The sequence below is a fragment of the Paenimyroides viscosum genome (genome assembly GCF_003858535.1).
Lineage (GTDB): Bacteria > Bacteroidota > Bacteroidia > Flavobacteriales > Flavobacteriaceae > Flavobacterium > Flavobacterium viscosum.
Genome location: NZ_RQTJ01000001.1, coordinates 173015 through 215760 on the forward strand (window position 1 = coordinate 173015; position 42746 = coordinate 215760).

At 32.2% G+C, this 42746-nt stretch carries 40 protein-coding genes and 1 other RNA gene (1 of these 41 cut by a window edge); 29 read left to right on the forward strand and 12 right to left on the reverse strand.

Annotated features, from left to right (window positions below):
* The 5 genes from tgt to dnaB all read left to right on the forward strand — a co-directional run.
* Positions 1–1113, forward strand: the 3' portion of a protein-coding gene (gene tgt / locus EG242_RS00835; protein WP_124898027.1) for a tRNA guanosine(34) transglycosylase Tgt. It extends 18 nt beyond the left edge of the window; only the last 1113 of its 1131 coding nucleotides appear in the window; its start codon lies beyond the left edge, outside the window; its stop codon occupies positions 1111–1113.
* A 9-nt stretch (positions 1114–1122) separates the two neighbouring features.
* Entirely contained in the window at positions 1123–2196 is a 1074-nt protein-coding gene (locus EG242_RS00840) for an LptF/LptG family permease (protein WP_124898028.1), read from the forward strand.
* Positions 2183–3067, forward strand: a complete 885-nt coding sequence (locus EG242_RS00845; RefSeq protein WP_124898029.1) for a DMT family transporter — start codon at positions 2183–2185, stop codon at positions 3065–3067. Before EG242_RS00840 ends, EG242_RS00845 begins: the two co-directional genes overlap by 14 nt.
* 54 nt (positions 3068–3121) lie before the next feature.
* A complete protein-coding gene (locus EG242_RS00850; RefSeq protein ID WP_124898030.1) occupies positions 3122–4075 on the forward strand; it encodes an acetyl-CoA carboxylase carboxyltransferase subunit alpha in 954 nt (317 codons plus the stop codon).
* A gap of 150 nt (positions 4076–4225) precedes the next feature.
* The gene (dnaB, locus tag EG242_RS00855) at positions 4226–5752 is read left to right on the forward strand and encodes a replicative DNA helicase (RefSeq protein ID WP_124898031.1); all 1527 of its coding nucleotides are present in this window, start codon (positions 4226–4228) and stop codon (positions 5750–5752) included.
* Positions 5753–5788: 36 nt separating this feature from the next.
* Here dnaB and EG242_RS00860 read toward each other — a convergent pair whose 3' ends face one another.
* Complete coding sequence (locus EG242_RS00860) at positions 5789–6814, reverse strand: helix-turn-helix transcriptional regulator (protein ID WP_124898032.1); 1026 nt, start codon at positions 6812–6814, stop codon at positions 5789–5791.
* A gap of 227 nt (positions 6815–7041) precedes the next feature.
* On the opposite strand from EG242_RS00860, the gene EG242_RS00865 reads away from it, so the two are divergent.
* From EG242_RS00865 to EG242_RS00875, 3 genes are read left to right on the forward strand one after another with little or no spacing between them, the layout of a single operon-like run.
* Positions 7042–7821 carry a nucleotidyltransferase domain-containing protein gene (locus tag EG242_RS00865; protein ID WP_124898033.1) on the forward strand — a complete coding sequence of 260 codons (780 nt, stop codon included), beginning with the start codon at positions 7042–7044 and terminating at the stop codon, positions 7819–7821.
* Positions 7793–8848, forward strand: a complete 1056-nt coding sequence (locus EG242_RS00870) for a DNA polymerase beta superfamily protein (RefSeq protein WP_124898067.1) — start codon at positions 7793–7795, stop codon at positions 8846–8848. The genes EG242_RS00865 and EG242_RS00870 overlap by 29 nt, the downstream gene beginning before the upstream one ends.
* A 2-nt stretch (positions 8849–8850) precedes the next feature.
* Positions 8851–10272, forward strand: coding sequence for an RtcB family protein (locus EG242_RS00875; protein WP_124898034.1), 1422 nt, complete (start codon positions 8851–8853; stop codon positions 10270–10272).
* A 15-nt stretch (positions 10273–10287) separates the two neighbouring features.
* Here EG242_RS00875 and EG242_RS00880 read toward each other — a convergent pair whose 3' ends face one another.
* The 4 genes from EG242_RS00880 to truA all read right to left on the reverse strand — a co-directional run bounded on the left by EG242_RS00880 (position 10288) and on the right by truA (position 15080).
* Complete coding sequence (locus EG242_RS00880; protein ID WP_124898035.1) at positions 10288–10902, reverse strand: hypothetical protein; 615 nt, start codon at positions 10900–10902, stop codon at positions 10288–10290.
* 175 nt (positions 10903–11077) lie between these two features.
* On the reverse strand, positions 11078–12469 hold the full coding sequence (gene lpdA, locus EG242_RS00885; protein ID WP_124898036.1) for a dihydrolipoyl dehydrogenase: 1392 nt from the start codon (positions 12467–12469) through the stop codon (positions 11078–11080).
* A 123-nt stretch (positions 12470–12592) separates the two neighbouring features.
* Positions 12593–14347 (reverse strand): ABC transporter ATP-binding protein, encoded by a 1755-nt coding sequence (locus EG242_RS00890; protein WP_124898037.1) that lies wholly within the window; start codon positions 14345–14347, stop codon positions 12593–12595.
* Entirely contained in the window at positions 14334–15080 is a 747-nt protein-coding gene (truA, locus tag EG242_RS00895; protein WP_124898038.1) for a tRNA pseudouridine(38-40) synthase TruA, read from the reverse strand. The genes EG242_RS00890 and truA overlap by 14 nt, the downstream gene beginning before the upstream one ends.
* Before the next feature lie 91 nt (positions 15081–15171).
* Here truA and EG242_RS00900 point away from each other — a divergent pair, with 91 nt between their 5' ends.
* Genes EG242_RS00900 through EG242_RS00915 form a run of 4 tightly spaced genes read left to right on the forward strand, consistent with a single transcriptional unit; the run spans position 15172 to position 18515 of the window.
* Positions 15172–16446 (forward strand): M64 family metallopeptidase, encoded by a 1275-nt coding sequence (locus EG242_RS00900; RefSeq protein ID WP_124898039.1) that lies wholly within the window; start codon positions 15172–15174, stop codon positions 16444–16446.
* Positions 16446–16940, forward strand: coding sequence for a metallophosphoesterase family protein (locus tag EG242_RS00905; protein ID WP_124898040.1), 495 nt, complete (start codon positions 16446–16448; stop codon positions 16938–16940). The genes EG242_RS00900 and EG242_RS00905 overlap by 1 nt, the downstream gene beginning before the upstream one ends.
* Positions 16941–16943: 3 nt before the next feature.
* The gene (locus tag EG242_RS00910; RefSeq protein WP_124898041.1) at positions 16944–17834 is read left to right on the forward strand and encodes a bestrophin family protein; all 891 of its coding nucleotides are present in this window, start codon (positions 16944–16946) and stop codon (positions 17832–17834) included.
* Positions 17835–17858: 24 nt separating this feature from the next.
* Positions 17859–18515: a DUF2461 domain-containing protein gene (locus EG242_RS00915; RefSeq protein WP_124898042.1), complete on the forward strand. Its 657-nt coding sequence runs from the start codon at positions 17859–17861 to the stop codon at positions 18513–18515.
* Here the strand turns inward: EG242_RS00915 and EG242_RS00920 are convergent.
* The 6 genes from EG242_RS00920 to EG242_RS00945 form a co-directional block, all read right to left on the reverse strand.
* Entirely contained in the window at positions 18510–19898 is a 1389-nt protein-coding gene (locus EG242_RS00920) for an FAD-dependent oxidoreductase (RefSeq protein WP_124898043.1), read from the reverse strand. The two genes, EG242_RS00915 and EG242_RS00920, sit on opposite strands and share 6 nt — an antisense overlap.
* A 123-nt stretch (positions 19899–20021) precedes the next feature.
* Positions 20022–20711 carry a lycopene cyclase domain-containing protein gene (locus EG242_RS00925; RefSeq protein ID WP_124898044.1) on the reverse strand — a complete coding sequence of 230 codons (690 nt, stop codon included), beginning with the start codon at positions 20709–20711 and terminating at the stop codon, positions 20022–20024.
* Entirely contained in the window at positions 20712–21164 is a 453-nt protein-coding gene (locus EG242_RS00930) for a sterol desaturase family protein (RefSeq protein WP_124898045.1), read from the reverse strand.
* Positions 21165–21201: 37 nt separating this feature from the next.
* Complete coding sequence (locus tag EG242_RS00935; protein WP_124898046.1) at positions 21202–22038, reverse strand: phytoene/squalene synthase family protein; 837 nt, start codon at positions 22036–22038, stop codon at positions 21202–21204.
* Between the two features lie 5 nt (positions 22039–22043).
* On the reverse strand, positions 22044–23513 hold the full coding sequence (locus EG242_RS00940; RefSeq protein WP_124898047.1) for a phytoene desaturase family protein: 1470 nt from the start codon (positions 23511–23513) through the stop codon (positions 22044–22046).
* A gap of 46 nt (positions 23514–23559) precedes the next feature.
* On the reverse strand, positions 23560–24207 hold the full coding sequence (locus tag EG242_RS00945) for a MarR family winged helix-turn-helix transcriptional regulator (protein WP_124898048.1): 648 nt from the start codon (positions 24205–24207) through the stop codon (positions 23560–23562).
* 422 nt (positions 24208–24629) lie between these two features.
* Between EG242_RS00945 and EG242_RS00950 the strand changes: the two genes are divergently transcribed.
* Positions 24630–25535 (forward strand): ribonuclease Z, encoded by a 906-nt coding sequence (locus EG242_RS00950; protein WP_124898049.1) that lies wholly within the window; start codon positions 24630–24632, stop codon positions 25533–25535.
* 3 nt (positions 25536–25538) lie between these two features.
* Positions 25539–26183, forward strand: coding sequence for a pyridoxamine 5'-phosphate oxidase (gene pdxH / locus EG242_RS00955; protein ID WP_124898050.1), 645 nt, complete (start codon positions 25539–25541; stop codon positions 26181–26183).
* Between the two features lie 5 nt (positions 26184–26188).
* Here the strand turns inward: pdxH and EG242_RS00960 are convergent, their stop codons facing one another.
* Entirely contained in the window at positions 26189–26776 is a 588-nt protein-coding gene (locus tag EG242_RS00960) for a hypothetical protein (protein ID WP_124898051.1), read from the reverse strand.
* Between the two features lie 92 nt (positions 26777–26868).
* Between EG242_RS00960 and ygiD the strand changes: the two genes are divergently transcribed.
* The 15 genes from ygiD to ssrA all read left to right on the forward strand — a co-directional run bounded on the left by ygiD (position 26869) and on the right by ssrA (position 42306).
* Positions 26869–27693, forward strand: coding sequence for a 4,5-DOPA-extradiol-dioxygenase (ygiD, locus tag EG242_RS00965; RefSeq protein WP_124898052.1), 825 nt, complete (start codon positions 26869–26871; stop codon positions 27691–27693).
* Between the two features lie 31 nt (positions 27694–27724).
* A complete protein-coding gene (locus EG242_RS00970; protein WP_124898053.1) occupies positions 27725–28417 on the forward strand; it encodes a carboxylesterase family protein in 693 nt (230 codons plus the stop codon).
* A 191-nt stretch (positions 28418–28608) separates the two neighbouring features.
* Positions 28609–29703 (forward strand): redox-regulated ATPase YchF, encoded by a 1095-nt coding sequence (gene ychF, locus EG242_RS00975; protein ID WP_124898054.1) that lies wholly within the window; start codon positions 28609–28611, stop codon positions 29701–29703.
* A gap of 79 nt (positions 29704–29782) precedes the next feature.
* Entirely contained in the window at positions 29783–30868 is a 1086-nt protein-coding gene (locus EG242_RS00980) for a hypothetical protein (RefSeq protein WP_124898055.1), read from the forward strand.
* 27 nt (positions 30869–30895) lie between these two features.
* Positions 30896–31300: a hypothetical protein gene (locus EG242_RS00985; protein ID WP_124898056.1), complete on the forward strand. Its 405-nt coding sequence runs from the start codon at positions 30896–30898 to the stop codon at positions 31298–31300.
* A gap of 324 nt (positions 31301–31624) precedes the next feature.
* A complete protein-coding gene (locus EG242_RS00990; RefSeq protein ID WP_124898057.1) occupies positions 31625–32158 on the forward strand; it encodes a hypothetical protein in 534 nt (177 codons plus the stop codon).
* A gap of 50 nt (positions 32159–32208) precedes the next feature.
* Positions 32209–32886, forward strand: a complete 678-nt coding sequence (locus EG242_RS00995; RefSeq protein WP_235831839.1) for a TIGR02117 family protein — start codon at positions 32209–32211, stop codon at positions 32884–32886.
* Positions 32887–33080: 194 nt separating this feature from the next.
* Positions 33081–33290, forward strand: coding sequence for a hypothetical protein (locus tag EG242_RS01000; protein WP_124898058.1), 210 nt, complete (start codon positions 33081–33083; stop codon positions 33288–33290).
* 152 nt (positions 33291–33442) lie between these two features.
* Complete coding sequence (locus EG242_RS01005; RefSeq protein WP_124898059.1) at positions 33443–34399, forward strand: YihY/virulence factor BrkB family protein; 957 nt, start codon at positions 33443–33445, stop codon at positions 34397–34399.
* A 57-nt stretch (positions 34400–34456) separates the two neighbouring features.
* Entirely contained in the window at positions 34457–36307 is a 1851-nt protein-coding gene (locus tag EG242_RS01010) for a DNA topoisomerase IV subunit B (protein ID WP_124898060.1), read from the forward strand.
* Positions 36308–36549: 242 nt separating this feature from the next.
* Positions 36550–37737 carry an erythromycin esterase family protein gene (locus EG242_RS01015; protein WP_124898061.1) on the forward strand — a complete coding sequence of 396 codons (1188 nt, stop codon included), beginning with the start codon at positions 36550–36552 and terminating at the stop codon, positions 37735–37737.
* Entirely contained in the window at positions 37721–38269 is a 549-nt protein-coding gene (fic, locus tag EG242_RS01020) for a protein adenylyltransferase Fic (protein WP_124898062.1), read from the forward strand. The genes EG242_RS01015 and fic overlap by 17 nt, the downstream gene beginning before the upstream one ends.
* Positions 38270–38298: 29 nt before the next feature.
* Entirely contained in the window at positions 38299–40941 is a 2643-nt protein-coding gene (locus EG242_RS01025) for a DNA gyrase/topoisomerase IV subunit A (RefSeq protein WP_124898063.1), read from the forward strand.
* Positions 40942–40980: 39 nt separating this feature from the next.
* Positions 40981–41628 carry a response regulator gene (locus EG242_RS01030; protein WP_124898064.1) on the forward strand — a complete coding sequence of 216 codons (648 nt, stop codon included), beginning with the start codon at positions 40981–40983 and terminating at the stop codon, positions 41626–41628.
* Positions 41629–41904: 276 nt separating this feature from the next.
* Positions 41905–42306, forward strand: a transfer-messenger RNA (tmRNA) gene (gene ssrA, locus EG242_RS01035).
* The last annotated feature ends 440 nt before the right edge of the window (positions 42307–42746 follow it).

The following is a 42746-nucleotide window of genomic DNA, read 5'->3' on the forward strand; positions in this document are numbered from 1 at the left end:
CACACCGACATAAACTCAAAAGCTAGAGCAGGAGTTATTACAACTGATCACGGCGTTATAGAAACCCCAATATTTATGCCCGTTGGAACGGCAGGAACTGTAAAAGGAGTGCACCAGCGCGAATTAAAAGACGACATTAATCCCGATATTATTTTAGGAAACACCTACCATTTGTATTTACGTCCGAAAACCGAAATTTTAGAAAAAGCCGGCGGATTGCATAAATTTATGAATTGGGATCGAAATATTTTAACCGATTCTGGTGGTTTTCAGGTTTATTCGTTATCGGGCAGAAGAAAAATTAAAGAAGAAGGTGTAAAGTTTAAATCGCATATCGATGGATCTTATCACTTTTTCTCTCCAGAAAATGTAATGGAAATTCAACGTACCATTGGTGCCGATATCATTATGGCGTTCGATGAATGTACACCTTATCCTTGCGATTACCGTTATGCACAACGCTCTATGCACATGACACATCGTTGGTTAGATCGCTGTATCAATCATTTAGAAAAAGTTCCAACCAAATATGGTTACGATCAAGCATTTTTTCCAATTGTTCAAGGATCAACCTTTAAAGATTTACGTGCACAATCTGCCGAATATATTGCTAATGCAGGTGCGGTAGGTAACGCAATTGGCGGATTATCAGTAGGTGAACCTGCCGAAGAAATGTACGAAATGTGCGAAGTAGTAACGAATATCCTTCCAAAAGACAAACCACGTTATTTAATGGGTGTTGGTACACCAATTAATATATTGGAAAATATTGCTTTGGGTATTGATATGTTCGATTGTGTAATGCCTACAAGAAATGCACGTAACGGAATGTTATTTACAAGCGAAGGTTTCATCAATATAAAAAATAAAAAATGGGCAGATGATTATAGTCCAATAGATCCAATGGGAAACACTTGGGTTGATACTGATTATTCTAAAGCGTATTTACGTCATTTATTTGTGGCTGATGAATATTTGGGAAAACAAATAGCCACCATTCACAACCTAGGTTTTTATATGTGGTTGGTGCGTGAAGCCCGCAGACAAATTATTGCCGGAACGTTTTATGCATGGAAAGAAAAAATGGTAAAACAAATGGCTACTCGTTTATAATTCGGCAGAATGAAAATCATTGACTGGTACATATTAAAAAGATATTTGGGTACATTCTTTGTAATGATACTGCTTTTTATTCCTATTGGGATAGCAGTTGACGTTGCCGATAGAATTAATAAAATTTTAGAAAACAAGATACCTTTGGTAGATGTTTTGGAGTATTACGGCAATTTTACCATTTATTTTGCCAATATGCTTTTTCCTATATTTTTATTTATTTCTATTATTTGGTTTACATCAAAATTGGCAAGTAATACAGAAATTGTAGCTATTTTAAGTTCGGGTATTTCGTATATGCGTTTTTTACGTCCGTACATTATTGGTGCAACCTTTATATCTATTTTTGCTTTGTTAATGGGTTTTTTCATAGTTCCTAAAGCAAGTTTGGGTTACAACGATTTTAGATATAAATACTTAAAACGTAAAGAAATTCGGGAAACACAAAATGTGTTTAAACAAATTAATAAAAACGAGTTTATTTATGTTAGTAACTTTAGCTACAGCACAAAAACAGGTTATAATTTTACATTAGAAAAATTTAAAGATCTTAATTTAGTATCTAAAATAGAAGCCGGACGAATTGTTTATAACGATAGTACTAAAGATTATACCTTATATAATTATCAAAAAAGAACAGTTGGTGCTAATGACGATCAGTTAGAAAAAGAGTCGGAGAAAAAAATGAAGTTTAATTTTGAAGTAGACGATTTAACTCCTGCAATTTACGCTGCCGAAACCATGACTTTATCAGAACTTAACCAGTTTATCGAGAAAGAAAAAATGCGCGGCTCATCAAACATAAACGCTTATTTAGTTGTAAAATACAAAAAATACAGTGTACCTGTTTCAGCCTTTATATTAACAATTATTGCTGTTGCAGTATCGTCTATGAAACGTCGGGGCGGAATGGGCGTAAACCTTGCCATGGGCATTGGTTTGGCTTTTACCTATATATTTTTCGATAAAATTTTCGGTACGTTGGCAGAAGCCTCAAGTATCAACCCTTTATTTGCAGTATGGTTTCCTAATATACTTTTCGGAATTTTAGCTGTTTACCTTTTAAATAATGCCAGACGTTAATTTTAAAAATCAATTACACCTTCATTTAATTGTTTTTATTTGGGGATTTACCGCCATATTAGGTCAGTTGATAACTTTACAAGCATTGCCATTGGTTTTTACCAGAATAGCAATAGCTATAGTTGTGATTTTTGCTTATTTACTTCTAAAAAAGAAGAATTTAGCCATTGCTCCAAAAGATATTTTCCGATTCTTTATTTTCGGATTTGTTATTGCAATACATTGGCTTACTTTTTTCTACGCCATCAAAATATCAAACATATCTATCACATTAGCATGTATTTCTACAGGCGCATTTTTCACATCGATATTAGAACCCATCTTTTACAAACGTAAATTTATTTTATACGAAGTTTTATTAGGATGTCTTGTAGTTGTAGGATTACTACTGATTTTTCAGTTCGAAACCCAGTATAAAAAGGGGATCTTAATGGCATTAATCTCAGCCTTTTTGTCTGCTTCTTTTTCTATTATCAACGGCAAATTAGCAAACACGCACGATAGCGTAGTTATAAGTTTTTACGAATTAGTAGGTGGTTTGTTTATCTTGGCTTGTTTTTTATTTTTTCAAGATGGATTTACAATGCAAAACTTTAATTTCCAGTCGAACGATTATATCTGGTTAGGTGTTTTAGGATCTATTTGTACCGCTTATCCATTTATAGCCACTATAGATATAATGAAATATTTATCGCCATACACGGTAATGCTAACAATAAATTTAGAACCCATTTACGGTATTTTATTAGCAGTATTTTTATTTAAAGATCAAGAAAAAATGACTGCTGCTTTTTATATTGGTGCATTAATCATTTTATTTACGGTGGTATTAAACGCATATTTTAAAAATAGAAAAAAAGCAACAGCATAATTAATAAAAGCGCTATATTTGTAGCTACAAAACACAATAAATATTAAGGAATTTATGGAGTATTTAGATTTCGAATTACCAATAAAAGAGTTGAACGATCAGTTAGATAAATGCCAGATTATTGGTTCAGAATCTGATGTTGATGTCTCAGAAACTTGTAAAAATATTGAAAAGAAATTAGAAGAAACCAAAAAAGAAATATATGGTAATTTAAATGCGTGGCAACGCGTACAATTATCACGTCACCCAAACCGCCCGTATACATTAGATTATATTAATGCAATTTGTGGCGATTCTTTTTTAGAACTTTTTGGCGACAGAGGTGTTAAAGACGATAAAGCAATGATTGGCGGATTAGGCAAGATTGGCGATCAGTCTTTTATGTTTATTGGTCAACAAAAAGGAACCAACACTAAAACACGCCAATTCCGTAATTTTGGTATGGCAAATCCAGAAGGCTACCGCAAAGCATTACGATTAATGCGTATGGCAGAAAAATTCAATGTGCCTATTGTAACTTTTGTTGATACACCGGGGGCTTATCCAGGTTTAGAGGCCGAAGAACGCGGACAAGGTGAAGCTATTGCACGTAATATTTTGGAAATGTTTCGTATTAAAGTACCAATTATTGTAATTATTGTTGGCGAAGGAGCTTCTGGTGGTGCATTAGGAATAGGTGTGGGCGATAAAGTTTTTATGTTAGAAAACACTTGGTATTCGGTAATTTCTCCAGAGTCATGTTCATCGATCTTATTCCGCAGTTGGGAATATAAAGAGATTGCTGCCGATGCTTTAAAGCTGACATCGGTTGATATGAAAAAAAATAAATTGATTGATGATGTAATTCCTGAACCATTAGGAGGTGCACATTATGATAGAAACGCAACTTTTGAAACAGTTAAGAAAACCATTGTTAAATCATACGCAGAATTATCTAAAAAGAACATTAATACTTTAATTAATGAACGTATGGATAAATACGCAAGTATGGGAGAATTTTCGGAATAACATCTTAATAAAATACAATTTAAAAGCTGAACTAATTTGTTCGGCTTTTACTTTTTAAAACAATTTATCAACACTAAAATATTTTCAATTTTACCAAATAGTTAATAAGTTTAGTTAGTAAAATAGCTTTAAAAAAACTAAATTCGCTTTATGGAACAAGAGAAAGTATTAAACACTGATTTTAAAATTAATCGAAACGTAATTTCTTTAGAAAAAGGAAAGTTACCACCGCAAGCAGTTGATTTAGAGGAAGCTGTATTGGGTGCAATGATGATTGATAAAAAAGGTGTTGACGATGCTATTGACATTTTAAAGCCCGATGCTTTTTACAAAGAAGCTCATAGACATATTTACGATGCTATAGAAACACTTTTTAAAGCCAGCCAACCAATTGATATTTTAACCGTATCTACCCAATTAAGAAAAAACGGTAAATTAGAACTTGTTGGAGGTGATTTCTATTTGATCAATCTTACCCAAAAAATTGCATCATCGGCGCATATCGAGTTCCATTGCCGCATTATTTTACAGAAATATATCCAACGAAGTTTAATTAAAATTTCATCGGAAATTATTGAAGATGCCTACGATGAATCATCAGATATTTTTGAATTGTTAGATCAAGCCGAATCAAAATTATACGATGTTACACAAGGAAACATCAAGAAAAGTACCGAAACGGCTCAATCATTAGTTGCACAAGCAAAAAAACGAATCGAAGAAATTGGTAAACGCGAAGGTTTATCGGGCTTACCAACAGGTTTTCATAAATTAGACGGATTAACATCTGGTTGGCAACCATCAGATTTAATTATTATTGCGGCACGTCCCGGTATGGGTAAAACCGCGTTTGTACTTTCTATGGCTCGAAATATCGCTATTGATGCAAACAGAGGGGTAGCTTTCTTTTCATTAGAGATGTCTAGTGTTCAGTTAATTACCCGTTTAATTTCTTCGGAAACAGGTTTGTCGTCTGAAAAATTGCGAACAGGTAAATTAGAACAACACGAATGGGAACAATTGAACGTTAAGGTAAAAGATTTAGAAAAAGCACCTTTGTTTATTGATGATTCGCCTTCGCTTTCTATTTTTGATTTACGTGCAAAAGCAAGACGATTAAAATCCCAATATGATATTCAGCTAATTGTTATTGATTATTTACAGTTAATGACAGCTGGTGGAAACAATAAAGGAGGCGGAAATCGTGAACAAGAAATTTCTACTATTTCGCGTAACTTAAAAGGTTTAGCAAAAGAATTAGACATTCCCGTAATTGCACTTTCACAGTTATCACGTGCCGTTGAAACCCGTGGATCCTCAAAACGTCCATTACTTTCAGATTTACGTGAATCGGGTGCAATTGAACAGGATGCCGATATTGTATCGTTTATTTACCGACCAGAATATTATAAAATTGATGTTTGGGACGATGACGAACAAAGTCCAACCGAAGGTCAGGCTGAATTTATAGTCGCAAAACACCGTAATGGTGGTTTAGATAATATTCGATTGAAATTCCTTGGTAAATTTGGTAAGTTTGATAATTTAGATGATGCTTTTATGCCTTTTGACGAATTCCCGTCGAGCATGAACGATCGAAATTTAACAAATGATCTACCACCAAGCGATCAGATTTTTGGAAGCAGTTTCAGTGATGACAGCGATGTTCCTTTTTAAAATATAGTAAGTCCGAAGAATTTCTTCGGACTTTTTTTATGAATCATTTTCTGTGTTGTAAATTCTATTATTCTTTGCAACTCTGTACTGAATCAATCTTTTTAAATTTCTTGGACCCAATACTTCAACGCATTCGCCAAATCCTAAAATTTCACGTTCTAATTCAAAATTTGGAATAACATCAATACGAACAATCATTCCATTTTCATCTTCCTGAAGAATTTGTTGCGAATGATGAAGCGGTTTGGTTTTTACATAAGGAGCATTTTTAAGATTAAACTTTAAAATAACCTTTTGCGGTCGGTCTTTTACACTTCTTGTTACTCCAATACATTCATTGAAATAAGTTTCAAAATCGATACCTTCGTACGGTTTAAAAAGATTGGTGTCTAATTCATAAAAAGCTTCGATACGATCTAAAGCAAGAGTAACCAAAAGTTTACCTTTGTTGTTTCGTGTAATTAAAAACCAACGGTTTCGATATTCTTTCAACAAATACGGATGATAAATTTCTTTAATTGCCTGTTTAGATTTAAACGATTTATATTCAATTAGCAACGGTTTTTTCTGTAAAATTGCCTGGTACAGCCTGCTTAAATGATCAATTCCCTTTAACTGTTTATTGTCTTCAAATTGAATGTAGTTCGGCGTTTTCTTTGCAGATTTATAAATGTTGTTCTCCAATTTGGCAATCAATTCGCTCATTTCATCAAAATACTGAAAACCATTAAACTGTTTTAAAAGCGAAACAATTTCCTTCATTTTATCAACATCTTCTTCTTTAATAGGCGATTTTGTGATGGAATAATCCGGATCATCATAGCTGTAGAATTTTCGATCAATTACAACAATTGGCGCATTGTATCCTAACTTATCACTTCGCATAAACTGAATATCAGCCTGAATGGTACGTTTGCTAACTCCGGTTGTAATGCCTTCAAATTCATACAAAGCATCCGAAACTTTTTCAATCAAATCTTCCAACGTCCATTTTCTGTAACGGTTTTGTAAACATTTATCAATGGTTTTATATCGAATTAAAGCAGATTTGTTCGTTGCCATAGTTATTTGGTATTGAAAATCAATCAAAAATACAATTTAATACGCAATGTATTTACGCAGTTTAAAATAAAAACTTCTATTATTAAAAATATTAAATTTTAAATAATAGAAATTTAGTTGTTTATAAAATAATTTCAATATTTTTTTAGTTACGCATTTAATTTGCGTAGTAAGGCGATCATCTTTGTAATGTTGAAAAAGCAATTAAATCATTTAAAAGTAATATTATGAAAAAAGTAATAGTTGAAAAACTGAACGTAATAGAAAAGGAAAAAGGAATAAAAATACTTTTCGCTATAGAATCGGGTAGTAGAGGTTGGGGATTTTCCTCAACAGATAGTGATTTCGATGTTCGATTTGTTTATGTAACACCTAAAAAACAGTATTTACATATTAATGAACAGGCTGATTTCTTCGATTTTCCAATTAATAATGATCTTGATATTAACGGTTGGGATTTAAAGAAGTTTCTAAAATTGTTATACGCTTCAAACGCAACACCTTTTGAATGGATGCAATCTCCTGTATTTTATCATAAAGAAGACATTTTCTTTGAAATGATTAAAGAATTGCTCCCGGATTATTTTTGTCAGCAAACTTTAGTGCATCACTATTTGGGTTTGGTTCATAAAAAAATGGAAGTGCTTAACGAAGAAAATATACGTTTGAAAGATTTCTTTTATATCTACAGATCGTTATTAGCTACTCGATTTGCAATGGAAAACAATCAATTTCCACCTATGGAATTTTCAAAACTGATGAATCTGGTTGACAATAAATCGTTGATAGAAGAAACAAATCGATTGCTGGCTGTAAAGAAGTATGCAAGTGAAAAGGATATTGATAAGATCAATTCAGAATTAATTGACTACTTGAAAGTTAGTTATAAAGGACTTTCAGATTCTAAAAAAGTAAAACGTAAAGGAACATTTGATATCGAAACATTAAATGAAACTTTTTATAAAATAATAACAGATGCTGACGATAGATTTTTTAAAGAAAAATAACCTGATCCTTTTCGAATGTATTTCTGGGAGTAAAGCTTATGGTTTAAATACAGAAAAGTCGGATACTGATATTCGAGGTGTTTTCTACATGCCAAAAAATGATTTTTACGGACTTAATTATGTTCTACAAATCAGTAACGAAACCAACGATATTGTTTACTACGAATTAGGCAGATTTATTGAGCTTCTTTCTAAAAACAACCCAAATATTTTAGAAATGTTGGCGACACCTGAACATTGTATCTTATATAAAAACGAATTGATGAATGAAATAAAGATTGCCGATTTTCTGTCACTTTTAACTAAAGATACTTTCGTGGGTTACGCTTTATCGCAAATAAAAAAGGCGAAAGGATTAAACAAGAAAATGTTTCATCCTATGGATCATGAACGAAAAACAGTTTTACATTTTTGTTATGTTGTAGAAAACGGTAAAACTTTTGAATTGCAAGATTGGTTAAGTGCTAAAAACTTAAAACAGCAAAATTGCGGCTTAAGTAAGTTAAATCATTTAAAAGATACTTATAATCTTTTTTACGATTTGAACGATGATGTTTATAATGGAATATGCAACAGCGATGAGTCAAACGAAGTTACGTTAAGTAGCATTCCACAAAGTAGTTCTTCCGCAATAATACTGTATTTTAATAAAGATGCTTATTCTACTTACTGTAAGAAATATAGTGAATATTGGGAATGGGTTTCAAAAAGAAATATCGATAGATTTCAATCCAATAAAATGCACGGAAAGGGGTACGATGCTAAAAACATGATGCATACGATACGTTTACTACAAATGGCTTTGAAAATTTTTAAGAATAAACAATTAATAATAGAAGTTGACAATAGAACGGATTTGTTAGAAATTAAATCAGGAAGATACTCGTATGAAGAAGTTGTTAATATGGCTGATGATTTAATAGTTGAAATAGAAGAATATTATAAAAAATCGACATTAATAACAAGTCCAGATTTAGATAAAATTGAAAATTTATTGGTTAAACTTCGTTTAAAATTATACAATTAATCATGAAAAAAATAACAGGAAAAGACCTATTGCGTATAGGTTTTGAAGAAAATATCATTTTAGGAAAAACATTAGATTTTTGTGAAAACTACCAAGGATCTTTAAATAAAGGCGAGGTGTTAAACACTTTGAAGAACGTTATTTCACAACCCGAAAAAACATTTGAAACATCGGAGTTTTATCCTTTAGCGCAACAAATTATTACGTTGCAAAATGAAATGGATAATGATACCATTCCGTTAGAAACAAATCCGAGACCGTATGCTGTTTTTGGTAGCGATCATATTGAAGAAGGAGCCAGAAAGCAAATGGAAACCGCAATGAAATTACCGGTTTCTGTGGCTGGAGCTTTAATGCCTGATGCGCATCAGGGTTATGGTTTGCCGATTGGTGGAGTCTTGGCAACCAGAAATGCCATTATTCCTTATGGTGTGGGGGTTGATATTGGTTGTAGAATGGCACTTTCTATTTATGATATGGAAGAATCGTTTTTCGAGGAAAATCAATCGAAGTTTAAGCGGGAGTTAATTGCACAATCAAATTTTGGTGCAGGAAACGGTTTTCGAGGTCAGTACAAGTTTGATCACGAAGTTTTAGAAAATAAGTTGTTTAACGAAAATCCGCTTTTACAGAATTTAAAAGATAAAGCATGGACGCAATTGGGAAGTTCTGGCGGTGGAAACCATTTTGTGGAGTTTGGTATTATTGAATTTGCAGAACGTGACGAAATGCTGAATATAGAAAAAGGTAAATATGTGGCTTTATTGACGCATTCAGGTTCTCGTGGTTTTGGTGCCACCATTGCCGGACATTACACGCAGTTGGCTAAAAAGGTTTGTAAGTTGCCACAGGAAGCTAAAAATCTGGCTTATTTCGATTTGAATTCAACCGAAGGACAGGAATATTGGTTGGCAATGAATTTGGCGGGTGATTATGCATCGGCTTGTCATGAAGTGATCCATCATAAAATGCAGAAAGCGTTAGGTGTAGAAGTTTTAGCAAAGGTTGAAAATCATCATAATTTTGCTTGGAAAGAGCAGTGGAATGGGGAAGAGGTTATTGTTCACCGAAAAGGTGCAACGCCTGCAAGTAAAGATGTTATGGGAATTATTCCGGGATCTATGACAGCACCAGGATTTTTAGTCCGCGGAAAAGGTGAACCCGAAGCTATTCAGTCTGCATCGCACGGTGCCGGTCGACAAATGAGTAGAACGCAGGCGAAAAAAGAAATTTCTAAATCTGATTTTAAAGCGATTTTAAAAGATCATAATGTAACCTTGATTGGAGCTGGTTTAGATGAAGCGCCTATGGCTTATAAAGATATTCATCAGGTTATGGAAGCTCAAAAAAGCCTGATTGATGTTGTTGCTACGTTCACCCCTAAAATGGTTCGTATGGCTGATGATGGAAGTAGAGAGGATTAACAAGACAGTCGAAAATTAATTCGGCTGTCTTTCATTTATAATTCCATATTTAATACCTGCTTTAGCAAATTGTTCTTTTAGTAAGTTTAATTTTTCTGTACAATTATTATTTAGATTCATTTTTTCACTACTTGTTCTGTAGTTATTGCATTCAAAACAAATCTCTATGAACTCGAACAATTTATCATTATCGTCAAAAAATAAAATGGCATTTCTTGGCATATAACATTTTGCACCAGAAACATATATATTATTACCTACATTAAAAATTAAATCAGTTAATTGATTTTTTTGATTTTCGGATAATTCAACTTTTTCTTCAAAATGATTCAAATTAACTTTTGAAGGTCTTTTTTTAATCATATCGAAATAAGTTTGCATAATTTCTCCTGCAACATAAGGTGCAGTTCCTTCATCATAGCCTTTCTTTCTTTTATTTTTTGGAAGTTTATTTTCATCACCTTGAAATGAAGAAAATACAATTCTTCTAGCTTTATTGAATGGATAGTTTTGATTTCGTTCTTCAATAGAAAAATTATTAATTTTAACACATTGTGATTCTTCATCTTGAGCAGAAGTATTTATAAAAGAAATCAATAAACAGAAAGTGACTAAAATTCGGAAAATCATAAGTATAATTTTAAAAAAGTAAACATACAAAAAAACTGCCTAAAAAGTATTAGCTTTTGTCATTCCGGACTTGATCCGGAATCTCATTATTTTGATTTACAAAATTTATGAGAAGCTGAAACAAGTTCAGCTTGACATTTGAATACTCTTTAGACAGTTTTATATACTGTAATTTCTACAAGTGAATCACTTCATCGTAAGCAGCAGCAACAGCTTCCATAACCGCTTCACTCATAGTAGGGTGTGGGTGAACTGCTTTTAAAATTTCGTGACCTGTAGTTTCTAATTTACGGGCAACAACTGCTTCTGCAATCATATCGGTAACGCCGGCACCAATCATGTGGCAACCCAACCATTCGCCGTACTTCGCATCGAAAATTACTTTTACGAAACCGTCTGGAGTTCCGGCAGCTTTTGCTTTTCCTGATGCAGAGAATGGGAATTTACCAACTTTAATTTCGTAACCCGCTTCTTTTGCTTTTTTCTCTGTCATACCAACCGATGCAATTTCTGGAGTTGCATACGTACAACCAGGAATGTTTCCGTAATCTAACGGATCAACGTGTAAACCTGCAATTTTCTCTACACATAAAATTCCTTCAGCCGAAGCAACGTGTGCCAAAGCCTGACCCGGAACTACATCGCCAATTGCATAATAACCCGGAATATTTGTCTGGTAGAAATCGTTTACCAAGATCTTATCGCGATCTGTAGCAATTCCTGTTTCTTCTAATCCGATATTTTCTATGTTTGATTTGATACCAACAGCAGAAAGTAAAATATCAGCTTCTAAAATTTCTTCTCCTTTAGCTGTTTTTACGGTAGCTTTAACGCCTTCGCCCGATGTATCCACTTTTTCAACAGATGCATTCGTCATAATGGTAATTCCTGATTTTTTCAAAGAACGCTCCATTTGTTTAGATACATCTTCGTCTTCAACCGGAACAATATTCGGCATAAATTCAACAATAGTAACTTCTGTTCCCATTGAATTATAGAAATGAGCGAACTCTACACCAATTGCTCCCGAACCTACAACGATCATTTTCTTTGGTTGTGTTTCCAACGTCATTGCCTGGCGGTAACCAATTACTTTTTTACCATCTTGCGGTAAGTTTGGCAATTCGCGAGAACGTGCACCAGTAGCAATAATAATGTGATCTGCAGAAATTTCGGTTACTTTACCGTCTTTATCTGTAACATCAACTTTTTTGCCAGGTTTTACTTTTCCGAAACCATCGATAACTTCGATTTTATTTTTCTTCATTAAGAACTGAACACCTTTGCTCATTCCGTCTGCAACACCGCGCGAACGTGCTATTACTGCATCAAAATCTTTATCAACTTCACCACTGATCGTTAAACCATAATCGGCAGCATGTTTTAAATAATCAAAAACCTGTGCAGATTTTAATAAAGCTTTTGTAGGAATACATCCCCAGTTTAAGCAGATTCCGCCTAAATTTTCTTTCTCTACAACTGCAACTTTAAAACCTAATTGCGATGCTCTGATGGCTGTTACGTATCCGCCCGGACCGCTACCTAAGATGATAATATCGTATTTCATTTTTTATTTGTTTTAAACTTCAAGCGTTAAGCCTTAAGCGTTGATTGTTTTATTTTTTATGTGCACGATATGCGTTGCGAATTTAAGAATTTTTTTAAAAACTTTTATAAGCAAATTAATTTGTTAATTGGCTGATACACTTGCATACTGCGATTCGTACAGATTTTTGTATGCGCCGCTCTCTTTTGTTAACAACTGAGCGTGTGTGCCGGTTTCAACAATTCTACCATGATCCATTACCACAATTAAATCGGCATTTACAATAGTTGCCAAACGGTGTGCAATAATGATTGATGTTCTGTCTTTCGTAATAATTTCAACCGCTTTCTGCAATAATTCTTCTGAATAGGTATCGATAGACGAAGTAGCTTCGTCTAAAATTAAAATACTCGGATTGCTCATATATGCACGTAAAAAGGCAATTAACTGACGTTGACCTGATGAAAGCATCACTCCGCGTTCTTTTACGTTATAATCGTATCCGCCCGGAAGTTTCTCTATAAAATCGTTAATACCGATTTCTTTTGCCGCTGTTATAACTTCTTCTTTCGTAATGTTTGAATTATCTAAAATAATGTTGTTTAAGATGGAATCTGAAAAAAGGAAAACATCTTGTAAAACCACGGCAATTTGATCTCGTAAACTGTTTAAAGTGAAATCGTTGATGTTCATTCCATCAATCAAAATTTCGCCTGATTCAATATCGTAAAATCGACTTAAAAGATTGGCAATGGTTGATTTCCCAGCTCCAGATGCGCCAACAAAAGCAACTGTTTGTCCTGCCTTAATGTTCAGATTGATACTGTTTATAACTTTTTTGCCGTTGCTGTAACTAAAATCGACATTCTTAAAATCAATGGCACCTTTAAAATCGGGAGCTGTGATTTTTCCTTCCTCCTGAATTAAATCATCACGATCTAAAATTTCAAAAACTCGATCCGCAGCCACAATTCCCATCTGCATCACATTAAATTTATCGGCAATTTGTCGCAACGGGTTAAACAACATCGAAATCATCATGGTATAACCAAATAAATCTCCGGTTGTGGTTAAATTATCGCCCTGAACAATGGTAAATCCGCCATAAATAATCACACAACCTAATGTAACCGCCGAAACAATATCGGCAATAGGGAAGAAGATCGAGTTGTACAGAATGTTTTTCTGCCACGCATCGTTATGTTTCTGGTTGATTTTTTTAAAGTTTTCATATTCAATCTGCTCACGATTAAACAATTGAACGATTTTCATTCCAGTCAATCGTTCCTGAATAAAGGTGTTTAAATTGGCAACCTGCAAACGAACTTCTTCAAAAGCAACTTTCATGTGTTTCTGAAAAATTCGAGTAGCATACAGTAAAACCGGCATGGCAACAATTACAATAATGGTCAGTTTCCAGTTCATCCACGTCATAATTCCCAAAACAACCAACATTTTTAGCACATCGCCAACAATCATGAATAATCCTTGACTAAATATGCTTGCAATGTTCTCAATATCTGATACATTTCGGGTAATCAATTTACCCACAGGCTCGTTGTCAAAATAGCTCAATCTAAATTTAAGCATTTTATCAAACAGGTTGGTACGAATGTCTTTTATGATATTTTGTCCCAGCCAGCTTGCAATGTAGGTAAAGAAAAACTGCGACGAAACTTCTAAAATAAGTACCAAAGCCATTAAAGCCACGTAAATACTTAATCCGCCTAAATCTGCTTTTGCAATATAAACATCCACTACATTTTTAACCATGTAAGGGCGAATTGCTCCAAAAACAGCAAGGGTAATAACCGTAAGCACTACCCAGAACATTTTGTCTTTGTAGGGCTGCGCATATTGCATTACTTTTTTTAATGTAGACGTTTTATTTGGTGTCATTTATATAAGGATATTCTACTTGTGTTAAATATAAACCGTGTGCCGGAACAGAAAAACCTGCCTTGCCGCGATTTTTGCTTTTTATGATTTCATGAACATCGTTTACCGAAATTTTTCCCATTCCAACATTCAGCATGGTACCAACAATTGCACGAACCATATTGCGTAAAAAACGATTTGCCGAAATATGAAAAATTAACTGTGAACCATTTTTTTGCCAATAAGCTGTGGTTATGTTGCAGTTAAAGGTGAAAACGTCGGTATGTGTTTTGCTGAAACATTCAAAATCTTCGTATTCTAAAAGAATTTTGGCTGCTTCGTTCATTTTATCAATATCTAAATTTCTAAACTGATAGTAACTTAAGTCTTTTAAAAAGCTGTTTTTGAATGTGTTTATGTGATATTCGTACGATCTTGAAACAGCATCAAAACGCGCATGTGCTTCCTTAGCAACTTTAAAAAAGTTAAAAACGGTAATATCTTCAGGTAAAAACGAATTTAATTTATGAACCATTAATTGTTTGTCAAAAACAACATCAGTATCAAAATGCGCATACATTAATTTTGCATGTACACCGGCGTCTGTTCTACCTGCGGCAACTAGTTCAAAATCATCTCTAAACAGCACATTTACAGCTTTGGTTAAAACTTCTTGTACACTTATAGCTTCGGGTTGCAACTGCCAACCATGATAATTTGTGCCGTTATATGCAAACTGAATAAAGTACCTCAATTATTAAAAATTTAAACATACAAATATACTTTAATTTAGCGGAATGCGTGTATTAACAAAAAACTAAATATTTTTGCAGAAACAATATTTTATGAAAAAATTTCTATCCCTTATTTTTATACTGATCAGCTTTATTGCAAGCGCACAGAATTTCAATGATTATTTTACTGATAAAACGCTTCGGTTAGATTATATTTTTGCAGGAAATGCCAAGCAGCAGAATATTTATTTAAGTGAAATGATTCAGTTAAGTAAATGGCACGGACGTGTTGATAATCTTTCGGTTACACCCATTCAAGGTAACGGACAAATAAAGGTTTACAGCACTGCAAATGATAAACTGATTTACGTTTTGCCCTTTGGAAGTTTGTTTCAGGAATGGTTAACGTTGGAAGATGCAAAAAATCAGTTTAAGAGTTTTGAGAATTCTTTTTTGATTCCTTTTCCAAAAGAACCAATTCGTGTTGATGTTTCGTTTTTTACAGCTGATAAACAAGAAAGAGTATTATCTCAGCAATTTATCGATCCAAAAGATATTTTAATTAGAAAAGTTACAGATGTTCAAAATCCGTTTGAAGTTGTTCATCATTCTAAAGTAAAAAATCCGATAAAGATTGCGTTGGTTGCCGAAGGATATGCCGAAAACGAATTAGATCTTTTCATGGAATATGCGCATAAAACAGTTGAAAATCTGTTTAATCATAAAGTGTTTAAAAAATATCAGGATTATTTTGAAATAGTTGCTGTAAAAACGGTTTCAAAACAATCGGGTATAAGCATTCCCTCTAAAGATATCTGGCTGAATACGGCAGTTGGGTCAAACTTCGATACTTTTTATTCAAATCGATACTTAACAACATTGCATACCAAATTACTGCATACGCAATTGGAGAATATTCCGTATCAGCACATTATTATTTTGGCAAATACCGATTTTTACGGTGGTGGCGGTATTTTGAATTCGTACAGTTTAACTACAACTAAAAATAAGGAATTTGCGCCGGTTGTTGTTCATGAATTCGGACATAGTTTTGCAGGTTTGGCTGATGAATATTTTTATGCGGAAGATGTTTTTGAAAACAAAGCAACTTTAAGTATTGAACCTTGGGAGAAAAATATTACGTCGTTGGTTGATTTTGAATCTAAATGGAAGAATTTATTGAAAGCCGAAACTCCTATTCCCACAGATGCATCAATGCAGAAAGATGTTGAAATTGGTGCTTTTGAAGGATTAAAAGGCAACGGATTGTACATTCCTACTTTAACTTGTAGAATGAAAATTAACAATACCGAAGATTTTTGTCCGGTTTGCAGCAATGCAATCGAAGAAATGATTTTATTTTATACAACCAAGCAAAAAAAGTAATGAAGAAAATTTTGTTATTGTCTGACACCCACAGTTACATCGACGATCGAATTTTGCATTATGCAGAACAAGCAGATGAAGTGTGGCATGCGGGCGATATTGGCGATTTAAAAGTAACCGATGCGCTTAAAAAAATTAAACCTTTACAGGCTGTTTACGGCAATATTGATGATGCGGAAGCACGAAAAGAATTTCCGTTAGATGCTGTTTTTATGTGCGAAAATAAAAAGGTATGGATTACGCATATTGGCGGTTATCCTGGGAAATATCCAGCAAGAATTAAAGAAGGATTTGCGTTGTACAAACCCGATATTTTCATTTGCGGACATTCGCATATTTTAAAAGTTCAGTTCGATAAACAGTTTAATTGTTTAGATTTAAATCCTGGTGCAGCAGGTATTTACGGATTTCATCAAATGAGAACAATGCTTCGGTTTAAAATAGATAAAGATAAGATTGAAAATTTAGAAGTTATAGAATTAGGTAAAAGATAACGTATGATAGTATATAACGCAAAAGATTGGTTAGGATTTATTTTTAAGATTCATAAATCAGACACCGTTCGTAAATTATGGCCAGCAATTCTTTTTATGGGTTTGCTGTCTTGGTTGGTTGCTTATTTAGAACTCGATTATTTTAATCTTTCACAGAATTCAGCCTTAAAAAACACATCGATATTGCATACAGTAATTGGTTTTGTATTGTCGTTATTATTGGTTTTTCGAACAAATACAGCTTATGATCGTTGGTGGGAAGGTCGAAAAATGTGGGGAAAACTGGTAAACGATTCTCGCAACCTTGCAATAAAACTAAATGCATTAATTCCTGAAGAAGATAAAGTTACACGCATCTATTTTAGCAATAAAATTAAACTGTTTGCAAAGGTTTTACATACCCATTTAACAAGTGAATCAACAAAATATATGCTTGATGAAGAAGAGCATCCCGAATACGATGAATCTTTAAAAGCACAGCATCCACCCACAAAAGTTGTTGGTAAAATGTATGTAGCCTTGCAAAAACTGGAAAAAGACAAGATTATTTCTCCGCAAGATAAATTAATTTTAGATCAAAATTTAAATGGTTTGTTAGATGTTGCCGGAGCTTGTGAACGTATCAAAAACACACCGATTCCTATTGCTTATGCCGTTTTTATAAAGAAATTTATCTTTGTGTATGTTCTTACATTGCCAATTGGTTATGTGTTTACAACAGGCTATTTTATTGTGCCGCTGGTAATGATTATTTTCTATGTTTTGTTGAGTATAGAATTGATTGCCGAAGAAATTGAAGATCCTTTTAACGGTGGAACCGATGATTTACCTACAGCAAAAATTGCCGAAAACATTGGTAAATATGTTTCAAACGTTTTAAAGGATAATAATTAATAGTATCTTTAAATTAAAAAAGTAATGCAGAACGTTTTAGATTATATAAATAAATTACAACAGAATAATAATCGCGAGTGGTTTACCGAAAATAAAAAGAGTTTTGAAGATGCTAAAGAAACCGCAAGTAGTTTGTTTAATGCTGTTTACAATGAACTAAAATCAAGCGATCATTTAGAGCCTTTAAAGATTTATAGAATTTATCGCGATGTTCGATTTTCTTCCGATAAAACTCCATATAAAAACCATTTTTCAATGTTCATGAGCAGATCGCAACCCGATTTTCGTGGTGGATATTACCTTCATATAGAACCTGGAAAATCTTTTATTGGTGTTGGATTTTTCGATCCGAATAAAGAAGATTTGTTGCGTATTAGAAAAGAAATCGAATTAGATGATGAACTAGAAACCATATTAAATTCCAAAGACATACAAGCTACATTTGGAACTTTAGAAGGCGACGAAGTTAAAACAGCTCCAAAAGGTTTCGATAAAACCCACGAACGAATTGCTTTGTTAAGGAAAAAACAGTTTTTATTGATTCATAAATTTACCGACAAAGAGGTTTTAAGTCCTGATTTTTATAAAGAAGCGGCAAAAGTTTTCAAAAAATCCAGACCTTTTGTAGATTATATGACCGATGTGTTGCTTACGAATTTGAATGGGGAAAAGAATTTATAAATCTTGAGATTTAAAGAAACTGCCACGTGGTTGATCGCTTTCATGTAACGCAATTTCGGTATGTAAAAATTTTGCAGCATTGGCAGAATCTTTAACCTTAACCTTAGTACGATCAATCATTTCGGCTTCAAAATCATTAAGTATTAATTTTCTTAAACCTTGCTCTTTATTAAGCATTAAATATTTGTGTTTACTGTATATTTTACGTGCCAAAGCTAAAGCGTCTAATAATGCCTGATTGGCACCTTGACCTTTAAACGGACTCATAGGGTGTGCGGCGTCGCCAATTAATGTAGCATTGCCTAAATTCTGTAAAAGTTCTGGAGAAATTATAGATCGATCGTACACTGGATAACCAGAAATTTGATGTGCTGCAGTTGCATTTAAAATATCAGGAATAGGAGCATGCCAGTTTAAACGTTTACAAGCTTCTTCTTTTAATTTTTCTGAACCATTTAAGCTTAAATCAATAGCGTCTTTTTCTGAAATTAAGAAACTAAGCTGCCACATAATTGATTCAGAATCAAAAGGCATCATATAAATTCGTTCTTTGCCATTAGCTGTTTGAAACACCGTTTCTCTATCTAATAATTCATGATCTTTAAGAGATTTTAAACTACAAATCCCTAATATTACCATACAATCTAAAAACTTTAGCGGAGCTACTTTTTCGCCAACCAATAAATTACGTACCGAACTTCGAATACCGTCTGCACCAACCACTAGGTTTGTGGTGGTTATCTTTAATTCATTATTTACTAAAAAGCTAAGTTTAACTTCTTGTTCATTATTTTGTTCGATATTTATTAATTTATGACCCCAATTTATGGTTTCTTTACTTTGTAATTGATTCATAAGCTGTAAACGCAAATGTTGCCTGCTTATGTGAATATTTGTATATTTTGAAGTTTTAGCCGAGGAATTTTGTAACCATTTTCGCATTCCCCATTCGCCAACAATTGTTCCATCTGCGGTATGAACTATGTGTTTGGTTGATACAATCCCTTTATCTAAAGTATCAATTCCAAAACCTTGAAGTGCTTTGCTGGCTTGTTGTAAAGTAAGACCGTAACCTTGAGCTCGACTTTCAAAATTTTGATCACGTTCATAAATTGTGAAGGGAATTCCGCGATGATAACATGCAACAGCCAATGCAACCCCGCCGATTCCGGCTCCGATAATAGAAACATGTGGAAATTCTAGCTTTGGTTCTAAAATTTTTTCATAAGAAGCAATTAAACCAGAACCATTACAGTGTAAACAGTTTTTTAAAGGAGTATTTTCAGTAGTAGTTTTTTTCTTTTTTGTATTGATACGTTGCTTTACTTTACCAATTCCTAAACAATTTTTACATACTGTGAAATAGGTAGTTGTAGTGTGCATTTTGAACTATTTAAGATGAGCAGTTATATTAATCTCTGGTAAATGCAAAATTATAAAAAACCATTCTTATAAATTTGATTTTTTTTAAAACTAAATAAATAACAACAACAATATTCAATAAAATTAGCTTTGTTTAACTTTAAACAATTTAAAGAAGTACAGCACTAAAAGAAACTGCGTGTAACCATACACAGCGTCTTCTACCGGTATTGTTAACATTCTTATTCCCATAAAATGTGTTGGATTATAATTAACAATTGGTGATTCTAATCCGGTTCCAGTTAAAATGCCGTTAACTGCAAAAAAGCCCAACATAAGAAAAGAATATATAGCAGTTGCTTTACCAAGCCAATAAATGCGTTTAATAAAATGTAGAAATATTAAGGTTAATATAGTAACTATTGCTGTTAATAAAGTATATATTTTATCGTAATGTAATAAAGCAACAACTGCACAAATAATAACACTTATAAAAACAATAATGTTATTAAAACTTTGTAGTTTTTGTAATTCAAAAAATTTATCAATACAATAGTATGTAAATACGCAAGAGAAAGGTATACAAATAAAAAACAACCATTCTTCTATAGGTAAGCCAGCAAATGTAAAACCTAAGGTATAATCAGTATCAAACCACCAAACGCCCATTTGTGTAAACCATATATCCCATAAAATAAAAGGTATTGCAACTATAACTGCAGCTTTAAAAAATGTTATAAAATGCTTGTAGAACCTTATTCTGTTATCAAAAGAAGCAATGAAGCAAATTATTATTGTAAAAAATAGTACAAGTAAATAAGTGTATGGTTTCATTTAATTTTTATTTAAAAACATTTTAAAATATTTATGTGGCACGTGAAGAAATCCAAAACATTCACCTTTTTCTTTACCCAAGTGTTTATGATGTTGTTTGTGGGCTCTTCGTAAGGCTAAAAAATAAGCATTTTTGGTGTTTGAGAATATTTTAAAGCGTTGATGAATAAATATATCGTGAATAAAAAAATAAGCAATGCCGTACAGCATAATTCCTAAACCTACATAGAATAAAAAATTAAAATCTTTTAAAGATCCAAAGTACATAAGTGCTATAGTGGGAAGAGCAAAAATGACGAAAAAATAATCATTTCTTTCAAGATCACCAGTATTGCTATGATCGTGATGATCTTTATGTAACACCCATAAAAATCCATGCATTACATATTTGTGTATAAGCCATGTAGCGCCTTCCATTAAAGTAAATGTTATAATTACTATGAGTAAATTCATTATATATATTTAAATTAATTAAATTTTACTGAGTTGTTTACAAAATTGCAACCTTGTAACGCAAATAGCTTTTAAAAGCTACATAAGCTTTTTGCAAATTATGAATTCTAGTTCTACTGTTAAGAATCTGGTTTGAATCTTTACTTTTAATTTTATAAAAAAGTGATAAATAATATTTATAAGCCAGATAAACACCGAACTTAGAAGAATTAGGTAATTTTTTAATTCCTATTAATGCCTCTTTAAACTCTAATTCAATTTCGTTTTCAATTTGATATTTAATGTGATCGTTAAAAGCTAGCATATTCACATTAGGAAAATAAGTTCGACCTAATTCTTGGAAATCATCTTTTAAATCTCTTAAAAAATTAATTTTCTGAAAGGCAGATCCTAATTTCATAGCATACGGCTTTAATTCTTGATATTTTTTCTTATCTGCTTCTGTAAAAACTTGCAAACACATTAAGCCAACAACTTCTGCCGAACCGTGAATGTATTCATTATATAAATCAGAATTATAATTAATCTTTTTAAGGTCCATTGCCATACTGTGAAGAAACTGGTCAATTAAATTTCTGTCGATATTATATTTATGAACCGTTTCTTGAAAAGATTGCAAAATTGGATTTAAAGAAATGCGTTCTTCTAAAGCTGTAGCAGTTTCTAATTTTAATCTATTTAATAAATTTTCTTTGTTATAACCATGAAAACTATCTACAATTTCATCTGCTAATCGTACATATCCATAGATAGCGTAAACACCACGACGTATGTTTGGTTTTAAAGCTAAAATACCAAGTGAAAAGCTGGTGCTGTATTTTTCTGTTGTTTTTTTACTTACGTCGTAAGCTAGTTCATCAAAAAGTTTTTTCATAGTTTTTATTTTAAGTTATTAACTTCTTTTGCAACAATTTTACCCGATATAATTGCCGGCGGAACTCCCGGACCTGGTACGGTTAGCTGTCCTGCATAAAAAAGATTTGTTACTTTTTTGTTTCTAATTTTTGGTTTAAGTATTGCAGTTTGGTTTAATGTGTTAGCCAATCCGTAGGCATTACCACCATAAGCATTATAATCGTTCTTAAAATCGGATACACAATAGCTTTTTTTATAATCGAGTTTAGCGTAAAGGTTTTGAGCACCAGTGTGCTTTTCAATTCTAGAAAGCATGTGTTTAAGATAAAATTCTCGTGTAGACTCATCGTCATTAATACCTGTTGCAATAGGTAATAATAAAAAAAGGTTTTCACAATTTTCTGGAGCTACAGACGCATCGGTTTTAGACGGACAACAAACGTAAAACAACGGATCTTTTGGCCAAGATTTATCGGTATAAATACAATTAATATGTTGATCTAAATCGTTTTCAAAAAACAACGTATGGTGCTTTAACGCCGGTATTTTCTCTTTAATACCTAAATAATAAATAAGGCAAGAAGGTGCAAAAGTCTTTTTTCGCCAATAATGTTCGCTATAATTTCTATATTGTTGTGGCAGAAGCGTTTCGGTATGATGATAATCTGAAGATGCTATAACGGCATCAAAATGTTCGCTTTTTCCGTTTATAATTACAGATGATATATAATTTTGATCGATATTTATTTTATCAATTTTTTTATTAAAATGAAAAACCGAACCTTGTGCTTCGGCAACTTCTTTCATTGCAAGAACCAACTGGTAAAAACCACCCATAGGATAATGTGTACCTAAAGCATAACCGCCATAATTCATTAAGCTATACATAGCTGGAATTTTTGCAGGTGATGCACCTAAAAAAATCACAGGAAATTCCATTAAAGACCTTAGTTTTTCATTGGTAAAGTATTTAGCTACATACGTTCTAAAATTAGTAAGTAAATCTAATTTTAAAGCACTTTTTGCAATGGTTGGCGAAACAAATTCTAAGAAACTATGACAAGGTTTGTTAACAAAATCGGTCATCCCAACTTGGTATTTGTACTTTGCGGCCTGCATAAATTTATCGAGCTGTTTACCGGCACCCGACTCTAAATTTTCTGCAAGATTTTTAAGCTCTTGATAAGATTCTGGAATAGAAATAGCATCATTAGCAAAAATCATATCAAATTGCGGATTTAAAGAAACTAGCTTATAAAAATCGGAAGTTGTAAAACCAAAATCATTAAAGAAATTCTCAATAATATCAGGCATCCAATACCAACTTGGTCCCATGTCAAAAACATAACCATTATTGGTAGTAAATTGTCTGGCTCTGCCACCAGGCTTATCGTGTTGTTCAAAAACATGTACTTCATGACCTTCTTTAGCGGCATAAGCTGCAGCAGATAAACCCGAAAAACCAGAACCAATTATTGCTATTTTCTTTTTCATTTTTTTAGAATTGTGAAGAATTTTTGGTTACAAAATCACTTTAATTTTAATTGTTTTTAATATCTAACAAATTTTCGGGGTCTAAATTCATTTCATAAATAGGTTTATGAAAATCATTAAGTTTACTTAATAACCTTATCAATTCTGTTTTTTCGGTCTCTGTAAGGTTTCCAGTAACCATATTAGTTGCCTTTCTTATTTTTCCCATTTGGCTTTCTAACACCTGTAATCCTTGATTTGTAATGGCAATTACTTTACTTCTTTTGTCTGTTTTAGATTCTTCTTGAATAACCCATCCTTTTGTAATTAACCTATTAATTATTAGGATTCCTACGGGTTTTTCATGTACATTTTTTTTAATTAATTCCATCTTAGTCATTTCACCAAATGCTTTCAGGTTTATTAGATAAATAAAATCTTCTTGAGTAGAAAATTCCGAACCCGAAATAGCTGCTTTAGAATAATTTTTAGCAAACCGGTTCATGTGTACCAACAAAGTACTAATAGCACTGTCTGCAGTTCGTCCGTTTTCTTTTCCTTCCCAATAAGTTTCAGCAACATTTGCATTTTCAGCATAATTTTCAGCTATCCATTTTTTAAAACCAATAATATCGTTACTGTAATTTTGATTAGCATTAGAACTATCAAAAGCTTCTACTAAATCAATAGTGTTTTTTATAAGGGCATATTTCATAATATAAAAAATATAGGTTACAAATATACTATAATATATTTTAAAAGGTTTATTAATATATATAATTTTTGTTTTAATTTAATAATGAAATTTCAAACGTGCGGTATTGTACAATTTTGTAAATTTGAACCCGTTGGGTGTAATTATTTCCACCACATAAAAACATAGGTTTTTCTTATGTTTTAAAAGATTATGATAGACGTTCTTTACTTTTTACATAGCAAACTATGTGAAAAAAGTATTATTTTCTATCCCATCTTTACCAATTAGTTATAATTCTATGCGTCTATGTGGTTGATTTTTTATTTATTTTGAATTACACCCAACGGGTAAATTTGATTAAAATAAAATGCTTGTATTTAAATGAGCTATAAAACCTTGTTGCAACTAAATGACATTGGTTTTTAATTAATTTTTTATAAATGAAGGTAAGCATTTTAGGTTGCTATTCGGCAACTCCACGTACTATTACAAACCCAACTTCGCAGGTATTAGAGATTAATAATCAAATGTATTTAATAGATTGTGGCGAAGGAACGCAGGTACAATTACGCAAGCATAAAATTAAATTCTCGCGAATAAATCACATTTTTATTTCGCACTTACACGGTGATCATTTTTTTGGATTGATTGGTTTAATATCTACGTTTTCACTTTTAAACAGACCAAATGATCTAAATATTTACGGTCCAAAGGGTATAAAAGAAATTATTTTATTACAAATTAAACTTAGTAAATCGTACACCAAATACAACTTGTTTTTTCATGAGTTAGAATCAAAACAATCGGAACTTATTTTTGAAGATGATAAAATTACGGTTTATACCATTCCGTTAAAGCATCGTGTGTACACAAATGGTTTTTTATTTAAGGAAAAACAAGGGTTACGCAGAATAAATATCGATGCTGCGAAAGAGCATAATATTGAAGTTTGCTATTTTAACAAACTGAAACAAGGCAGCGATTTAAAACAAGAAAATGGTACCGTTATAAAAAACGAAACGGTTACTTTTGATCCATTGCCAACACAATCTTATGCTTTTTGTTCGGATACTATTTATAACGAAGAAATAATACCTTTGATTGAAAATGTTGATGTACTGTATCACGAAAGTACTTTTTTAGAGCAAGATGAAAATAAGTGTCTTCCAACCGGACATTCAACAGCAATACAAGCCGCAACAATTGCAAAGAAAGCCAATGTTAAAAGTTTAATTTTAGGACATTATTCTACCAGATATTCCGATATTAATTTGTTTAAACAAGAAGCTGATACTGTTTTTAAACCTACGTTTTTAGCAGATGATGGTTTGGTTTTTAAATTTTAAAATATGAGTGATTTAAGTAATTATAGAAAATCGTACGAAAAAAGTGAATTATTGGAATCAATGATTAATGAAAATCCAATGATGCAATTTAGAAAATGGTTTTACGAAACCGAAGAATTTGGTGGGGTAGACGAAGTAAACGCTATGACTGTTTCAACAATTGGTTTAGACGGTTTTCCAAAAGCACGTGTGGTGTTACTTAAAAAATACGATGAATACGGATTTACTTTTGTTACCAATTACGATTCTGAAAAAGGAAAAGCTTTGCTACTAAATCCGCAGGTATGTTTATCTTTTTTTTGGCCATCAATTGAACGTCAAGTGATCATTAAAGGAATTGCCGAAAAACAAACAGAAGCGTATTCCGAAGGATATTTTCATTCGCGACCAAAAGGCAGTCAATTAGGAACAGTTGTTTCGCCACAAAGCAGCATTATTCCAAACAGAGAATTTTTAGATGAACAATTAAAAAATTTAGAATTAGAATATGAAAACACCGAAGTACCAAAGCCTGAAAATTGGGGCGGTGTTTTGGTAAAACCCGTTTCTATTGAATTTTGGCAAGGGCGTGCCAACCGTTTACACGATCGTATTCGTTACACCTTATTAGAAAATGACGATTGGAAAATTGAGCGTTTGGCTCCGTAATAAATTTATTCAAAATTTATGCGTACAATTCGCAATTCATCTGTATCAATTATCTTATTTGAATTAAAATCATTCAATAATATAAAGGTAAGTTTGTTATGTTTCATTTGCTGAACAGGAAATTCTTTTCCTTCTAAATAAAATCTATTAATAGTCCATTCTAATAAGCCAACCTCATTTTTTTGCGAAAGCAAATCAACACTTTTATTCACATCGTTTTCATAAAATAAATAATGATGTACATACTCATTAATTACTAAAGCCGAATAAAATCCATCATCATCTGTTGGTATCCTTGAAAATTCTTCGAAAAAAGGAATTAAATTAATTGCTGTTCCTTCCTCAATAACAGGCAAATCATCTTCGTTAATAACAATAGTTGCTTTTAATCCGTTGAAGTTTTCTTTTTTTGTATGATGAAATTTACTTTGAAACTGAATTTTAAAAGGTTCTTTCTTCAAGGTAATAAAATCATTTTCACTTGATACATTTTTAGTTGTGCCATTTTGTAAAATAGTTATTTCATTAGTAAAAGATTGTGCGCCAATATAATTATAAAAACCAAGAGCAATAAGTGTAATGAAAAACTTCATGTAAGAAACCGTTTTTTAAGTTAAGTAATTAATCTAAATTAAGGATATTATTGTAAATTATATCGAAATTTGTGTAAGATAAAAGTAGAAAAATGAACAATTTAAAAAACTATACCGATCAATTTAAAGTTCGTGAAAAATTACAACCTGTATTCTTTATTGGGCACGGGTCGCCAATGAACGGAATTGAACAAAATATATTTTCAAAAAAATGGCAAGAAATTGGTAAAACAATCGATTTGCCTTGTGCTGTTTTAGTTGTTTCTGCACATTGGTTAACAACCGGAACTTTAGTAACCGCAATGGGCGAGCCGAAAACAATTCACGATTTTGGTGGTTTTCCACAAGAATTGTTTAACGTACAATATCCCGCACCAGGAAGTCCGTTTTTAGCCGAAGAAACCGCAAAATTAATCACATCAACCAATGTGGGTTTAGATCATGATTGGGGATTAGATCATGGAACTTGGACTGTGGTTAGACACATGTTTCCAGACGCAAATGTACCTGTTTTACAGTTAAGTATCGATTATAATAAACCTTCTGCCTATCATTACAATTTAGCGAAAGAATTATACAATTTACGTAAACGTGGTGTGATGATAATTGGTAGCGGAAACATGATACATAACCTAAGAATGATTGATTGGAACAATATGGCAGAACCCGGTTTTGGTTTTGATTGGGCTAAAAGTTTAAATGAAACTTTTAAAAAGAAAATACTTTCAAAAGATCATAAAGATTTAATTGAATATCAAAATTTGGGCGAAGCGGCAAGGTTAGCAATTCCTACACCAGATCATTATTATCCAATGCTTTACGCACTTGCTTTAATGAGCGATAAAGACGATGTTTCTATTTTTAATGATGAATATGTAGGAGGATCCTTGTCAATGACATCATTTCGTTTAGGATAAAATATAGTATATTTGTCCTTAAAAATTACAAATGAAAACCATTTTTTATCTATTATTTTTAGCAACAAGTTTTAATATATACGCACAACCCAAAGCCATTTTAAACCAAACAACATATAATTTTTGGTTAAATAAACCTACCGAAGCTCAAGAAAAAATGCCTTTGATTGTATTTCTGCATGGTAAAAGTTTATCGGGCACAAATATAGATCGTGTGAAACGATATGGTGCTTTAAAAGGAGTTGAAAAAGGTTTAAACATTCCTGCTTATTTGGTTGCGCCACAATTACCATATGGACCTTGGGATGCAAATAAAGTGGACGAAATTGTAAGCTACATGATTAAAACTTACAATATTGATGAGGACAGAATTTATGTTACAGGAATGAGTTTAGGATCATACGGAACAATGAAATATGTTGGTGAATATCCGAATAGAGTAGCGGCAGCTATTTCGATTTGTGGTGGAGGTGATGTTGGTGATGCATGTAATCTGGCTCAGGTTCCTATTAAAGTAATTCACGGCGATAAAGATTTTATTGTACCATTGTCTGAATCGCAGAAAATTGTAAACGCAGTTAAAAAATGTAATAAAGAAGCGCAAATAGAATTGCAAGTTGTTAAAGGTGGAAATCACGGAAGTGTTGAAGATTTATACCGCCACATGGAATTATACGATTGGCTGCTGAAGCATACAAAAAGTAAAAATAATAGTACATTATAGTAAAAGTGAACTCGACTTGAGTTCACTTTTTATTTTAAATCAGAGTGGCAATTAAGCAATTTTGTTCTGATAAATTGTATTGATAGCGCAATAAATTTTCTTATAGCTACAGAAGCTAATATAGCTTAAAAATCCAATTAAAAACGATATATTTGCATCGTTTTAAAAATCGATATAAAGAACTCAATTATATGAAAGCAGGTATTGTAGGATTACCAAACGTAGGAAAATCAACTTTGTTCAACTGTTTGTCTAACGCAAAAGCACAAAGTGCAAACTTTCCTTTTTGTACAATCGAACCAAATATTGGGGTTGTAAACGTACCAGATCCTAGAATTAATAAATTAGAAGAATTGGTTAAACCAGAGCGCGTGCAAATGGCTACTGTTGATATTGTTGATATTGCAGGTTTGGTTAAAGGTGCAAGTAAAGGCGAAGGTTTAGGTAACCAGTTTTTAGGAAATATTCGCGAGTGTAACGCTATTATTCACGTTTTGCGTTGTTTTGACAATGATAATATTGTGCATGTTGACGGTAGTGTCGATCCTATTCGCGATAAAGAAACCATTGATATCGAATTGCAGTTAAAAGACTTGGAAACGGTTGAAAAACGTTTAGAAAAAGTAAAAAAAGCTGCTAAAACAGGAAATAAAGATGCACAAGTAGAAGCAGCTTTGTTAGAACGTATTCGCGAAGCATTGTTACAAGCAAAATCGGCTAGAACAATTGTAGCTCAAAATAACGATGAGGAAGAATTGTTAGAAGATTTTCAATTAATCACTGCAAAACCGGTACTTTACGTTTGTAATGTTGATGAAAATTCTGCAGTTAACGGAAACGTTTATGTTGATAAAGTTAAAGAATTAGTGAAAGATGAAAATGCCGAAGTAATTATATTATCTGTTGGTGCCGAAGCTGATATTACCGAATTAGAAACATACGAAGAGCGTCAGGTTTTCTTAGAAGATATGGGCTTAACAGAACCAGGATCTGCTGTGTTGATTCGTGCTGCTTATAAATTACTAAATCTGCAAACGTATTTTACAGCAGGTGTAAAAGAAGTTCGCGCTTGGACTATAAAAGTTGGCGATACCGCACCAAAAGCAGCAGGTGTAATTCATACTGATTTTGAAAAAGGTTTTATTCGTGCCGAAGTTATCGCTTATCAAGATTTTGTTAATTACGGATCAGAAGCTAAAGTAAAAGAAGCCGGAAAACTACGTGTTGAAGGTAAAGAATATATTGTTAAAGACGGCGATGTAATGCATTTCCGTTTTAATGTTTAAACCGTTTTTAAGAGCCGAATGTTAAAATTCGGCTTTTTTATTATCTTTTTTTCTACATTTGGTGCAAATCAAAAACACCATGAAACACTTTTATAAGCTGTTATTACTTTTTACGGTTTTAACGCTAACTTCTTGCAGTACTATTTTTGCAACCAAAACACAAAAATTACATGTGTTTTCAAATGCAGATAAAGCACGGGTCACTGTGAATGATTCTATTTATAATCTACCTGCTCAAATTTACGTTGCACGTAGTAAAGAACCGTTGGAGATAACGTATCAGTCTGAAAATAAACAAATAGATACCGTTTTTAAAGCAAAACACAGTCCGCTGTTTTATTTGGGAAACATTTTGAACGCTCCTGCTTTAGGGGCAGGTTATGTGGTTGATTTAACAAATCAAAAACGTTTTAAATACAGAAAAAACATCTTTTTTAATGATAAAGACAGTTTAGAAATATACGAATTTAGAGCCGATAAATATCTTGCTAAACATCATATTGCAGATGGAGAGCAAAAGCAACATATTCACGAAAAATTCAAAAAGGATTATTTGGCTTCTGATGCAAATAGAAAAATAAGACAGGAAAAGGAATTTAAACGCTTAAATCCAACCGAAGGAAGTTTTAGGTTTAACATACAACCGCCAACATTGTTTTTAGTCGGTTTATCTAATAAAAACGGAAACATTAACTCATTCAGCAATACTGTTGGCGGAGCAGGTTTTGGTTTAGGTTTTGATTATTATTATAAAAACGATCGATTTATTGGCTTAGAAACATCGGTTCGCGGTAATTTGTTTGATATCATGTGGTGGTCGTCGTATGATATTAAGGCTTTTAAATACGATATGTCTTTAAGAAAGGGACATAGATGGAAGCGTTATGAAGTTAGTTATGGAGTTTCTTTTGTTTATACAGATTACGATTATAAAGTGCCTTATACTTATCAGTACCCAATAACAACATTTACCAGTGATGATAATAAGAGAAATTACGATGTAAATTATCGTTCATTAGGTTTCTCAACCTTGTTCAACTATCAGTTAACTTCGGTAATGTTTGTAGGTTTACGTTATAATCCTTCTGTTTACAGTTTTAGAAAAACAGGTAATGGTTTTGATTATGAGCACGTAATTGGTATTGATTACCGAATTAAATTTTAATGTGAAATTATTTTAACAGCAATTATCATGAAGAAGCTTCTTACTGTATTTTTTGTTATTATAATTCTTTTGCCAATGTTTGTGTATCTAAATCCTTTTATTTGGGGATTAAGAAAACCGCCAATTTACAAAGCAAGTGACAAAACCAAAGAATTGATTTTAAAGTTGAATGAAAAATATGATTTAGATTTTTCAACAGACACTAATTCAGATACTTTATGGTATTTTATTGATGTTAGAAATGATAGAGTTCCAAAATTAGATAATTTTACATTGAAAGATTTCGGGTATTATAAATCTCAACTACAAACTAATCAAAATGTACTTAAAAATTATGCAGATGATTTTTTACAAGAATTTGAACATAAACAGTATTTCGATTCTATAATAATCACAAAAGATACTTTGAAATATAAAGGTAAAATAAAATGAACACTTTAAAAATATATAAATATCAACTTTTTTTGTATATGTTTATTGTTTTATTTACCATACAGAACGCTTTATTTTTACGCTTTAATGCCTCTTTTAAATTTTATAAAGAAATAGTTGAATTCATTTTTATTATTTCGGTACTAACTGTTTTTATTTCAGTTATCATGCTTATTGTCCAAGCAGTAAAATCTATTAATAGAGACAAGGTTAATTGGAAAGAAATTACGTACTTACTTGTTAATCTTATTTTGTATTATTTTGTAGTAATTTCAAGTTTAATATTATCTACACAATTTCCTCATTTACCTTATTCATATTAACATGTACAATCGATTTAACTTCTTTAAAAATACTTTTGCTGTTTTTAAAAAAACGGAACAGCCAGTTGGTTTTATAAAACCTCACTATGTAAGCAAACACGGCAGTCAGTATTTTTTTACGAATGATGGAGTTTACAGATATTCAAACCATTGGGGCAGAGTAGGGAATTGTCGTTGGCGTTTGGAAAATATCGACCATAAACAACAAATAAATTATTGGGGCTATTGCAGTTGGCAACATTTTTATAATAACGAGGAAGGTTTGCCTTTGTATTTTATTGAAAAAGTAAGTGATAACAATTATTCTTACAATCATAAAAAGAATGGTACACAAGCAAATGTTGTGTATCGATCGGCAGCTGATACAGCTAAAATCTTAAAAAAAATTCATGAAATACAAGAGAATAATTCTTGGGCAAAGCATTTAGTTTACATAAACTATACTTTGCTAAAAGACTATTTTATAAACCAATTGCTATACAGTAATAAATCTTTTATAAAAATTAAGCAGGAATATATCGAACAAAATAAATAGAACCCCGTCAACAAATTATTTGTACATTGTAACATAAAACATAAATATATTTGAAAACATTAAAGAAAATTGTGGGATATTTATTGCTGGTTCTAGGGTTTTTGGTCATTTATTTGCTTATGGCAACTGGTGCGGCGTACATTCCTGTTAATAAAGATCAATCTCAATATAAAGATCAAAATTTAGCAATCTACATTTTAACAAACGGCGTACATACCGATATTGTTGTGCCTTATTTTAACGAGGCTTACGATTGGCGTACCTATTTAGATCCAAGTTTAACTCCTGGAAAACAAACATCGGCTCAATGGGTTTCTTTTGGTTGGGGCGATAAAGGTTTTTACTTACAAACACCCGAATGGAAAGATTTAAAAGCATCGGTTGCATTCAATGCGGCTTTTGGTTTAAGTGAATCTGCCATGCACGTTACGTATTATAATAGCCTAAAAACAGGTGACGATTGTATAGAAATTAAACTAAATAAGGAACAATACCAGCGACTTTGCAACTATATATTGAACAGGTTTGATATGGAAAATAATAAGTTAATGCTTGTTGAAACAGATCAAAATTACGGTTTAAACGATGTTTTTTACGAAGCAAAAGGCAAATACAGTTTGTTTTATTCATGCAATACTTGGGCAAATAACGTGTTGAAATCTGCAGATTTAAAAGCCAGTTTATTCACTCTTTGGGATAAAGGTATTTTTTATCATTACAGAAAATAACAGTCTAAGTATTTCTCATTACAATTTAAAAAGCACTCAACCGAGTGTTTTTTTGTAATATAAATTTTTGATGCTATTTAAAAAGTTGCTATATTGTATATTCCTTTAAAGCATAATAAAAATCACTTATAATTATTAAATACCTAATAATAAGGTAAGATTAAGCTATTATTTTTAATTATAAAAGATATATTATGAGACTAGTTCAATGGAAACAATATCCGCAGTGCCAACCAGAAGAGTCGGGATTATACGTAGTTAATTGGAAACTGAATAATATATATTCAAACGTTTTGTCGTTTTTTGATTGTAATACAAAAAAGTGGTACGATTGCTATGATCGCGGAAAAATAATCGACGGAATTAACGCTTTTAATCCTTATAAAGTTGTTCCTTTTATTTAATTGTAATCAACGTAATTGTATCTTTTCAGATTACAATTTCATTGTGTCGCATAGTTAAAAAACATTCCATAAATTTTGCATCTGTAATTTACAAATTCACGCTAAAATAGATACTTTTAAAAATAAATACATCAAAAAAACAGCTATGATCTATGATTAAAGAAAAATTTAAAGGGATATTTAATTTATTCAAAGTTTCTGTAAACGAATTTTTAGACGATAACTGCATAAAATTTAGTGCCTCATTATCGTATTTCACTATTTTTTCTATACCGCCTTTAGCCATATTAATTATTTCGTCTGCAGGATATTTTTTTGGAGAAGAAGCCGTTCGAGGCGAATTTTTTGGTCAAATTCAAAATTTAGTAGGCGATAAAGCAGCTTTTCAAATACAAGAAGCCATAAAAAATATTAGGCTATCAAATAACCTAAGCATTGCAACTATTATAGGTGCTATAACATTATTGTTTTCTGCCTCGGGAATTTTTGCAGAAATACAAAGTTCAATAAACTACATTTGGGAATTAAAACCTAAACCCAAAAAAGGAATTATTAAATTTGTAATTAATAGGTTGTTATCTTTTTCAATGATTGGCGCCTTAGGCTTTATCTTATTGGTAAGTTTAATGATAAATTCGGTCATTGATTTTTTATACGATTATTTAAGCGGATTGTTTCATGACGATACTGTACTAATAGCTTCGTGGATAAACACTGGCGTTGTAGCAGTTATCATCACCGTAATTTTCGGTTTTATATTTAAAACACTGCCCGACGGAAAGTTAGGATGGAAAGAAACAATCGTTGGATCTGGCTTTACAGCTGTTTTGTTTATGATAGGTAAATGGGCTATTGGGTTGTACTTAGGAAATTCTGCACAATTAAATTTATATGGTGCAGCCGGATCTGTCTTAGTAATTTTAGTTTGGGTATACTATTCGGCAATAATTTTATACTTTGGCGCAGTGTTTACCAAAAATTATTCAGAAATGTACGGAACACCAATACAACCAAACAATTACACCGTGCGTGTAATTTATAAAGAAGATGAAGTACATTTTGCAAAAACCGATGAAGAAATTAATGATAAATTAGCTTCAAAGGAATGATAATCACTTTTAAAATTACAATAAATTCAGTATTTTTACAGAAATTCACTACATTTTATGCTACAAGAATCTCAGTATACTGAAGATAACATTCGATCACTCGATTGGAAAGAACATATTCGTACACGCCCGGGAATGTATATAGGGAAATTAGGCGACGGTTCATCGCCCGATGACGGTATTTATATCCTTATAAAAGAGGTGCTTGATAACTGTATCGATGAATTTGTAATGGGCGCCGGTAAAACCATTGAAGTTACGGTTAAAGACCGCATGGTTTCCGTACGCGATTACGGTCGAGGTATTCCATTGGGTAAGGTTGTAGAAGTAGTTTCACGGATGAACACGGGGGGAAAGTACGATTCTAAAGCCTTTAAAAAATCGGTCGGGTTAAACGGGGTAGGTACTAAAGCGGTAAATGCCTTATCTTCTTTTTTTAGAGTAGAATCGGTTCGAGACAACCAACAGAAAGCAGCCGAATTCAGTGCCGGAAATCTTACTTTAGAAGAAGAATTGGTTGAAACCACCAAACGTAAAGGTACAAAGGTGACCTTTTTGGCAGATGAAACCATCTTTAAAAATTACAAGTTTCGCAACGATTATATTGTTCGAATGCTTAAAAATTACTGTTACCTGAACAAAGGTTTAACAATAATTTACAATGGTGAAAAGTTTGTTTCCGAAAACGGATTGAAAGATTTATTGCAAGAAACCATTGCCGAAGATGATATGATTTATCCAATCATTCACCTTTCTGGTAATGATATTGAAATTGCGGTTACACATAGTAAAACACAGTATTCAGAAGAATATTATTCGTTTGTAAACGGACAAAACACCACGCAGGGCGGTACGCATTTAACAGCTTTTAAAGAAGCTATTGTTCGAACAATTAAGGAATTTTACAATAAAAACTTTGAAGCATCAGATGTTCGTAAATCCATTGTTTCTGCTATTTCGTTAAAGGTAGAAGAGCCTGTTTTTGAATCACAGACCAAAACAAAATTGGGTTCAACCGATATGGGACCCGATTTATCAACGGTGCGTACATTCGTAAATGATTTTATTAAAACAAACCTTGATAATTTCCTTCATAAAAATCCTGAAGTTGCCGATGCCTTATTGCGCAAAATTCTTCAGGCAGAACGAGAACGCAAAGAATTGTCGGGTATTCGAAAGCTGGCTAAAGATCGAGCTAAAAAAGCATCGCTTCACAACAAAAAATTACGCGATTGCCGTGTGCATTTAACAGATGCCAAGAATCCACGCAGTTTAGAAAGTACCTTGTTTATTACCGAGGGAAACTCGGCTTCGGGATCAATCACCAAATCTCGTGACGTAAATACACAAGCCGTTTTTAGTTTACGCGGAAAACCTTTGAATACTTATGGTATGACAAAGAAAATTGTGTACGAAAACGAAGAGTTCAACTTATTACAAGCAGCATTAAATATCGAAGAAGATTATGAAGATTTGCGCTATAACAACATTGTATTGGCTACCGATGCCGATGTAGACGGTATGCACATTCGATTGTTAATGATTACTTTTTTCTTGCAGTTTTTTCCAGAATTGATAAAAGAAGGACATTTATATATTCTACAAACGCCATTATTCCGTGTTCGTAACAAGAAAAAAACGATTTATTGTTATTCGGAACAAGAACGAATCAATGCAATTGAAGAATTAAAACCCAAACCAGAAATTACTCGATTTAAAGGATTGGGTGAAATTTCGCCCGATGAGTTTAAGAATTTCATAGGTCAGGATATTCGTTTAGAACCGGTGATGTTGGATAAATCATCGTCTATCGAAAAGTTATTAGAGTTTTTTATGGGCAAGAATACACCTGACCGTCAAGAGTTTATCATTGATAACTTAAAGGTTGAATTAGATAAGGTGGAGTAAGTTTTAAAACAACTTAAATACAATATTTTGGAAAATAATGATTTAGCAATTTTTCAAACTTAAAATGGTGACTCCTTAGGAGTCGACTGTTTATAACCCCGAATGAAATTCGGGGAATCAAAAGGATATAGTGTCGGGTTTTGGCATATATTTTTGTTGCGAAACCTAGTGTAGTAAACAAAAATTATGACAAAACAGTTTTTGATAATATGCTATAGATTAGATAAAAAGAATAATTCCAAATGAAACACACAAAACACCTATTTCTATCTTTTTTGTTTTTCGTAACTAATTTAGTTGCAGCACAAGAAATTGATTTTAAAGTAAACGATTTAATTGTAGATCAACTTCCAAAAAATGTGAGTATTATCGGATTGGGCGATCCTACGCATCAAGAAAGTACCATTACAAAATATCGCTTTGATTTGATTAAGAAGTTAATCGAAGAAAAACAATTTAAAATTATTGCGATAGAAGGAAATATGTACGGATTGTACAAAGGTTTTCAAAGGTTTATGGAAGACAAAAAGATCTCTCATATCGAAAAAGCCATGTATCCTCTGTTGAATCTTCCAGAAATGGACGAGTTGTATCAATATGTTTATGACAGAAATCAAAAAGGTGATTCGATAATGATTGTAGGGTTTGATTGTACTTTTCAAAATGAGATATTTGTAGAATACTTTAAAGAAGACTTGAAAAATGTTAATGTATTGAAAGATGAAGAAAAACAGGATTTCTTTATTAATTTAACTAAAGGAACTGATACAAGTCTGACAGCGCTATTCAGAAACAGAGAAAAAATAAAATCTAAAATTGTTCATTATTCAAACAAAATATTGAGTGATTTTACGCCAAAAACCGAATCGGACTATTTTTTACAGCAAACTTTAGAAAGTTTTGTTTTTCGAAATGATGAAGAAAATGATGGAAAAAGACCGATTAACAATAGAGATATGGTAATGGCTCGTAATGTTGCATTTTTAAAGGAAAGATATAAAAGCAACATTATTTTATTTGGATCAAGTACACATTTATTAAAAGGAACTAAAGAAATTAATACGGAATTTCATCGGAATAATCGAATGTGTGGAGATATTTTGAACGATACCTATCAAAATGAATATTATTACCTGGCTTATTCTGCTATTTCGGGTAAAAAATTAACTCCTTTAAACCCTTTTAATAATTTCAAAGTTTTACCGGAACTTTCCCCAAATTCTGTAGAATATGAATTTCAAAATGCAGAGTTACCAATCTTTTTAAACCAATCGTCTTACAAAAAAGATACGGTTTATAGTAGGTTTATGGGATATCAATTTATTGAGCTAAATATTTGGAAAGTAATGGACGGCTTGGTTTTAATTAACAATGTTTTGCCTTCAAAATGGAAAAATAAGAACGAATATCTTAATGAAAAACATCGATAAAAAAAGTTTGGAAAATGCATATCGCTTATTTGAAAGTGGATTTATAAACGAAATTGAAGTAGGCACTACCAAAGGATTACAACAAATTCATAAATATTTGTTTGATAACCTTTTTGATTTTGCAGGAACGATACGCAGAACAAATATTTCTAAAGGCGGGTTTCGGTTTGCTACAGCTTTATATCTCAATGAAATATTGGTGAAAATTGAGGCGATGCCCGAAAGTACTTTTGAAGAAATCGTTGCAAAATACGTGGAAATGAATATTGCACATCCGTTTATGGAAAGTAACGGAAGATCCATGCGTATTTGGTTAGATATGATGTTAAAAAATAATCTGAAAAAAATGGTAAATTGGCAATTTGTTGACAAAACACTTTATTTACAAGCTATGGAACGAAGTCCTATTAATGATTTGGAATTAAGAACCTTGCTTTTACAGCACTTAACAACTGATGTAGACAACAGAGATTTGATTTTTAAAGGAATAGAACAATCATACTATTACGAAGGATACAAAAAAGAAGATTAACATATTACTGTTAACAGCATAATAAAACAATGAATAACGAAGAATATAACGAAGATTCTGAATTAAACGGTTACGAACCCGAATTAGATCATAATAGTTTAGAAAGCACAGAAGCAGAAACCATAAAAAAGGTTTCTGGTATGTACGAAGACTGGTTTTTAGAATATGCTTCGTACGTAATTTTAGAACGGGCAGTTCCTGCTATTGAAGACGGTTTTAAACCGGTTCAACGCAGAATCATGCACTCTATGAGAGAGTTAGATGATGGACGTTACAATAAAGTAGCTAACATTGTTGGTCATACCATGCAGTACCATCCGCACGGTGACGCCAGTATTGGTGATGCCATGGTGCAAATTGGTCAGAAAGATTTGTTGATTGATACACAAGGTAACTGGGGAAATATTTTAACGGGTGACGATGCTGCTGCGTCACGTTATATCGAAGCTCGTTTAAGTAAATTCGCTTTAGATGTTTTGTATTCGCCCAAAATTACGCCTTGGCAGTTGTCGTACGATGGTCGTAGAAATGAACCCATCAATCTTCCTGCTAAATTTCCCATATTATTGGCACAAGGAGGAGAGGGAATTGCCGTAGGTTTATCAACCAAGATCCTTCCGCATAATTTTATAGAGTTAATTGATGCATCGATCAAAATTCTTAAAGGTAAATCGTTTGTGTTGTATCCCGATTTTGCTACCGCTGGTATTGCCGATATTTCTAATTATAACGATGGTGCTCGGGGAGGTCGTGTGCGTGTTCGTGCTCGAATTTCACAGTTAGATAAAAACACATTAATAGTTAAAGAAATACCTTTCTCAACTACCACTACTAATCTGATTGATAGCATTTTAAAAGCAAATGAAAAAGGTAAAATTAAGATTAAAAAAGTAGAAGATAACACGTCTTCTGATGTCGAAATTTTAATTCATTTACCACCAGGTGTTTCGCCCGATAAAACTATTGATGCACTGTACGCTTTTACAAATTGCGAGGTGTCTATCGCTCCATTAGGTTGTGTCATTCAGAACAACAAACCGTTGTTTACCGGTGTTTCTGATATGCTGAAACAGTCAACAGAACGCACGGTTCAATTGTTAAAACAAGAGTTAATCATTGAATTAGGCGAGTTAGAAGAGCAATGGCATTTTTCATCGTTAGAACGCATTTTTATCGAAAATCGAATCTATCACGATATCGAACAGGAAGAAACCTGGGAAGGGGTGATTGAGGCTATTGATAAAGGATTAAAGCCGCATACCAAGCATTTAAAACGTGCCGTTACAACCGATGATATTGTTCGATTAACAGAAATACGAATCAAACGTATTTCCCGTTTCGATTTGGATAAAGCTCAAGAAAAATTAGATGCTTTAGAAGACGATATCGAAAAAGTAAAATACAATATTGAGCATATTATTGATTTTACTATTTCGTTCTTCACCACCTTAAAAGAAAAATATGGTAAAGGAAGAGAACGCAAAACAGAATTACGCAATTTTGATAATATCGAAGCAACCAAAGTAGTGCTACGCAATCAAAAATTATATGTTAATAAAGAAGAAGGTTTTATTGGAACTGCCTTACGTAAAGATGAATACTTAGCAGATTGTTCGGATATTGACGATGTAATTGTTTTCTTGCGCGATGGTAGCATGATCGTGTCTAAAATAGAAGAAAAAAAGTTTGTTGGTAAAGACATCATTCACGCTGCTGTTTTCAATAAAAACGATAAACGTACAATTTACAACATGATTTATCGCGATGGTAAAGCCGGTGCATCTTATGTAAAACGCTTTAACGTGTCTGGAATTACCAGAGATAAAGTGTACGATTTAACCCAAGAAAAACCAGGTTCGCAAGTACTTTATTTCTCAAGCAATCCAAATGGTGAAGCAGAGGTTGTAACAATTTTGTTACGACAATTAACCAATGTAAAAAAACTTAAATTCGATTTAGATTTTGCCGATCTATTAATAAAAGGTAGGGTATCAAAAGGAAACACCGTTACAAAATATCCAATCAAGAAAATAGAACTAAAAGAAAAAGGAATATCAACATTAAGACCGCGTAAGGTTTGGTTTGATGATACCGTACACCGCTTAAACGTTGATGGAAGAGGGGAGTTGCTTGGAGAATTTAAACCAGAAGATCGTTTACTTATTATTACCCAAAGCGGTAAAATAAAAACAATTGTACCCGAACTTACAACGCATTTTGATGATGATGTAATTGTGTTAGAAAAATGGATTCCTACAAAGCCTATTTCATGCATTTATTTTGATCCAGAAAAAGATAAATATTATGTTAAACGCTTTTTGGTAGAATCGGTTAGTAAAGAAGATGTTTTTATATCAGAACATCCCTATTCTCGTTTAGAAATAGTTTCAACAGATTACCGTCCGGTTGCCGAAGTTATCTTTGCTAAAGTAAAAGGAATCGAAAAAGAACCACTAACCGTTAATTTTGAAGATTTTATATCTGTTAAAGGCATAAAAGCCCAAGGAAACCAACTTACAAGCGATAAAATTAAAATGATAAACTTTTTAGAATCATTACCTTATGAAGAAGAAGTTCAAGAAGCCAAAGAAGTACAGGAATTTATCGATACAGTTGATGAAAGCTCGTTAACAATTGAAGATGATGGACAAATTGGATTTAACTTAGATTAACTCCAAGAAATTGAACACCTAATTAAAACCAAGAAAATTATGAATTTTGTACTTATTGACGATCACCCTTTTATTTTAGAAGGTTATGGAAATATCATTAAACAAAATTACCCGCAAAGTAAAATAGTTACACTTACAAATTGTACCGAAGTATATAATTATTTTGATACAGATAGTAATGCTATTTTTACCGATATTGTTTTGTTAGATTTTAATATACCTGCTTATCTTCAAAAAAAATTAAAAAACGGGATTGATGTCGCTAGCTTAATTCGAAAAAAAATTCCATTTTGTAAAATTGTTTTATTAACGGCTCATACCGAGAAAATTTTTATTTTAGACATTATTAAAGAAGCTAAACCAGATGGTTTTTATACAAAAGGAGAGTTAAACCCAGAAAATCTTAAAAAACTTATTGAAAATGTATTAAATCATAATAAAATTTACAGCGATTATATTCAAGGAACCTTTATAGAATCACTACATGATAAGTCATTAATAGACGATTATAATAGACAAATATTATATCTTTTATCTAAGGGATATAAAATTATAGAATTAGATAAAATTATACCTATTTCATACAGCGCTATACAAAAACGTATTGCAAAAATGAAACAAGTTATGGAAGTTGAAGACGATAAAGGCTTAGTAAAAGCAGCCATAAAGCAAGGCTATCTATCTTAAAATGAATAAAAAGTGAGTATTATGCTCACATTTTGTTAAGTTTTATTCCTTAAATTGCTTAAACAAAAACTTTGCTATTTATTTGCATCAAATTTGAACAAGAAACTATTAAATTATTGGGCAAAAATAATTAGGGAGTATTAAAAGTTTTCACGTTTTAATAAGGTTAGATTAGGTTTTGAAACGTTTATGTTGTTTTGTTGATTACTTAAAAGTTCAAATGTAAAATTCTGTTTGTTAAGCAGGATTTTTTTTATTAATTTTGTATCACTTTTTGGGGCCGATCGGTTTCGACAGCGAGTGGAATTGAAAAGTAAGCACGTCGAGCGCTCATACACAGCTCGTAAATATCATGAATGAACTTTTTTTTACACGGCGAAGAAAACTACGCTTTAGCTGCTTAATCTGAATTATAGTAAGATTTGAGCCTTGTCCTATTAGATAGGAGAGCTAAATTCCTTAAAAAAGCCTTGATTTATGGCGTTTTAACAAAAGGAATCGTAAAAGTAAATCTAGAGTAAATAGTACCTTGGAAGTTACTCGAAATCTTAAAAGGTTAAGTATAAAGTGGCTGTTTTTGGCAAAACTTTATATCGAAAATCTAATCAAAAACTAAACGTGTAGAAAGCTCTTTGATTGCTTGTTTGGACCAGGGTTCGATTCCCTGCGGCTCCACTGAATTAAAATATAACGCATTGGTTTTTAAATCAATGCGTTTTTGTTTTTCTAAAATTGTATAGCTTTTGTATAGTATTCAATTTGTTTTTTAAAAACTTCTTTTGAATTTAAACCACTGCAATTTAAACATATTCTTTAATAATTGCATGGTGACTCTTCCAAAAAAAATGTTTTCATTTCTTCAAAACTTGGAATACTTGTCTTGGCAAAAACACTTGGGTATTTCTGTAGAAGTCTATTGTATATAGATAAAATAATGTCTGTTTCAGTGTTTCTTGATATTTTAAACTTAGTTAATATATTTTCTTTGTAAAAAAGAAAATATCTGACAGCAATTTCTAAATCTTTTTCATTAATAGTTTTGTAAGAAGCATTAGTGTAAATCGTCAGCAAAAAGTGGACAGTTTAGATACATAATTTAAGATAGTGTTTTCTAAAAA

Excerpts from the sequence above, each read along its gene's own strand:
- EG242_RS00840 (WP_124898028.1), top strand. The coding sequence starts at position 1,123 with ATGAAAATCATTGACTGGTACATATTAAAAAGATATTTGGGTACATTC.
- EG242_RS00845 (WP_124898029.1), top strand. The coding sequence starts at position 2,183 with ATGCCAGACGTTAATTTTAAAAATCAATTACACCTTCATTTAATTGTT.
- EG242_RS00850 (WP_124898030.1), top strand. The coding sequence starts at position 3,122 with ATGGAGTATTTAGATTTCGAATTACCAATAAAAGAGTTGAACGATCAG.
- dnaB (WP_124898031.1), top strand. The coding sequence starts at position 4,226 with ATGGAACAAGAGAAAGTATTAAACACTGATTTTAAAATTAATCGAAAC.
- EG242_RS00860 (WP_124898032.1), bottom strand. The coding sequence starts at position 6,814 with ATGGCAACGAACAAATCTGCTTTAATTCGATATAAAACCATTGATAAA.
- EG242_RS00865 (WP_124898033.1), top strand. The coding sequence starts at position 7,042 with ATGAAAAAAGTAATAGTTGAAAAACTGAACGTAATAGAAAAGGAAAAA.
- EG242_RS00875 (WP_124898034.1), top strand. The coding sequence starts at position 8,851 with ATGAAAAAAATAACAGGAAAAGACCTATTGCGTATAGGTTTTGAAGAA.
- EG242_RS00880 (WP_124898035.1), bottom strand. The coding sequence starts at position 10,902 with ATGATTTTCCGAATTTTAGTCACTTTCTGTTTATTGATTTCTTTTATA.
- lpdA (WP_124898036.1), bottom strand. The coding sequence starts at position 12,469 with ATGAAATACGATATTATCATCTTAGGTAGCGGTCCGGGCGGATACGTA.
- EG242_RS00890 (WP_124898037.1), bottom strand. The coding sequence starts at position 14,347 with ATGACACCAAATAAAACGTCTACATTAAAAAAAGTAATGCAATATGCG.
- EG242_RS00900 (WP_124898039.1), top strand. The coding sequence starts at position 15,172 with ATGAAAAAATTTCTATCCCTTATTTTTATACTGATCAGCTTTATTGCA.
- EG242_RS00905 (WP_124898040.1), top strand. The coding sequence starts at position 16,446 with ATGAAGAAAATTTTGTTATTGTCTGACACCCACAGTTACATCGACGAT.
- EG242_RS00910 (WP_124898041.1), top strand. The coding sequence starts at position 16,944 with ATGATAGTATATAACGCAAAAGATTGGTTAGGATTTATTTTTAAGATT.
- EG242_RS00915 (WP_124898042.1), top strand. The coding sequence starts at position 17,859 with ATGCAGAACGTTTTAGATTATATAAATAAATTACAACAGAATAATAAT.
- EG242_RS00920 (WP_124898043.1), bottom strand. The coding sequence starts at position 19,898 with ATGCACACTACAACTACCTATTTCACAGTATGTAAAAATTGTTTAGGA.
- EG242_RS00925 (WP_124898044.1), bottom strand. The coding sequence starts at position 20,711 with ATGAAACCATACACTTATTTACTTGTACTATTTTTTACAATAATAATT.
- EG242_RS00930 (WP_124898045.1), bottom strand. The coding sequence starts at position 21,164 with ATGAATTTACTCATAGTAATTATAACATTTACTTTAATGGAAGGCGCT.
- EG242_RS00935 (WP_124898046.1), bottom strand. The coding sequence starts at position 22,038 with ATGAAAAAACTTTTTGATGAACTAGCTTACGACGTAAGTAAAAAAACA.
- EG242_RS00940 (WP_124898047.1), bottom strand. The coding sequence starts at position 23,513 with ATGAAAAAGAAAATAGCAATAATTGGTTCTGGTTTTTCGGGTTTATCT.
- EG242_RS00945 (WP_124898048.1), bottom strand. The coding sequence starts at position 24,207 with ATGAAATATGCCCTTATAAAAAACACTATTGATTTAGTAGAAGCTTTT.
- EG242_RS00950 (WP_124898049.1), top strand. The coding sequence starts at position 24,630 with ATGAAGGTAAGCATTTTAGGTTGCTATTCGGCAACTCCACGTACTATT.
- pdxH (WP_124898050.1), top strand. The coding sequence starts at position 25,539 with ATGAGTGATTTAAGTAATTATAGAAAATCGTACGAAAAAAGTGAATTA.
- EG242_RS00960 (WP_124898051.1), bottom strand. The coding sequence starts at position 26,776 with ATGAAGTTTTTCATTACACTTATTGCTCTTGGTTTTTATAATTATATT.
- ygiD (WP_124898052.1), top strand. The coding sequence starts at position 26,869 with ATGAACAATTTAAAAAACTATACCGATCAATTTAAAGTTCGTGAAAAA.
- EG242_RS00970 (WP_124898053.1), top strand. The coding sequence starts at position 27,725 with ATGAAAACCATTTTTTATCTATTATTTTTAGCAACAAGTTTTAATATA.
- ychF (WP_124898054.1), top strand. The coding sequence starts at position 28,609 with ATGAAAGCAGGTATTGTAGGATTACCAAACGTAGGAAAATCAACTTTG.
- EG242_RS00980 (WP_124898055.1), top strand. The coding sequence starts at position 29,783 with ATGAAACACTTTTATAAGCTGTTATTACTTTTTACGGTTTTAACGCTA.
- EG242_RS00985 (WP_124898056.1), top strand. The coding sequence starts at position 30,896 with ATGAAGAAGCTTCTTACTGTATTTTTTGTTATTATAATTCTTTTGCCA.
- EG242_RS00990 (WP_124898057.1), top strand. The coding sequence starts at position 31,625 with ATGTACAATCGATTTAACTTCTTTAAAAATACTTTTGCTGTTTTTAAA.
- EG242_RS01000 (WP_124898058.1), top strand. The coding sequence starts at position 33,081 with ATGAGACTAGTTCAATGGAAACAATATCCGCAGTGCCAACCAGAAGAG.
- EG242_RS01005 (WP_124898059.1), top strand. The coding sequence starts at position 33,443 with ATGATTAAAGAAAAATTTAAAGGGATATTTAATTTATTCAAAGTTTCT.
- EG242_RS01010 (WP_124898060.1), top strand. The coding sequence starts at position 34,457 with ATGCTACAAGAATCTCAGTATACTGAAGATAACATTCGATCACTCGAT.
- EG242_RS01015 (WP_124898061.1), top strand. The coding sequence starts at position 36,550 with ATGAAACACACAAAACACCTATTTCTATCTTTTTTGTTTTTCGTAACT.
- fic (WP_124898062.1), top strand. The coding sequence starts at position 37,721 with ATGAAAAACATCGATAAAAAAAGTTTGGAAAATGCATATCGCTTATTT.
- EG242_RS01025 (WP_124898063.1), top strand. The coding sequence starts at position 38,299 with ATGAATAACGAAGAATATAACGAAGATTCTGAATTAAACGGTTACGAA.
- EG242_RS01030 (WP_124898064.1), top strand. The coding sequence starts at position 40,981 with ATGAATTTTGTACTTATTGACGATCACCCTTTTATTTTAGAAGGTTAT.